This window comes from Kitasatospora sp. NPDC033851 (assembly GCF_055576085.1).
Map to the genome: position 1 here is coordinate 452,891 of NZ_JBVIRL010000002.1, position 54,839 is coordinate 507,729.

The 54,839-nt window shown below is 74.1% G+C and carries 55 protein-coding genes (2 of these 55 running past the window's edge); 26 read left to right on the top strand and 29 right to left on the bottom strand.

Annotated elements, in window-relative coordinates; translation table 11 throughout:
* Nucleotides 1-848: the beginning of an ATP-dependent helicase gene (locus ACZ51D_RS05190; protein ID WP_465661252.1), read on the bottom strand. The gene continues 2,626 nt to the left of window position 1, outside the view; only the first 848 of its 3,474 coding nucleotides appear in the window; it begins with the start codon at nt 846-848; the stop codon falls past the left edge of the window.
* Nucleotides 849-869: 21 nt separating this feature from the next.
* Nucleotides 870-1,247: an MGMT family protein gene (locus ACZ51D_RS05195; RefSeq protein ID WP_396287766.1), complete on the bottom strand. Its 378-nt coding sequence runs from the start codon at nt 1,245-1,247 to the stop codon at nt 870-872.
* Nucleotides 1,248-1,381: 134 nt separating this feature from the next.
* On the opposite strand from ACZ51D_RS05195, the gene ACZ51D_RS05200 reads away from it, so the two are divergent.
* A complete protein-coding gene (locus ACZ51D_RS05200) occupies nt 1,382-4,156 on the top strand; it encodes a flippase-like domain-containing protein (RefSeq protein WP_465661254.1) in 2,775 nt (924 codons plus the stop codon).
* 91 nt (nt 4,157-4,247) lie between these two features.
* On the opposite strand, the gene moeZ is transcribed toward ACZ51D_RS05200, so the two are convergent.
* From moeZ to ACZ51D_RS05225, 5 genes are all read right to left on the bottom strand, one after another.
* Complete coding sequence (moeZ, locus tag ACZ51D_RS05205; RefSeq protein ID WP_360500020.1) at nt 4,248-5,426, bottom strand: adenylyltransferase/sulfurtransferase MoeZ; 1,179 nt, start codon at nt 5,424-5,426, stop codon at nt 4,248-4,250.
* Nucleotides 5,427-5,656: 230 nt separating this feature from the next.
* Nucleotides 5,657-6,664, bottom strand: coding sequence for an NAD-dependent epimerase/dehydratase family protein (locus tag ACZ51D_RS05210; RefSeq protein WP_465661256.1), 1,008 nt, complete (start codon nt 6,662-6,664; stop codon nt 5,657-5,659).
* Nucleotides 6,665-6,784: 120 nt separating this feature from the next.
* Entirely contained in the window at nt 6,785-7,876 is a 1,092-nt protein-coding gene (locus ACZ51D_RS05215) for a hypothetical protein (protein ID WP_465617466.1), read from the bottom strand.
* Nucleotides 7,876-9,501 carry a DUF3492 domain-containing protein gene (locus ACZ51D_RS05220; RefSeq protein ID WP_465661257.1) on the bottom strand — a complete coding sequence of 542 codons (1,626 nt, stop codon included), beginning with the start codon at nt 9,499-9,501 and terminating at the stop codon, nt 7,876-7,878. Before ACZ51D_RS05220 ends, ACZ51D_RS05215 begins: the two co-directional genes overlap by 1 nt.
* Nucleotides 9,502-9,968: 467 nt before the next feature.
* Nucleotides 9,969-10,871, bottom strand: a complete 903-nt coding sequence (locus ACZ51D_RS05225; RefSeq protein WP_465661259.1) for an alpha/beta fold hydrolase — start codon at nt 10,869-10,871, stop codon at nt 9,969-9,971.
* A gap of 219 nt (nt 10,872-11,090) precedes the next feature.
* Here ACZ51D_RS05225 and ACZ51D_RS05230 point away from each other — a divergent pair, with 219 nt between their 5' ends.
* The 3 genes from ACZ51D_RS05230 to ACZ51D_RS05240 all read left to right on the top strand — a co-directional run bounded on the left by ACZ51D_RS05230 (nt 11,091) and on the right by ACZ51D_RS05240 (nt 12,573).
* Nucleotides 11,091-11,750 carry a TetR/AcrR family transcriptional regulator gene (locus tag ACZ51D_RS05230; protein ID WP_360500006.1) on the top strand — a complete coding sequence of 220 codons (660 nt, stop codon included), beginning with the start codon at nt 11,091-11,093 and terminating at the stop codon, nt 11,748-11,750.
* Nucleotides 11,751-11,881: 131 nt separating this feature from the next.
* Nucleotides 11,882-12,109, top strand: coding sequence for a DUF3107 domain-containing protein (locus ACZ51D_RS05235; RefSeq protein ID WP_360500003.1), 228 nt, complete (start codon nt 11,882-11,884; stop codon nt 12,107-12,109).
* Between the two features lie 137 nt (nt 12,110-12,246).
* Nucleotides 12,247-12,573 carry a hypothetical protein gene (locus ACZ51D_RS05240; protein WP_465617459.1) on the top strand — a complete coding sequence of 109 codons (327 nt, stop codon included), beginning with the start codon at nt 12,247-12,249 and terminating at the stop codon, nt 12,571-12,573.
* Between the two features lie 17 nt (nt 12,574-12,590).
* Here ACZ51D_RS05240 and ACZ51D_RS05245 read toward each other — a convergent pair whose 3' ends face one another.
* Nucleotides 12,591-13,319 carry a ferritin-like fold-containing protein gene (locus tag ACZ51D_RS05245; protein WP_360499997.1) on the bottom strand — a complete coding sequence of 243 codons (729 nt, stop codon included), beginning with the start codon at nt 13,317-13,319 and terminating at the stop codon, nt 12,591-12,593.
* A gap of 707 nt (nt 13,320-14,026) precedes the next feature.
* Between ACZ51D_RS05245 and ACZ51D_RS05250 the strand changes: the two genes are divergently transcribed.
* From ACZ51D_RS05250 to ACZ51D_RS05270, 5 genes are all read left to right on the top strand, one after another.
* The gene (locus ACZ51D_RS05250; protein WP_465661261.1) at nt 14,027-16,054 is read left to right on the top strand and encodes a DEAD/DEAH box helicase; all 2,028 of its coding nucleotides are present in this window, start codon (nt 14,027-14,029) and stop codon (nt 16,052-16,054) included.
* 244 nt (nt 16,055-16,298) lie between these two features.
* On the top strand, nt 16,299-17,174 hold the full coding sequence (locus ACZ51D_RS05255; RefSeq protein ID WP_465661262.1) for an alpha/beta fold hydrolase: 876 nt from the start codon (nt 16,299-16,301) through the stop codon (nt 17,172-17,174).
* A gap of 424 nt (nt 17,175-17,598) precedes the next feature.
* On the top strand, nt 17,599-17,757 hold the full coding sequence (locus ACZ51D_RS05260; protein WP_360500108.1) for a hypothetical protein: 159 nt from the start codon (nt 17,599-17,601) through the stop codon (nt 17,755-17,757).
* Between the two features lie 306 nt (nt 17,758-18,063).
* Nucleotides 18,064-18,702 carry a DUF6758 family protein gene (locus tag ACZ51D_RS05265; protein ID WP_360499991.1) on the top strand — a complete coding sequence of 213 codons (639 nt, stop codon included), beginning with the start codon at nt 18,064-18,066 and terminating at the stop codon, nt 18,700-18,702.
* A gap of 114 nt (nt 18,703-18,816) precedes the next feature.
* A complete protein-coding gene (locus tag ACZ51D_RS05270; RefSeq protein ID WP_360499990.1) occupies nt 18,817-19,677 on the top strand; it encodes a PHP domain-containing protein in 861 nt (286 codons plus the stop codon).
* 113 nt (nt 19,678-19,790) lie between these two features.
* Here the strand turns inward: ACZ51D_RS05270 and ACZ51D_RS05275 are convergent, their stop codons facing one another.
* Nucleotides 19,791-20,432, bottom strand: a complete 642-nt coding sequence (locus ACZ51D_RS05275) for a suppressor of fused domain protein (protein ID WP_465661264.1) — start codon at nt 20,430-20,432, stop codon at nt 19,791-19,793.
* 428 nt (nt 20,433-20,860) lie between these two features.
* Between ACZ51D_RS05275 and corA the strand changes: the two genes are divergently transcribed.
* The gene (gene corA / locus ACZ51D_RS05280; RefSeq protein WP_465617452.1) at nt 20,861-21,982 is read left to right on the top strand and encodes a magnesium/cobalt transporter CorA; all 1,122 of its coding nucleotides are present in this window, start codon (nt 20,861-20,863) and stop codon (nt 21,980-21,982) included.
* 3 nt (nt 21,983-21,985) lie between these two features.
* On the opposite strand, the gene ACZ51D_RS05285 is transcribed toward corA, so the two are convergent.
* Entirely contained in the window at nt 21,986-22,963 is a 978-nt protein-coding gene (locus ACZ51D_RS05285) for a DMT family transporter (RefSeq protein WP_465661266.1), read from the bottom strand.
* A gap of 131 nt (nt 22,964-23,094) precedes the next feature.
* Between ACZ51D_RS05285 and ACZ51D_RS05290 the strand changes: the two genes are divergently transcribed.
* The 4 genes from ACZ51D_RS05290 (at nt 23,095) to ACZ51D_RS05305 (ending at nt 26,899) form a co-directional block, all read left to right on the top strand.
* On the top strand, nt 23,095-23,634 hold the full coding sequence (locus ACZ51D_RS05290) for a hypothetical protein (protein ID WP_465617448.1): 540 nt from the start codon (nt 23,095-23,097) through the stop codon (nt 23,632-23,634).
* Nucleotides 23,635-23,761: 127 nt separating this feature from the next.
* A complete protein-coding gene (locus ACZ51D_RS05295) occupies nt 23,762-25,057 on the top strand; it encodes a magnesium transporter MgtE N-terminal domain-containing protein (protein WP_465617446.1) in 1,296 nt (431 codons plus the stop codon).
* 37 nt (nt 25,058-25,094) lie between these two features.
* Nucleotides 25,095-25,682, top strand: a complete 588-nt coding sequence (locus tag ACZ51D_RS05300; protein ID WP_396287773.1) for a DUF1003 domain-containing protein — start codon at nt 25,095-25,097, stop codon at nt 25,680-25,682.
* Nucleotides 25,683-25,738: 56 nt separating this feature from the next.
* Complete coding sequence (locus tag ACZ51D_RS05305) at nt 25,739-26,899, top strand: Mrp/NBP35 family ATP-binding protein (protein ID WP_360499978.1); 1,161 nt, start codon at nt 25,739-25,741, stop codon at nt 26,897-26,899.
* An 83-nt stretch (nt 26,900-26,982) separates the two neighbouring features.
* Here the strand turns inward: ACZ51D_RS05305 and ACZ51D_RS05310 are convergent, their stop codons facing one another.
* The 4 genes from ACZ51D_RS05310 to sigE form a co-directional block, all read right to left on the bottom strand.
* A complete protein-coding gene (locus tag ACZ51D_RS05310) occupies nt 26,983-27,651 on the bottom strand; it encodes a hypothetical protein (RefSeq protein WP_465617443.1) in 669 nt (222 codons plus the stop codon).
* Between the two features lie 223 nt (nt 27,652-27,874).
* Nucleotides 27,875-28,309: a sec-independent translocase gene (locus ACZ51D_RS05315; RefSeq protein ID WP_360499974.1), complete on the bottom strand. Its 435-nt coding sequence runs from the start codon at nt 28,307-28,309 to the stop codon at nt 27,875-27,877.
* A gap of 148 nt (nt 28,310-28,457) precedes the next feature.
* The gene (locus ACZ51D_RS05320) at nt 28,458-29,480 is read right to left on the bottom strand and encodes a zf-HC2 domain-containing protein (RefSeq protein ID WP_465617441.1); all 1,023 of its coding nucleotides are present in this window, start codon (nt 29,478-29,480) and stop codon (nt 28,458-28,460) included.
* A complete protein-coding gene (sigE, locus tag ACZ51D_RS05325; RefSeq protein ID WP_465617768.1) occupies nt 29,477-30,328 on the bottom strand; it encodes an RNA polymerase sigma factor SigE in 852 nt (283 codons plus the stop codon). The genes ACZ51D_RS05320 and sigE overlap by 4 nt, the downstream gene beginning before the upstream one ends.
* A 174-nt stretch (nt 30,329-30,502) precedes the next feature.
* Between sigE and ACZ51D_RS05330 the strand changes: the two genes are divergently transcribed.
* Nucleotides 30,503-31,135, top strand: coding sequence for an O-methyltransferase (locus ACZ51D_RS05330; protein ID WP_360500090.1), 633 nt, complete (start codon nt 30,503-30,505; stop codon nt 31,133-31,135).
* Between the two features lie 196 nt (nt 31,136-31,331).
* Here the strand turns inward: ACZ51D_RS05330 and ACZ51D_RS05335 are convergent, their stop codons facing one another.
* Entirely contained in the window at nt 31,332-31,499 is a 168-nt protein-coding gene (locus ACZ51D_RS05335; protein WP_014137929.1) for a DUF3117 domain-containing protein, read from the bottom strand.
* Between the two features lie 300 nt (nt 31,500-31,799).
* Here ACZ51D_RS05335 and ACZ51D_RS05340 point away from each other — a divergent pair, with 300 nt between their 5' ends.
* Nucleotides 31,800-32,600, top strand: coding sequence for an enoyl-CoA hydratase-related protein (locus tag ACZ51D_RS05340; protein ID WP_465617439.1), 801 nt, complete (start codon nt 31,800-31,802; stop codon nt 32,598-32,600).
* Nucleotides 32,601-32,609: 9 nt separating this feature from the next.
* Here ACZ51D_RS05340 and ACZ51D_RS05345 read toward each other — a convergent pair whose 3' ends face one another.
* Both ACZ51D_RS05345 and ACZ51D_RS05350 read right to left on the bottom strand, forming a co-directional pair.
* Nucleotides 32,610-33,203 (bottom strand): DNA-3-methyladenine glycosylase I, encoded by a 594-nt coding sequence (locus ACZ51D_RS05345; protein ID WP_360499968.1) that lies wholly within the window; start codon nt 33,201-33,203, stop codon nt 32,610-32,612.
* On the bottom strand, nt 33,200-33,646 hold the full coding sequence (locus tag ACZ51D_RS05350; protein WP_465661267.1) for a DivIVA domain-containing protein: 447 nt from the start codon (nt 33,644-33,646) through the stop codon (nt 33,200-33,202). The genes ACZ51D_RS05345 and ACZ51D_RS05350 overlap by 4 nt, the downstream gene beginning before the upstream one ends.
* 181 nt (nt 33,647-33,827) lie before the next feature.
* On the opposite strand from ACZ51D_RS05350, the gene folP reads away from it, so the two are divergent.
* The gene (gene folP / locus ACZ51D_RS05355) at nt 33,828-34,640 is read left to right on the top strand and encodes a dihydropteroate synthase (RefSeq protein ID WP_465661419.1); all 813 of its coding nucleotides are present in this window, start codon (nt 33,828-33,830) and stop codon (nt 34,638-34,640) included.
* A gap of 68 nt (nt 34,641-34,708) precedes the next feature.
* Here the strand turns inward: folP and ACZ51D_RS05360 are convergent, their stop codons facing one another.
* Nucleotides 34,709-35,518 carry an LOG family protein gene (locus ACZ51D_RS05360; protein WP_360499964.1) on the bottom strand — a complete coding sequence of 270 codons (810 nt, stop codon included), beginning with the start codon at nt 35,516-35,518 and terminating at the stop codon, nt 34,709-34,711.
* Nucleotides 35,519-35,650: 132 nt separating this feature from the next.
* Nucleotides 35,651-36,727 carry a succinyl-diaminopimelate desuccinylase gene (dapE, locus tag ACZ51D_RS05365; protein ID WP_465661269.1) on the bottom strand — a complete coding sequence of 359 codons (1,077 nt, stop codon included), beginning with the start codon at nt 36,725-36,727 and terminating at the stop codon, nt 35,651-35,653.
* Nucleotides 36,728-37,199: 472 nt separating this feature from the next.
* Between dapE and ACZ51D_RS05370 the strand changes: the two genes are divergently transcribed.
* Together ACZ51D_RS05370 and ACZ51D_RS05375 are read left to right on the top strand one after the other, a co-directional pair.
* The gene (locus ACZ51D_RS05370; RefSeq protein ID WP_465616905.1) at nt 37,200-38,177 is read left to right on the top strand and encodes a VldE C-terminal domain-containing protein; all 978 of its coding nucleotides are present in this window, start codon (nt 37,200-37,202) and stop codon (nt 38,175-38,177) included.
* Between the two features lie 303 nt (nt 38,178-38,480).
* Nucleotides 38,481-39,284, top strand: coding sequence for a hypothetical protein (locus ACZ51D_RS05375; RefSeq protein WP_465616879.1), 804 nt, complete (start codon nt 38,481-38,483; stop codon nt 39,282-39,284).
* A gap of 139 nt (nt 39,285-39,423) precedes the next feature.
* Here the strand turns inward: ACZ51D_RS05375 and dapC are convergent, their stop codons facing one another.
* Both dapC and fdxA read right to left on the bottom strand, forming a co-directional pair.
* Nucleotides 39,424-40,572, bottom strand: a complete 1,149-nt coding sequence (gene dapC, locus ACZ51D_RS05380; protein WP_465661270.1) for a succinyldiaminopimelate transaminase — start codon at nt 40,570-40,572, stop codon at nt 39,424-39,426.
* 20 nt (nt 40,573-40,592) lie between these two features.
* Complete coding sequence (gene fdxA, locus ACZ51D_RS05385) at nt 40,593-40,919, bottom strand: ferredoxin (RefSeq protein WP_030061559.1); 327 nt, start codon at nt 40,917-40,919, stop codon at nt 40,593-40,595.
* A gap of 130 nt (nt 40,920-41,049) precedes the next feature.
* Between fdxA and ACZ51D_RS05390 the strand changes: the two genes are divergently transcribed.
* Nucleotides 41,050-42,063: a GNAT family N-acetyltransferase gene (locus ACZ51D_RS05390; protein WP_465616875.1), complete on the top strand. Its 1,014-nt coding sequence runs from the start codon at nt 41,050-41,052 to the stop codon at nt 42,061-42,063.
* Nucleotides 42,064-42,175: 112 nt separating this feature from the next.
* Nucleotides 42,176-43,048: a transglutaminase family protein gene (locus ACZ51D_RS05395; RefSeq protein WP_465661272.1), complete on the top strand. Its 873-nt coding sequence runs from the start codon at nt 42,176-42,178 to the stop codon at nt 43,046-43,048.
* A 12-nt stretch (nt 43,049-43,060) separates the two neighbouring features.
* Here the strand turns inward: ACZ51D_RS05395 and ACZ51D_RS05400 are convergent, their stop codons facing one another.
* Nucleotides 43,061-43,690: a response regulator gene (locus tag ACZ51D_RS05400; protein ID WP_465616871.1), complete on the bottom strand. Its 630-nt coding sequence runs from the start codon at nt 43,688-43,690 to the stop codon at nt 43,061-43,063.
* Nucleotides 43,691-43,789: 99 nt separating this feature from the next.
* Between ACZ51D_RS05400 and ACZ51D_RS05405 the strand changes: the two genes are divergently transcribed.
* A complete protein-coding gene (locus ACZ51D_RS05405; protein WP_465661273.1) occupies nt 43,790-44,290 on the top strand; it encodes a GNAT family N-acetyltransferase in 501 nt (166 codons plus the stop codon).
* 91 nt (nt 44,291-44,381) lie between these two features.
* Here the strand turns inward: ACZ51D_RS05405 and ACZ51D_RS05410 are convergent, their stop codons facing one another.
* The 3 genes from ACZ51D_RS05410 to murJ are packed head-to-tail and all read right to left on the bottom strand — an operon-like array spanning nt 44,382 to nt 46,659.
* Nucleotides 44,382-44,732, bottom strand: a complete 351-nt coding sequence (locus ACZ51D_RS05410; protein WP_360499946.1) for a hypothetical protein — start codon at nt 44,730-44,732, stop codon at nt 44,382-44,384.
* A 14-nt stretch (nt 44,733-44,746) separates the two neighbouring features.
* Nucleotides 44,747-45,067 carry a hypothetical protein gene (locus tag ACZ51D_RS05415; protein ID WP_465616867.1) on the bottom strand — a complete coding sequence of 107 codons (321 nt, stop codon included), beginning with the start codon at nt 45,065-45,067 and terminating at the stop codon, nt 44,747-44,749.
* Nucleotides 45,064-46,659, bottom strand: coding sequence for a murein biosynthesis integral membrane protein MurJ (gene murJ, locus ACZ51D_RS05420; RefSeq protein WP_465661275.1), 1,596 nt, complete (start codon nt 46,657-46,659; stop codon nt 45,064-45,066). The genes ACZ51D_RS05415 and murJ overlap by 4 nt, the downstream gene beginning before the upstream one ends.
* A gap of 142 nt (nt 46,660-46,801) precedes the next feature.
* Between murJ and ACZ51D_RS05425 the strand changes: the two genes are divergently transcribed.
* Nucleotides 46,802-47,467 carry a response regulator transcription factor gene (locus ACZ51D_RS05425; protein WP_465616863.1) on the top strand — a complete coding sequence of 222 codons (666 nt, stop codon included), beginning with the start codon at nt 46,802-46,804 and terminating at the stop codon, nt 47,465-47,467.
* A 2-nt stretch (nt 47,468-47,469) separates the two neighbouring features.
* Nucleotides 47,470-48,879, top strand: a complete 1,410-nt coding sequence (locus ACZ51D_RS05430) for a sensor histidine kinase (RefSeq protein ID WP_465616861.1) — start codon at nt 47,470-47,472, stop codon at nt 48,877-48,879.
* On the opposite strand, the gene ACZ51D_RS05435 is transcribed toward ACZ51D_RS05430, so the two are convergent.
* The 4 genes from ACZ51D_RS05435 to ACZ51D_RS05450 form a co-directional block, all read right to left on the bottom strand.
* Nucleotides 48,880-50,136 (bottom strand): sensor histidine kinase, encoded by a 1,257-nt coding sequence (locus ACZ51D_RS05435; RefSeq protein WP_465616859.1) that lies wholly within the window; start codon nt 50,134-50,136, stop codon nt 48,880-48,882. It lies immediately after the preceding gene.
* 8 nt (nt 50,137-50,144) lie between these two features.
* Complete coding sequence (locus ACZ51D_RS05440; RefSeq protein WP_465616857.1) at nt 50,145-50,867, bottom strand: ABC transporter permease; 723 nt, start codon at nt 50,865-50,867, stop codon at nt 50,145-50,147.
* Nucleotides 50,864-51,859 carry an ABC transporter ATP-binding protein gene (locus ACZ51D_RS05445; protein ID WP_465616855.1) on the bottom strand — a complete coding sequence of 332 codons (996 nt, stop codon included), beginning with the start codon at nt 51,857-51,859 and terminating at the stop codon, nt 50,864-50,866. The genes ACZ51D_RS05440 and ACZ51D_RS05445 overlap by 4 nt, the downstream gene beginning before the upstream one ends.
* A 187-nt stretch (nt 51,860-52,046) precedes the next feature.
* Nucleotides 52,047-54,200, bottom strand: a complete 2,154-nt coding sequence (locus ACZ51D_RS05450; RefSeq protein ID WP_465616853.1) for a S9 family peptidase — start codon at nt 54,198-54,200, stop codon at nt 52,047-52,049.
* 312 nt (nt 54,201-54,512) lie between these two features.
* On the opposite strand from ACZ51D_RS05450, the gene ACZ51D_RS05455 reads away from it, so the two are divergent.
* Nucleotides 54,513-54,707 (top strand): DUF2304 family protein, encoded by a 195-nt coding sequence (locus ACZ51D_RS05455; protein ID WP_360499936.1) that lies wholly within the window; start codon nt 54,513-54,515, stop codon nt 54,705-54,707.
* 31 nt (nt 54,708-54,738) lie between these two features.
* On the top strand, nt 54,739-54,839 hold the 5' portion of the coding sequence (gene mshB / locus ACZ51D_RS05460) for an N-acetyl-1-D-myo-inositol-2-amino-2-deoxy-alpha-D-glucopyranoside deacetylase (RefSeq protein ID WP_465616851.1). 805 nt of this gene lie beyond the right edge of the window; 101 of the gene's 906 nt are visible here — the first part of the coding sequence; its start codon is at nt 54,739-54,741; its stop codon lies off the right edge, out of view.

Genomic DNA, 54,839 nt, shown 5'->3' on the forward strand with positions numbered 1-54,839 from the left:
GTGTCCTGGTACTCGTCGACGAAGACGACGTCGTAGCGCCGGCGCAGCTCCTCCTCGACCTCGGGGCGCTCGGCGAGCAGGACGGCGCGGTGGACGAGTTCGGCGTAGTCCAGGACGCCGCGCAGGTCGAGCACGTCGAGGTAGTCGGCGAGGAAGTGCGCGGCGGCGGCCCAGTCGGGGCGCTGGACGCCCTGGGCGAAGCGCTCCAGCTCGGCCTCGCCGAGGCCGAGCTCGCGGCTGCGGGCGAGGACGGCGCGGACCTCGTCGGCGAAGCCGCGGGTGGTCAGGCAGGCCCGCAGGTCCAGCGGCCAGGCGATCCGGGAGCCCGCGGCCGAGCCGCCGGTCGACTCCGTGCGGCGGGCGTCCTCGGCGCCGCCGGCCAGCAGTTCGCGGACCATGACGTCCTGCTCGGGGCCGGAGAGCAGCCGCAGCGGCTCGGCGTAGTCCTGCGGGTCCTGGTGGGCGCGCAGCAGGGCGTAGCAGAAGGAGTGGAAGGTGGTGGCCTGCGGGGCGGCGGCGGAGCTGCCGAGCCGGCCGGACATCCGGTCGCGCAGCTCCATCGCGGCCTTGCGGCTGAAGGTGAGGACGAGGATCCGCTCGGGGTCGGTGCCGTCCGCGATCCGCCGGGCGACCGCCTCGACCAGGGTGGTGGTCTTGCCGGTGCCGGGCCCGGCCAGCACCAGCAGCGGCCCGTCGGCGTGCTCGACCACGGCGCGCTGGTAGGCGTCCAGCACGGGCGGGTCGGGCTGGACGAGCGGGCTGCGCACGAGCCGGTAGGGGGAAGTCACGGAGTGGTCCTGGGGTCGAGCAGGGCATGGCAGGGCGGGCCCGCCGGGGCCCGCCCGCATCGAGCCTACGATCCTCCCCCGTCAATCCCGTCCGTGCGGGGAGTTCGGGGAAATCTCCCGGCCGTCCCAGCGGGCCCGCCGGAGGTCGACCCGGGGCGGGTCGGCGAGCTCGCGCAGCGGGGTGCCCTCCTCGCCGTAGTGGGTGAGGGCGCGCTGCTCGTGCCCGGGCAGGAAGCGGCCGTCCGCGCGGATCACCCGCCACCAGGGCACCGAGCCGCCGTACAGGGCCATCACCCGGCCGACCTGCCTCGGCCCGCCCTGGCCGAGGTACTCGGCGACGTCGCCGTAGGTCATCACCCTGCCGGGTGGAATCCGCTCGGTCAGGTCGAGCACCAGTTCGGCGAAGGGCGGTAGGGCGTCCGGAAGGCCGTCGTCTGTTACGTCCGTCACCTGCGGCATTCTTCCTTACAGGGGCGCACCCCCGGTCCCGGGCGAACGGGACGCCGCGCCCGATCCGCCCCCTGTCCAGCACGGGGGGTCGGGGCATGCCACCATCTTCGGGGCGGTGAGTGGTGATACGAGGACAAGACCAGATGACCGGGACGGCTGACGTGGGCGTGGACAAGGACTCCGACGAGTCCGCTGCCGCCGTGCCCCCGGCGCCCGGCGGCGGGACCGAAGGCCGGCCCGAACCGGGGCCGACGCCGGAAGTCTCCCTGATCAAGGACCCGACGATCAAGACCCCCGCGCCCGCGAAGGCCCCCGAGCAGCGCGAACCGCCCGAGCAGCGCCAACCCGAAGAGCACGAACAGCCCGAGCAGCCCTGGCAGCCCGAGCAGCCCTGGCAGCCCGAGCAGCCGGCGCAGCCCGACGACCAGGACCCGCCGGAGGACGCCCCCCACCTGGACGTCGACGAGCCGCTGCTCGCCGCCCGCGCGCACCGCCCGTCCGACCTGATCCGCTTCCTGGTCGGCGTCTTCGGGATAGTCGCCGTCTTCGTGCTGGCCGGCATCGCCACCTCGACCACCACCGGCATCGAGCAGGACATCGCCACCAACGCGCCGCACTTCTCCGCGGTGCTCTCCACCATCACCGGCCTGATCTCCAGCGTCGCGGTGCTCGCCGTGCCGCTGGCCTTCGCCGTCGAGCGGCTGATCAAACGCGACGGCCTGCGGGTCGCCGACGGCGTGCTGGCCTCGGTGCTCGCGTACGGCGTCTCGCTCGGCATCGACTGGTGGGTGGCCGAGGGCGCCTCCGAGCACATCCGCGACGCGCTGACCCGGCTGCCGATGGACAGCAACGGCACCCTCACCGACCCGGTGCACGGCTACCTCGCCCCGGTGATCGCCTACATGACCGCCGTCGGCATGTCGAGCAGACCACGCTGGCGGGTCGCCCTCTGGGTGGTGGTCGTCTTCAGCGGCGTCACCGAGCTCCTCGGCGGCTACACCACCCCGCTGTCGCTGATGCTCACCGTGCTGATCGGCTGGTCCGTCGCCTACGGCACGCTGTACGCGATCGGCTCCCCGAACATCCGGCCCACCGGTCAGCACATGATGATCGGCCTGCGCAAGGTCGGCTTCACCCCGGACGGCGCCCTCCGCGCCCCCGACGCCCCCGGCGGCACCCGCCGCTACTACGTCACCCAGCAGGGCGGCCCGCCCCTGGACGTCCACATCATCGACCGCGAGCAGCAGGCCTCCGGCTTCTTCTACCGGGCCTGGCGGCGGCTGCGGCTGCGCTCGGTCGCGGTGCGCCGCAGCCCGCAGTCGCTGCGCCAGGCGCTGGAGCAGGAGGCCCTGATCGCGTACGCGGCGGCCGCCTCGGGCGCCCGCGCGCCGCAGCTGGTCGCCACCTCCGAGCTCGGCCCGGACGCCGCGATCCTGGTGTACGAGAACATCGAGGGCCGCATCCTCGACGAGCTGGCCGACGACGAGGTCACCGACCCGGTGATGGCCTCGATCTGGCAGTCGGTGGCCGCCCTGCACGAGCGCCGGATCGCCCACCGCCGGCTGACCGGCGAGTCCCTGCTGGTGGTGGACGAGCGGACCGCCTGCCTGGTCAACCTCTCCGGCGGCGACATCGCCGCCACCGACCTGACCCTGCGCATCGACGTCGCCCAGCTGCTCACCACCTTCGCGCTGCGGATCGGCCCGGAGCGGGCCGTCGCCACCGCCAACGCGGTGCTCGGCGCCGAGCGGGTCGCCCAGGCGCTTCCGCTGCTCCAACCCGTCGGGATGAGCCGCTCCACCAGGGTCGACCTCGCGAAGCTCAGCAAGGAGCGCAAAGCCACCGCCCGGGCCAAGGCGCTGGAGCAGGTCGCGGCCGGCGAGCGCACCCAGGAGCAGGCCGAGGAGGACATCGCGGTCGCCGGCGAGGACCTGCTGAGCCGCATCCGCGGCCAGATCCTGCAGATCGCCCCCGAGGCGCCGATGGAGCCGGCCAAGCTGGAACGGCTGAAGCCGAAGAGCCTGATCATGGTGATCGCGCTCACCTTCGCCGCCTACCTGGCCCTGACCACCATCAAGCCGGCCCAGCTCAAGCTCTCCCAGATGAACTGGGCCTGGGCCGCGGCCGCCCTGGTCGCGGCCGCCTTCAGCTACGTCGCCGCCGCGATGAGCCTGACCGGCTTCGTCCCCGAGCGGCTGCCGTTCCGGCGCACCGTCGCCGCCCAGCTGGCCGGCTCCTTCGTCAAGCTGGTCGCCCCCGCCGCGATCGGCGGCATCGCGCTCAACACCCGTTACCTGCAGAAGGCCGGCATCCGCCCCGGCCAGGCGGTGGCCTCGGTCGGCGCCTCCCAGCTGGCGGGCCTGGCCGGGCACCTGCTGCTGCTGTTCAGCTTCGGCCTGATCACCGGCAGCCAGACCAACGGCGACCTCTCCGCCTCCCGCGCGGTGATCATCGGCGTGCTGACCGCCGCCGTGCTCGCCCTGGTGGTGGCCGCCGTCGCGCCGCTGCGCCGGTTCGTGCTGGGCCGGCTGCGCTCGCTGTTCTTCGGTGTGGTGCCGCGGATGCTCGACCTGATGCAGACGCCGAGCAAGCTGGTCACCGGCTTCGGCGGCATCCTGCTGCTGACCCTCTCCTTCACCGCCTGCCTGGACTTCTCGGTGCAGGCCTTCGGCGGCGACATCAGCTTCTCGGCGGTCGCGGTGGTCTTCCTGACCGCCAACGCGGCCGGCTCGGCGATCCCCACCCCGGGCGGCATCGGCCCGGTCGAGGTCGCCCTGATCGGCGCCCTGACCGTCGCGGACGTGTCCCCCTCGGTCGCCACCCCGGCGGTCTTCCTCTACCGGGCGCTCACGTTCTGGCTGCCGGTCCTGCCGGGCTGGATCGCCTACAACGTGCTGCAGCGCAGGAGCGCGCTCTGAGCCGTCCCCGGCATATGACGGAGGGCCTCGCCGATCGGCGAGGCCCTCCGTCGTCAGCGCGCGCCGGTCGACACGCGCCGGTCGACACGCTCTAGTAGACCGGCTTGTGCGGCTCGATCTGGTTCACCCAGCCGAGCACGCCGCCGCCCAGGTGGACGGCGTTGGCGAAGCCCGCGGCCTTCACCACGGCCAGCACCTCGGCCGAGCGCACGCCCGACTTGCAGTGCAGCACGATCTTCCGGTCCTGCGGCAGCTTCTCCAGCGCGTCGCCCATCAGGAACTCGTTCTTCGGGATCAGCACCGCACCGGGGATGTTGACGATCTCGTACTCACCGGGCTCACGGACGTCGATGAGGTAGATGTCCTCCTTGTCGTCCTGCCACTGCTTCAGCTGGTGCGAGGTGACGGTCGAACCGGCGGCGGCGGCCTGCGCCTCCTCCGACACGACGCCGCAGAAGGCCTCGTAGTCGATCAGCTCGGTGACCGTCGGGTTCTCACCGCAGACCGCGCAGTTCGGGTCCTTGCGGACCTTCACCTGGCGGTAGTTCATCTCGAGGGCGTCGTAGATCATCAGCCGGCCGAGCAGCGGCTCGCCGATGCCGGCCAGCAGCTTGATCGCCTCGTTGACCTGGATCGAGCCGATGGACGCGCACAGCACGCCCAGCACGCCGCCCTCGGCGCAGGAGGGGACCATGCCCGGCGGCGGGGCCTCCGGGTACAGGCAGCGGTAGCAGGGGCCGTGCTCGGCCCAGAAGACGCTGGCCTGGCCGTCGAAGCGGTAGATCGAGCCCCACACGTACGGCTTGCCGAGCAGCACCGCGGCGTCGTTCACCAGGTAGCGGGTGGCGAAGTTGTCGGTGCCGTCCACGATCAGGTCGTAGCCGGAGAAGATCTCCATGACGTTGGAGTTGTCGAGGCGCTCCTCGTGCAGCACCACGTCGACGTAGGGGTTGATCTCCTTGACCGAGTCGCGCGCCGACTCCGCCTTGGAGCGCCCGACGTCCGACTGGCCGTGGATGACCTGCCGCTGCAGGTTCGACTCGTCCACCACGTCGAACTCGACGATCCCCAGCGTGCCGACACCGGCCGCGGCCAGGTACAGCAGCGCGGGCGAGCCGAGGCCGCCGGCGCCGACGCACAGCACCTTGGCGTTCTTCAGCCGCTTCTGCCCGGCCATGCCCACGTCGGGGATGATCAGGTGGCGGGAGTACCGGCGGACCTCATCGACGGTGAGCTCGTCGGCCGGCTCGACCAGGGGTGGCAACGACACGGGGACTCCGATGGATGTCTGTTCGGGTGGCCAGGGCCAGCCGCGGTGTGGGGTTGTTGCTCCGCCACTCGGGTGGCTCCTAGGCCAACAGTGTCATGCCCGACCGGTATTCCGAGACAGCCCGTCCGATGGGCGAGACGGGCGGCGCCGGATCGTGGGACCGGCCGCCCGGGCCCCCGCAGGCGCCCCGAGCCAGCGTTTCACGGGCCCGGGACACCTGCGGAGCACGCTCAGACCCGACAGGCCGTCTCCAGCCAGACGTCCCCCAGCGACTCCTCCAGCGGCACCTGAGTCCGCCATCCGAGACGGTCCCTGGCGGTGCGCACGTCCGCCTGCCGCCACGGCACCGGCTCGCCCGACACCGCCCGGCCCTCCGGCCGCTGACCCTCCACCCGGTGCCCCGGGAGATGGTGCCCGGCCGGGTGGTGCTGGCCGGGCAGGTGGTCGCCGCCCGACCCGACGGCCTGCGCGGGCAGCAGGACCTGCCGGTTCTCCTCGACGATCGCCCCCTCGAAGCCCGAGGCCCGGACCAGCAGCTGGGCCGCGTCCCGGGCCCGGACCGCGTGCCCGCTGCCGATGTTGATCACCCCGGTGGCGGCCGACACCGCGGCCGACCGGATGGCCCGCGCGACGTCCCGGACGTCCACGAAATCCCGGTATCCGGACAGGTCCGGCATCCGCACCTGGTTCTCGTCCCGCTCCAGCGCCCGCCGCAGGCCCTCGGCCAGCCGCCCGAACAGCGAGGCGGTCGGCGCCCCCGGCCCCACCACGTCGAACACCCGCAGCACCGCCGCGTCCAGCCCGGAGGCCAGCACCAGCTCCGTCCCGGCCAGCTTGGACACCCCGTACGGGCCGACCGGCCGCGGCTCGGCCTGCTCGGAGACCGGCACTCCGCCGGGCACCGGCCCGTACTCGGCGGCCGAGCCGACGTGCACCAGCCGGGCCGGCTCCCGGCTGCGCCGGATCGCCTCGCAGACCGTCGCGACGGCCAGCGTGTTCGACCGGATCAGGGTGCGCGAGCTGCCATAGGTGGCGCCCGCACAGTTGATCACCACTTGCGGCGCGACCGCGTCCAGGAAGCGGGCCAGCGCACCCGGGCTCCCGGTGGTCAGGTCGAAGCGGATGTCGGCCGAGTCGCGCCGGCCGAGCACCGTCACCTGCAACTCCTGGTCCATCAGCAGACGGTCGGTGACCCGGCGGCCGATGAAACCGTCGGCGCCCAGCAGCAGCACCCTCATCGGGGGTGTCCTTCCACGAAGCGAGGTCGAGGACGACCTGGCGGACTGAAATCAACGAACGGACGAAACACGGATCGGCGATCGGCGAACGAGATCGGGGATCGGCGATCCCCGGGCGGATCAGCGGTGCGAGCCGGCCCGGCCGAGCACCACCCCGGCGTACGCCAGCAGCGCCGCCGCGACAGCACCGCCGCCGAGCAGGAGGGCCCACGGCAGGGAGCGGCCCAGCGCGAGCAGCCCGAGCGTCGCGGCGGCCCCGGCCGAGGTCCCCACCGCGGCGGCCGTCGGCCGGCCGCAACGCGCCAGCAGCGCGGACAGCACCAGCAGCAGGCCCAGCACGCCCTGCGCCGCCCACGGCACCGGGCCGGCCCGCCCGGCCGCCAGGTGCAGCAGCCCGCCACGGCCCGGTCCCGGGTGCGACGCGAGGACGGCCGGCACGGCCAGCGCGACGAAGGTCAGCGCCGAGAGCACCACCAGGTGCAGGGCGACCGCGACCGGCAGCACCGGCCGCATCCGGGACCGGAACTCGGCCAGGGTGCCCGCCACGCCGAGGTGGCCGCGGCCGACCTGCCGGTACCAGCGGGCCGCCCACTCCGCCGACCCGGCCGACACCGCCGCCGCCAGCACCAGCGCGGCGGCCGTCGGCCGGTCCCCGCCCGGTGCGGCCAGCGGGAGCAGCAGCAGCGCGGCCAGCCCCAGCCCGTACCCGAGCGCGGCCGGGCGCCGGCCGGAGCCGGTGGGCCGCCGCGGCAGCGGAGCCGGCCCGAGGGCGTCGGCCGGGCACAGCGGCAGGGCGAGCGGCGGGCCGGGCTCGTCCCGCGGCGGCGCGGTCAGCACGGGCAGCAGTACCAGCGGTACGGCGGCGGGCAGCAGCACCGGCCAGCGGGCGCCGAACGCGGCCACCCCCGCGCAGGGCAGCGCGGCCAGCGCGGCGGCGGTCAGCGCCGCCCGGGCGTCGGCGCCGCGCCGCCGTCGCGGCCGGGCCGGGCCGGGATCCGGCGGGCGGCGGGGCACCCGGGCGTACAGCTCCTCGGCGAGCGAGAACAGGTCGGCGTGCCGACAGCGGGCGGCGGCGTCCGGACCGAGCCCGGCCTCCTCCAGCCCGGCGGCGATCTCCAGCGGGTCGACGGCGCGCTCGCACAGCTCCCGGTGCTCCGCCATCACCTCGCGCACCGGGTCCGCGCTGCCGCCGAGCGCCGCGCGGCCGGACATCAGACGGCCTCCGCGAGCACGGCCGACTCCGGGGCGGCTTCCCGGGCGGTGGCCTGCCGGGCGCCGGGCTCCCGGGCGCCGGAGTCCTCGTCCCCGGGAGCGCCTCCCCGGCCGTCCGCGAGCCAGTACTCGGCGGGGCGGGCGAACGGGCGCGGCGCCGGGCCGCCCTCGCCGCCGCCCCCGCCGCCGGGGAAGGCCGGGTACTGCGAGACCAGCTCCAGGTAGATCTCCCGGAACGCGCCGGTCACCGGCTCGACGGCGAAGCGTTCCTGCGCCCGCAGCCGCCCGGCCAGCCCCAGCCGGGCCCGCCGCTCCTCGTCGCGCAGCAGCGCCAGGCAGGCGCCGGCCAGGGCGCGCGGGTCGCGGGCGGGCACCAGCAGCCCGGTCGGCCCGACCACCTCACGGGCCACCCCGACATCGGTGGACACCACCGCCCGGCCGCTGAGCATGGCGTCCACGAGCAGCCGGGGGCCGCGCTGGGACAGCGCCGAGAAGACGAGCACCGTGCCGGCCGCCCAGGCCTCGGCGAGCGTCCCGGGCCGCCCCGCGAAGTCCACCGCCGGGGCCACCCCCAGCCGCTCGGCCAGCGCCGCGCAGTGCGCCCGGTAGCCGGGCGCCGCCTCCTCGCCGTACAGCACCAGCCGGGCGCCGGGCAGCTCGGCGCGGACCCGGGCGAAGGCGTGCAGCGCCAGTTCCGGGTCCCGGCCGGGTTCCAGCGTGCCCGCCCACACCAGGGTCGGCGCGGTCGGCTCCGGCCCGGCGGCCGGGCGGTCCACGGCCGGCGTCCCCTCGTACACCACCCGGGTGCGCGCCGGGTCGGCCCCGCAGTGGTGCTGCCAGTGCTGGTCGTGGGCGCTGCCGGGGGTCAGCACGGCCGCCTGCCGGTAGGTCTCCTCGGCGAGCGCGCGGGAGAAGGACAGCAGCAGTGCCCGCACCGGCCGGAGGTACGGCGCCTCGTAGCCGAGGTACTGCTCGCGCAGGTGCAGGCCGTGCTCGGTGACCACGAACGGCACCCCGTGCAGGTGCCGGGCCACCAGGGCGGGCAGCGCGGCGAGCCCACCGCCGACCACGTGGCACAGGTCGGCCGCGCCGAGGCCGCCGGGGCCGGTGCCGTACCAGGGCGCGGACAGCGGCCGCAGGCACTGCTCCAGCAGGTCGGCCGCGACCAGCACGTCGCGCACCAGCGGCTGCCCGGCCGAGGTGTCCGCGCCGGGCAGCCGCCAGGTCCGCTCCAGGATCCGGCGGGCGTGCCCGGAGGCCAGGAAGGCGGGCAGCGCGCCGTCCTCCCGGGCCAGTGCCGCCAGCCGGTACAGCCCGGACCCGAAGCCGGGCCGCTCCCCCGGCAGGACCAGCGCCCGCAGCAGTTCCTCGTACGCCCCGGCGTACCGGCGTCTGCGCAGCGCGCCCGGCGCCCGCCCGCCCGGCCCGCGCCCCCACAGCGCCAGGTCGCGGACGCCGCGCCAGGCGGGCGACAGCCGCCCGAGGCTGCCCGGCTCCTCCGGCCCGGTCAGCAGGTACAGCTCGAACTCGTGCTCCGGCAGGCCCTCGGCCAGCCGGTCGCACCAGCCTCCGGCGCCACGCTGGGGATTCTGACGGGCACCCTCGGTGAGCAGGGCAACGCGCACGGGAGACCTCCAGGACAGTGCGGATTCGAGGGCGGATCACGGACGGATCGACGGACGGCCGAGCGGCCCGAACGGTGGCCGGGGGCGCCCCCGCGCGGCAGCGGGGACGGCCGGGGACGGGAGTCGGCCGGCCGGACCGGCGCCGCGGCGCCCCGTGCGGCGGTCCGAGGGCCCGGTCGCGGCCGTGCCGCGTTCCGTTCCCCCGGGCCCCGCCCGCTCCGACGGTCGGGCCCGACCCGCCGGGCCCCCCGGCCTAGGCCGCCCTCCGGTTTCTCCGGCGGCCGCGACTCCCCCACACCTGTTCGGTCCGACAGCAGAAAGGTAGGACCGGCCCCGGGCAATCCATCGGTCACATGCCTGGCTGCCACCTGAACGAGTGAAACGCCGTGACCTCGGCCCGAACCGGGCCGTTACCGGGCGGTATGCGCGCCCGCCCGTGATATCCGCGCCCGGCGGGCTCGGCCCGCTCAGCGCGCGGCGTGCGCGATCAGCTCCCGTACGGCGCGGGCGACCTCGTCGGGGTGCTCCATCATCGCCACGTGACCCGACTCCGGCAGTACCAGCAGCCGGGCGTCCGCGAAGGCCGCGCAGGCGCGGCGGGCCGAACGGTAGGCGACCAGCTTGTCGCGCAGCCCGTACACCAGCAGCACCGGCGCCGCGACCTGCTCGACCTGCCGCCACAGCGCCTGGTCGCCGCGCTCGGTGTACGCCGAGACGATGCCGCGGGCCGAGCCGATCAGCGCCCGCATCGCGTGCGGCACCTCCAGCCGTCGGCGGTACTCGGCGACCGCCTCGGCCCGGGCGGCCGGGCTCAGGCTGCCGGGGTCGCCGTAGACCAGTCGCAGCAGGTCCTCGGTGGCGGCCTCGGCGTCGCGCCCGTTCGCGGCCAACCGGCTCAGCAGCGCGGGCACCCCGGGGACCGCGAGCAGGCCGGTCGGCCACGCGGAGCGCTGCGGGGGCAGCTCGGGCAGGGCGGGCGAGACCAGGGTGAGGCTGCGCACCAGGTCGGGGCGGATCGCGGCGAGGCGGACGGCGACCGCGCCGCCGAGGGAGTTGCCGAACAGGTGGACCGGGCCGCGGTCGGCGGCCTCCAGGTAGCCGATCACCGCGCGGACGTGGCCGGAGACGGTGAGGTTGCCGTCGGTGGGCGGGTGGGAGCGGCCGAAGCCGGGCAGGTCCACGGCCTCGCCGTCGACCAGGCCGGCGAGCCGGTCCATCAGGGCCGTCCAGTTGGCGGCCGAGCCGCCGAGCCCGTGCACGAAGAGGCCGGGCTCGCGCCCGTCGGCGGCGCCGTCGGCGGCGGCGCGGTGCACCGCGAGCACCGCACCGGGGACCTCGACCGTACGTACCTGCTGCTCAGCGCTGCTCATGCTGGACGATGGTAGTGAGACCGGGCCGAGGATCCCGGGGTGGTCCGGCCGTTCCATTCCCTCGTCACACCACTGCCGAGGCCGAGGTCAGCGCCGTATTGTGGGCTCCTGACAACCAGACCGACCAGCTTTTCTCGCCTTCGCCGAACGCGGGCGCGGTTACCGAAAAGTAGAATCGGCCATCTTGCCAGCCCCGAACAGACCGAAGTGAGGAGCGCCGTGACGGCCATCCAGGAGGCGCAGGAGCGCCCGCGCGGTGCCCGCCTGCCGCGAAGCGCCCGCCGTGAACAACTGCTCGGTGCCGCCCAGGAGGTGTTCGTCGCGCACGGCTACCACTCGGCCGCCATGGACGACATCGCCGACCGCGCCGGGGTGAGCAAGCCGGTGCTCTACCAGCACTTCCCCGGGAAGCTCGAGCTCTACCTGGCACTGCTGGACAAGCACTGCGACGCCCTGGTCGAGTCCACCCGCGAGGCACTGTCGACGACCAACGACAACAAGCAGCGCGTCGCCAACACCATGGAGGCGTACTTCAACTACGTCTCCAGCGAGTCGGGTGCCTTCCGGCTGGTCTTCGAGTCGGACCTGACCAACGAACCGGCCGTGCGCGAGCGGGTCGAGCGGGCCTCCGAGGCGAGCGCGACGCTGGTCAGCAAGGTGATCCAGGAGGACACCGACCTGCCCGAGGCGGAGTCCAAGCTGCTCGCCGCCGGGGTCTGCGGCCTGGCCCAGATCACCGCCCGGTACTGGCTCTCGCAGGGCCTGGAGATCCCGCGCGACGAGGCGGTGCGGCTGGTCGCCAGCCTGTCCTGGCGCGGCCTGAAGGGCTTCCCGATGCACCCGGGCGAGCAGCCCGGCGAAGGTGCCCACCAGGGGTGATCCGCCGACCTTCGCCTGGGCGGTGATCGCGTGCTCTATGGTGAAGCCGTACGGCGCGGCCGCCGCGAACGCCTGTTCCAGGCGGTCAGGTGCCCGCGCGTGGAGGCTGCAACCCCGGAGGGACGGAAGCCGTGGAGGTCAAGATCGGCGTGCAGAACGCGCCTCGTGAGATCGTGATCGAGAGCTCGCAGACTGCCGATGAGGTCCAGAGCGCGGTCGCGAAGGCGCTGGAGGGCCCGGAGAAGCTCCTGGCGCTGACCGACGAGCACGGCCGCCGCGTCATCGTCCCGGCCGAGCGCCTGGCGTACGTGGAGATCGGCGAGCAGGCCGTCCGCAAGGTCGGCTTCGGCACCCTCTGAGGCGCCCGCCCGAGCAGTTGTTCCGGTGCCCCGTTCCCACCAGGGAACGGGGCACCGCTGCGTGTACGGCCGGGTGGGGCGGGGTACGGCGACAGGAGCGGCGCCGGTGCCGCACGCCCGTCCCCCGGGAGGCAGTCTTGCTGGTCGAGTCGATCGCCTTCGCCCTCGTCGGCCTGGTCACGGGCGGCGCCGCGCTGCTGGCCCTGCCCTCGTACTTCCGGGCCTCCCGCGCGCTGACGCTCGGCACCGCACTGGCGGCGGCGCTGGTCGGCGGCGTGGTGGCGCACTTCTGCCTGGACGGGCGCTACCCGGCGGTGTCGGTGGCGGCCTCGGCCCTGGCCTCCGGCGTGCTCACCTCGCTGCTGGCCCGGCCGGACCTGGCGGCCGGGCGGGCCCCGGCGCACCGGCACCACCCGCACCGGGCCGGCACCCACCGCGCGCCGCGGCGGCACCGGCCGGCGTAGGGCGTGACGGCGGTCGGTCAGCTGGCCAGGCCCAGGGCGGCCATCCGCTTGGTGTGCGCCTCGGTGATCCGGTTGAACATCTTGCCGACCTCGACCAGGTCGAAGCCCTGCACCCGGACGCCGCCGACCAGCAGGTTCGACAGCGCGTCACGCTCGGCGACCACCCGCTGGGCCTGGCTGAGCGCCTCGCCCATCAGCCGCCGGCCCCACAGCGCGAGCCGGCCGCCGGCCCGCGGGTCGGCCTCGATCGCCTCGCGCACCTTGTCGACGGCGAACTGGGCGTGGCCGGTGTCGGACATGACGCCGAGCACCAGGTCACGGGTGTCGTCGTCCAGCCGGACGGCCACCTCGCGGTAGAAGTCGGTCGCGATGGCGTCGCCGACGTAGGCCTTGACCAGGCCCTCCAGCCAGTCCGAGGGCGCCGTCATCCGGTGGAACAGCTCCAGCGGCTCGACGAACGGCCGCATCGCCTCCTGCGGGTCGGCGCCGATCTCGGCGAGCCGGTCGTGCAGGCGCTGGTAGTGCTGGAACTCGGCGGAAGCCATCCGGGCCAGGGCCGCCTTGTCGGCGAGGTCCGGCGCCAGCTTGGCGTCCTCGGCGAGCCGCTCGAAGGCGCTCAGCTCGCCGTACGCGAGCGCGCCGAGCAGATCCAGCACCGCCGCCCGGTAGCCGGGGTCGGCCGAGCACGCGGCCCAGTCGCCGATCGAGCCGGCCGTGGTGTCCTGCGTCTCACCATGGGTCTCCATGACCTGCCACCTTAGTCCCGTGCGCGAGTCCCGCGCGCGCGGCTGCCCACCGCCCTCCACACCCGGGTGACCGGCCGGATCGCCTGCTCACGCGCCGGTCGCCGGGGGCAATGTCACCCGCGTCACGTGTTCGAGTCGTCGCCTGACTGTATGGTGGTACGGAGCCCCGTCGTGTTCGCACGGTGTCACCGCCGTCTCGGTACCCGCGCAAGCCCGCTTCGAAGCGGCACCGTCCAGCCGGACGTGTCCGCACCGGAAGTACGGGGACTCACGTACGCGGATGCCCGGTCGGAGAGCCGATCGGCTCCGACCATGGCTTGGACTTCAAGCCTTGGCACCGCATCAGTGGCCGAGCGAGGGCCGCCGAGACCACGCCCTCTGGCGAAGGTCCCGCGCAGGTCCCTCACGGGAATCCTCCCCGACGCCGCCGGCGACGCGCCCCGTATCAGGGCAGCGCGCACCGGCCGGCCGCAGGGACCGGCGCGGTTGTGCGTCCGCTCAGCTGTACTCGGGGCCGCTCAGGCCCGTACACAGCCGCGCGGCTGCCCGCCCGCCGCTCGCTCTCGGCCCCTCCACACGGAAGAGGCAGCACCCTGTCCACCACCGCTGAACCCATCAAGACGACCTTCCGCGACCTGGGAATCCTCCCGGAGACCGCTGAGGCACTCGAGGCCGTCGGCATCGTCCACCCGTTCCCGATCCAGGAGATGACCCTCCCGGTCGCGATGACCGGCCACGATGTCATCGGCCAGGCCAAGACCGGTACCGGCAAGACCCTCGGCTTCGGCCTCCCGCTCATCGAGCGGGTCGTCGTGCGCGCCGACGTGGACGCCGGCCGGGCCACCGAGGAGCAGCTCACCGACTTCCCGCAGGCGCTGATCGTCGTCCCGACCCGCGAGCTCTGCACCCAGGTCACCAACGACCTGCAGACCGCCGGCAAGGTGCGCAACGTGCGCGTGCTCGCCGTCTACGGCGGCCGGGCCTACGAGCCGCAGGTCGAGGCGCTCACCAAGGGCGTCGACATCGTGGTCGGCACCCCGGGCCGACTGCTCGACCTGGCCGGGCAGAAGAAGATGAACCTGTCCAAGGTCCGCTCGCTGGTCCTGGACGAGGCCGACGAGATGCTCGACCTCGGCTTCCTGCCGGACGTCGAGAAGATCATCAACATGCTGCCGGCCAAGCGGCAGACCCTGCTGTTCTCGGCCACCATGCCGGGCCAGGTCATCAGCCTCGCCCGCCGGTACATGAGCCAGCCGACCCACATCCGGGCCACCGCCCCGGACGACACCGGCACCACCGTCGCCAACACCGAGCAGCACATCTTCCGTGCGCACTCGCTGGACAAGGTCGAGATGGTCTCGCGCATCCTGCAGGCCGACGGCCGCGGGCTGGCGATGATCTTCTGCCGCACCAAGCGCACCGCCGCCGACGTCTCCGACCAGCTGACCCAGCGCGGCTTCGCGGCCGGCGCGGTCCACGGCGACCTCGGCCAGGGCGCCCGCGAGCAGGCCCTGCGGGCCTTCCGCAACGGCAAGGTGGACGTGCTGGTCTGCACCGACGTCGCCGCCCGCGGCATCGACGTCGAGGGCGTCACGCACGTCATCAACTACCAGTGCCCCGAGGACGAGAAGACCTACCTGCACCGGATCGGCCGCACCGGCCGGGCCGGCGCCTCCGGCACCGCCGTCACCCTGGTCGACTGGGACGACATCCCGCGCTGGCAGCTGATCAACAAGGCGCTGGACCTGTCGTTCAACGACCCGGAGGAGACCTACTCCACCTCGCCGCACCTGTTCGAGCTGCTGAAGATCGCGCCGGGCACCAAGGGTGTCCTGCCGCGCTCGGAGCGGACCCGGGCGGGGCTCAACGCGGAGGAGGTCGAGGACCTCGGCGAGACCGGTGGACGCGGCAGCCGTTCCGGCCGTTCCGGCCGCGGTCGCGACGGGCAGGGCGGCTCGGGCCGTCCGGCCGCCGCCCCGGCCGAGACCGAGGAGCAGAAGCCGCGCCGCACCCGTGAGCGCCGCCGCACCCGCGGGGGCTCGACGGTCGGCTCCGAGGGCAACGCCACCGCCGCCGTGACCGAGGCCGCCACGGCGGCTCCGGCCCCGGCCGTCGAGGGCACCGAGGGCGAGGCCGCGCCGCGCCGTCGCCGCCGCCGCTCGCGCGGTGCCGGCGCCGGCGAGGCCGTGGTCGCGGTCGAGGCGGCTCCGGTCGTCGAGGCCCCCGCGGTCGAGGCCCCGGTGGCCGCGGCTCCGGTGGTCGAGGCCGCTCCGGCCGTCGAGGCTCCGGCGGAGGAGAAGCCCGCCGCCCGGACCCGCACCCGGACGCGCAAGCCGAAGGCGGAGGCCGTCGAGGCCGTCGTCGAGGCGGCCGTCACCGAGGCCCCGGTGGCAGAGAAGCCCGCCACCCGCACGCGCACCCGCAAGCCGAAGGCCGAGGCCGTCGAGGCGGCCGCCGCCGAGGCGCCGGTGGCGGAGAAGCCCGCCACCCGGACCCGGACGCGCAAGCCGAAGGCGGAGGCCGTCGAGGTCGCCGTCGAGGCGGTCGCCACCGAGGCCCCGGCCGAGGAGAAGCCGGCCCCCCGTACGCGGACCCGCGCCCGCAAGGCCGCGGCCACCGCCGAGACCGCCCCGGAGGCCCCGGCCGCCGAGGCCGCCGCCGAGGTCCCGGCCCCGCGCAAGCGCACCCGCGCCCGCAAGGCCGCCGCGACCGTCGAGGCGACCCCGGAGAGCTGACCCGCAGCGCATCCCCCGAGGGGGCGAGCCAGGCCACCCGGCCCGGCCCGCCCCCTCGGGCGTTCCCGGCGCCTGCCCCGCCCGGCCGCACCCGGATCCCCCCAGGGGCACCCCCACCGCCCGACATCCGCCCCCGGTCCCCCGCGCCGTGTCGGCGCAGCGGTGGGCGACGGGCGGCTGCGTGTACGGCCTAAGCTCGGGGTCGTCCGGGGAGTCGCCGCCAGGAGAGCAGGGAGACCACGCCATGAGCACGCCGCCGTTTCTGAGGTTGCCCGGATGTGCGCGGGCCGAGCGGGTGGTGACCGGGCGTGGGGAGTTCGCGGCGTTGCGGGCGGAGCCGGACGGGGCGGTGCGGGGTTCGGCACTGCTGGTGCCGGGGTTCACGGGCAGCAAGGAGGACTTCATCGGGCTGCTCGAGCCGCTGGCGGCGGCCGGGTACCGGGTGACCGCCGTGGACCAGCGCGGGCAGTACGAGACCGGCGGCCCGGACGACCCGGAGGCGTACGCCGTCGGCGAGTTGGGCGCGGACGTACGGGCGCTCACCGAGGTGCTGGCGGCGGACGGCGGGCCGCTGCACCTGCTGGGGCATTCCTTCGGCGGCCAGGTGGTGCGCGAGGCGGTGCTCGCCGCCGCCGCGCACGGCGCGCTGCCGTGGCGGTCGCTGACCCTGATGTCCACCGGGCCGGGCGCGATCGACCCGGCCGAGGCGGCCCGCACCAAGCTGCTGCTGGACGCGCTGCAGGTGATGGGCCTGGAGGAGATCTGGCAGGTCATGCGGCAGATGGAGGCGGACAGCGGTCAGCCGCTGCCGAGCCGGGATCCGGCTGTCGCGGAGTTCCTGCACCGCCGCTGGGTGGCCAATGTGCCGCGGGCGCTGTCCGTCACCGGCGGCCATCTGGTCGCCGCGCCGGACCGGGTGGACGAGCTGGCCGCCGCCACCGCCGGGCTACCGGTGCTGGTGCTGTCCGGGGTGCGGGACTACGCCTGGCCGGTTCCGGAGCAGAGCCGGATGGCCGAGCGCCTGGGTGCCCGACGGGTGGTGGTCGCGGACGCGGGCCACTCCCCCAACGCCGAGCAGCCGGCCGCGACCGCCGAGGCACTGACCGCGTTCTGGGCCTGACCGGCGCCCGTTCCCGACCTGACCGGCGCCCGTTCCGGGCCTGACCCGCCCTCGTCAAGCCGCACCTTCCGGAAGTGGTCTCTACCACTTCCGGAGCTTCGACCGGCTTCGATGCAGGACAAAATTCGTTAGTTACGGTAATCTTTGATTCTGTCCGGGAATCATCGTCGGCCTCGACGCCGAAGCACATCACCCGAAACCTGGACTTTACGGACGGGCAACGGCCCGGTAGCACGGCCACGACACCGTGGTTCACGAGGCACTGGACGCACCAGGCAAGCAGGGGGAGCCCTTGCCGCAGCAGACCGCCGCACGTACGACGCGCCCGGTCCGGCCGCTTCGCCGGACCCACCGAATCCCGAAAGGGCTGATACCCACTCAGCCGCGAGCGCCCCGCCCGACGGGGCAAGGAAAGGAGACGCCCATGACGAAGACCATGCGCTTCGAGATCGTCCGACTGGACGACGCCAACGGCTCCGCCACCGACCGTCTGATCGCCGACGCCGCCACCGTGCGCGAGCATGTGGAGGCCGCCGCCCTTACCGGCGAACGCCTGCTCATCCGGCCGTGCCCGACCGTCTGACCCCGCGCGGCGACTCCCACCGGGAGCCCTCACCCGCCGCAGACGAGCCGGGAGCGTCCGATCCGGACGTTCCGATACCCGACTGACGCCCCGTCACCGCGATCGCCGATGACGGGGCGTCAGTGCGTCCGGGTCCGGACGCCGGACGTTTGCCGCCGCCCGTGACGGGACATGCCCCAACGGGAACCGTCCGCGCCGCGCCCACCCAACGGCGGCCGGGCGTCTGCTACCGACAGGTGCCGCCGAGCCCTCCGTACGGGTGATCGTCCTTGACGCGGCGGTCCGGAGGGAGGAGCGTTGACGGCTATGAGGGGCGAGCCTAGCTGCCCGAGGTGCGCCGGTCGGGTCCGCGCCCCCGGCCTGTTCTCAGACACCTGGCAGTGCGACCGGCACGGAGCGGTGCACCCGATGCAGCCGGTGCTGCCCCCGAGTGTCGAGGCCCTCGGCGTCGCCGTCGCCCGTTCGCAGGTCCCCGTCTGGCTGCCCTGGCCGCTCCCGGTCGGCTGGCTCTACACCGGCATCGCCCACGTCGGCGACGACGTCTCGGGTGCCCGTGCCACCGCCGTCGCCTGCTCCGGCCCGGCGCCGCTCGGCGGCTTCGGCGAGCTGGTGCTGGTCGCCGAGGAGCCGGGCGTCGGGGTCGGCGCCCGGTACGCCGGGCTCCCGGGGCCGGACCCGGGCGATTCCGTCGGCCTCTACAAGCCCGCCGACGCCAAGCTGATGGCCGCCGGGCGCCCCACTCCGATGTTCCACGTCCCGGACGCCCCGGCCGACCGCGCGGTGTTCGTCGGCGAGGCCCGCGGGCTCTGGCTCTGGGCGATCGCCTGGCCCGAGCAGTCCGCGCTGGTGATGTACGACGAGCTGGTGCTCACCGACCTGCGCGAGGCCGGCGCCGAGCTCGACCTGCTGCCCTGCGGCGCCCTCTCCCCCCACCTGCTCGGCTGACCCACGCCCGGGCTCGCCCGAACGACGGCCTTCCCCTCGTCCGGACGGCCTGCCCCTCGCCCGACCGACGGGCCTATCCTGGGCGGCACCCACGAGCCTCCAGGAGCCCGACCCGTGCGCATCGACCTGCACGCCCACAGCAACGCCTCCGACGGCACCGACAGCCCGGCCGAACTGGTCGCGGCGGCCGTCGCCGCGGGCCTCGACGTCGTGGCGCTCACCGACCACGACACCGTGGCCGGCCACGCCGAGGCCGCCGAGGCGGTGCACGCGCTGCCCGACGGCGCCCGGCTGACCGTCGTCCCGGGCGCGGAGCTGTCCTGCGTCGTGGACGGCATCAGCATGCACCTGCTGGCGTACCTGTTCGACCCCGAGGAGCCGGAGTTCGCGCGCGAGCGGGAGCTGGTGCGCACCGACCGGTTCCGGCGCGGGCGGGCGATCGTCGAGCGGTGCCGGGAGCTCGGCGCGGACATCAGCTGGGAGCAGGTGCAGCGGATCGCGGGAGCCGGCTCGGTCGGGCGGCCGCACATCGCCAGCGCGCTGGTCGAGGCGGGCGTGGTGGCCACCGTCTCGGACGCCTTCACCCCCGAGTGGCTGGCCAACGGCGGCCGGGCGGACGTCCGCAAGCACGAGACCGACCCGGTCGAGGCGGTCCGGCTGGTCCGGGCGGCCGGCGGGGTGCCGGTCTTCGCCCACCCGGGCGCGGTCAAGCGCGGCCGGACCGTCTCGGACGGGGTGATCGCCGGCCTCGCGGCGGCCGGGCTGGCCGCCCTGGAGGTCGACCACACGGACCACGACGAGGAGACCAGGGCCCGGCTGCGCGGCCTGGCCGGCGAGCTCGGCCTGCTGGTCACCGGCTCCAGCGACTACCACGGCACCCGCAAGACCGTCCGGCTCGGCGAGCACACCACCGACCCGGCGGTGTACGAGGCGCTGCTGGCGCAGGCAACCGGCGCGAAGCCGATCGAGCGCTGAGGGTACGCGGCGCGCGCTCCGGCACGCCGGGCGCGGCGAGGGCGTACGGGCGCGACCCGCGCCCCCTGCTCAAGGGCCTCCTGAACGGCCGTCAGCAGCCGTCGGCCGGGCCGTCAGTCCAGCCGGACGCCTCGGCGGTCCGGGTCGCGCAGGTCGGTGCCCTGGTTCAGCCAGCGCTCCTGGAGCGCGGCCGCGCCGTGCACCCGCTTCCAGCCCGCCTCGTTGGGCGTCATCGGCAGCAGCGGCAGGAAGCGGACCGGCTCGGCCGGTTCGGCCAGTTCCAGGTCCTCGACCAGGCCGCCCGGCTCGGCGGCCAGCACCGAGGTGAAGGGCGCGCCGTCCCAGAGCGGGTTGCCGAGGTCCAGCGAGCCACCCGGGGCCACCACCAGGCCCTCGACCTGCGGCGTCGCGGCGAAGGTGGCGAGGCTGCGCAGCACGCTGTCGTGCCCGCCACGGACGGTCAGCACCAGTTCGACGCGCGGGCCGCGCACCTGGTCGGCGACCGGCGAGGTGGGGTCGGCCATCGGCGCGGCGGCCATCCCGAGCGTCGCGTACCGCACCAGGCCCTCGGCGTCGGGGCTGAAGCGCAGCACCTCGATCCGGTCGGTGCCGAGGAAGGTGACCGCGGCGCGGCCGCTCGGCTCGCCGAAGGTGGCGATCAGCCGGGCCTCGACGGCGGCCAGCACCGCCTCCCGGGAGAGCTCCGGGGAGCTGCCGCCGTGGGGATCGCCGAAGAGCGGGAAGTCGTGGGCCATGCCGGTGAGCGTAACCCGCTGGGGCGCGCGGTCCGCGTGCGGGCGGCTCGGAGGGCGGCTCGTCAAGGACCCGTAAAGCCTTGGGAACCCCTCGTCGCCGATGGCCGGTCAGATGTTAGGGTGAGCGACTGGCCACCGGGATTCTTCCGTCCCGGGGCGGCGGCGCGAGGAGGTGGTTGCGGTGGATACCGGCCGACCATGCAGTACCGGCAGCTCTGCCCGGCCCCGACTTCCCCGTACCCCGCGCCCCGCAGGCCCAACCGGCTGATTCAGCCGCGGTAGCCCCGGGCGCAGGCCCCACGGCGGACGGACCGGCCGGGAGAGCACCCTCATCCCCCTTTCACCGGTGTTCTTCGCCGTCGTACCGCGGCCGAACGTTTTTCCTTCCGCGCCGCCTTGCGACGGCTCCCTGCCCCTGGGAGCCTGCCATGTCGATGATCAACAGCCTGCGTGCTGCCGTCCGCACCAACCGCCGCCGTGGCGCGGCCGGGGTGTACGACGTCCTGCCCGAGGACGCCGCCTCGGCGGTCGTGGACTGCGCGGTCTACCAGCAGGGCCGGCGCAAGGGCGAGACCTGCAGCCCGCGCGAGGCCGCCCGCCGGGTCAAGGCCGAGCAGCAACTCCCGGACGGCACGGGCTCGTTCAGCTGGATCGGGCTGCACGAGCCGACCGAGGCGGAGTTCGAGGGGATCGCCCAGCGCTTCGGCCTGCACCCGCTCGCGGTCGAGGACGCGGTGCACGCGCACCAGCGGCCCAAGGTCGAGCGCTACGACGACGTGCTGTTCGCCGTCTTCAAGACCATCCGCTACGTCGAGCACGACCAGCTCACGCCCACCAGCGAGGTGGTGGAGACCGGCGAGCTGATGGTCTTCGCCGGACGGGACTTCGTGATCACCGTCCGGCACGGCGGCCACGGCTCGCTGCAGGAGCTGCGCCACCGCCTGGAGGCCGACGCGGACGAGGCCGGGCTGCTCGCCAAGGGCCCGTCGGCGGTGCTGCACGCGATCGCCGACCACGTCGTGGACAACTACCTGCTGGTCGCCGAGCGGCTGCAGAACGACGTGGACGAGATCGAGTACGGCGTCTTCTCGGCCAAGGGCGGCCGCAGCTCCGACGTCGGACGGGTCTACCAACTCAAGCGTGAGGTCCTGGAGTTCAAGCGCGCCGTGGTGCCGCTGCTGCGCCCGATGCAGCAGCTGTCCGAGCCGCTGCAGCGGCTGGTGGACCCGGACATCCAGAAGTACTTCCGGGACGTCGCCGACCACCTGGCCCGGGTCGCCGAGCAGGTGCACGGCTTCGACGAGCTGCTGAACTCGCTGCTGCAGGCCAACCTGGCGCAGGTCTCGGTGGCGCAGAACGAGGACATGCGCAAGATCACCGCCTGGGCGGCGATCTTCGCGGTGCCCACCATGATCACCGGCGTCTACGGCATGAACTTCGAGTACATGCCCGAGCTGCACCACAAGTACGGCTACCCGACGGTGCTCGGCGCGATCGTGCTGATCTGCGTCGGGATGTACCGGGGCTTCCGCCGCAACGGCTGGCTCTGACCGCTACCTGCGCCCGCCGCGGGCGACCAGGACCAGCCCGAGCAGGATCAGCACCACCGCCGGGTAGGCGGCCGCCGGGGGCCACTGCCCCAGCCAGAGGGCGGCGATCAGCGCCGCCCCCGGGGTCTCCAGCAGGATCGCGGTGGAGGTGATCGACGGGCCGAGGTTGCGCACCACGCGGTTGCTCAGCGAGTGGCCGAGCAGCTGGGCGGCGACCATCAGCAGCACGATCTGCCACCAGACCCCGGCCGGCCACCCGGTCATCGGCGTCCCCGCGACCAGGCAGATCCCGAGCAGCACCACCGCCGTGGTGGTGTAGCAGACCAGGGTGTACGCGGTGGTGCTGACGGTCTTGCGGACCTCGGCGCCCAGCAGCACGTACCCGGCCGCGGCCAGGCCGGCGGCGAGGGCGAGCGCGTCGCCGAGCAGCGCGCGCGGGGAGAGCGAGAGGTCGACCCCGGTCAGCACCAGCACCCCGGCGAAGGCCACGATCGTGCCGAGCCAGACCGTCCGGGACGCCCGGACGCCCATCAGGCGCATCAGCAGGATGGTCCACAGCGGGGTGGTGGTGACCAGGGCGGTGGCGGAGGCCACCGAGGTCATCCGCAGGCTGGGCATCCACAGCGCGAAGTGGACGGCGAGCAGCGCCCCGGCCGCGATCGCCAGCAGCAGCGCCCGGCGGCCGATCCCGCGCAGCTCGGCGCGGTGGCGCAGCAGCGCGTACGGGCCGAGGACGCCGACCGACATGACGTTGCGCCAGAGAGCGATCGCCAGCGCGGGCGCGGCGGTGGCGCTGATCAGCGGGCCGGACAGCGAGATGCCGCCGATCGAGACGGCGAGCAGCAGCAGGTCGAGGGTGGGGAGCGGATGCGTCGGCCGCGGGTCGGCCGCGGTGGCGGACGCGGGGGCGGTGGCGGACGCGGTGGCGGACGCGGGGGCGGTGGCGGACGCGGGGGCGGACGCGGGCCGGGCGACGGGCACGGCGCTCCTCTGCTGGTGGCGATGGGTGGGGCGCTCATACGGTAAGGCCCGTGGCACGGCAATGGAACTGTCGCCCGGAGGCTGAGACATCCGCGGACGGGAACGGACGAGAAACCCGTACGCTGTCGGCCATGGACCGTACGCCCGCCGCCGCGACCGCCGACGACTTCCTCGACCAGGCCCTGCTGGAGGAGGCCGCGAAGAAGTCCGGTCTGCTCTGGGTGTGCGCGGACGGGCAGGAGCAGGCCCGGCCGCTGTGGCACGCCTGGCACGACGGCGCGGTCGTGGTGGTCGGCGAGGACGGCGAGCAGCCGCTGCACGGCCTGGCCGCCGGCGCCGGGGCCGCGATCACCGTCCGCAGCAAGGACAAGGGCGGCCGGCTGACCGGCTGGAGCGCCCGGGTGGTCGAACTCGCACCGGGCAGCGAGGCCTGGCTGGGCGCCGTCGAGGAGCTCAAGGGCAAGCGGCTGAACGCGCCCGACACCGACACCATCGCCGAGCGCTGGGCCCGCGAGTGTCGGGTGCTGCGGCTGGAGCCCGCCGGCCCGCTCACCGAGCGCCCGGGCGCGATGCCGGACGGCTCGCAGGCCGCCCAGCCGATGCCCACCCCGGCCACCACCCGCCGCCCGATCCCGGCCGGCTTGCCCAAACTGCTGTTCAAGCGCCGTTAAAGGTTCACGCCGAGGTCTCCTCGGACCGCTACCGTGCCCTCATCGGGCCGGGCCCCGCACTCGCGGGTAGATTGGCCGCGGGTGCGTCCACGTACCGCGCACGGCGTCGAGCGAGTCGAGGGAGTCCATGGCAGGGCCAGGCACCCGGGTCTTCATCTCCCATCTGTCCGCCCTCGCGGTCTTCGACCCGAACGGCGACCAGGTCGGCCGGGTCCGGGACGTCGTCGTCACACTGCGGCTCGGCGGGCGCCCACCGCGCGTGCTCGGCCTGGTGGTCGAGGTGGTCGGCCGGCGCCGGATCTTCCTGCCGATGACCCGGGTGACCAGCCTGGAGTCCGGCCAGGTGCTCACCACCGGCGTGATCAACCTGCGCCGCTTCGAGCAGCGCCCGTCCGAGACCCTGGTGCTCGCCGAGCTGCTGGACCGCACCGTCACCTGGTCCAAGACCGGCGAGGACGTCATCGTGCTGGACGTCGGCATGGTGCAGACCCGGCTGCGCGAGTGGGAGATCAGCAAGGTCTTCGTCCAGGTCGGCCGGGCCGGCCGGCTGCGCAAGGCCAAGGGCGAGCGGCTCACCCTGGACTGGCAGGACGTCACCGGCTTCGCACTGCCCGAGCAGGACCAGGGCGCCGCCAACCTGCTCGCCACCTTCGAGCAGCTGCGCCCCGCCGACCTCGCCAGCGTGATGCACCACCTGTCCGCCAAGCGCCGCGCCGAGGTGGCCGCCGCGCTGGACGACGAGCGACTGGCCGACGTCCTGGAGGAGCTGCCCGAGGACGACCAGGTCGAGATCATCGGCAAGCTCCAGGAGGAGCGCGCCGCCGACGTCCTGGAGGCGATGGACCCGGACGACGCCGCCGACCTGCTCTCCGAGCTGCCCGGCGACGAGGCCGAACGGCTGCTCCAGCTGATGGAGCCGGACGAGGCCGCGCCGGTGCGCCGCCTGCTCACGTACGAGGAGGACACCGCCGGCGGTCTGATGACCACCGAGCCGATCGTCCTGGAGCCGGACGCGACGGTCGCCGAGGCGCTGGCCCGGGTCCGGGTCAGCGACCACAAGCCCGCCCTCGCCGCGCAGGTCTTCGTCTGCCGCCCGCCGAACGAGACCCCGACCGGCCGCTACCTCGGCACCGTGCACTTCCAGCGGCTGCTGCGCGAGCCCCCGTACGTCCTGGTCGGCTCGCTGGTGGACGACGACCTGGACCCGCTGCCGCCGGACACCCCGCTGTCGCTGATCACCAGCTACCTGGCGACCTACAACCTGGTCGCCGCGCCGGTCGTGGACGAGATGGACCACCTGCTCGGCGCGGTGACCGTCGACGACGTGCTCGACCACCTGCTTCCGGACGACTGGCGCGACGCCGCGCTGCACGCCGACGACGCCCGGCACGACGAGAGGGAAGGGGTGACCGGTGGACGGTGACCGCAACGGTCGGCCGGACGACTCCGCGCGTCGGCGCCTGCAGGGCGAACTTCGGCAGCTGCGCCAGCTGCGCGAACTGCGCACCCGCGAGGGCAGCCGGGAACGGCGGGTGGAGACCACCCCGATCACCGGCACCGGCCGCGCCCGGCTCGACCAGCCGCGCACCGCGCGGCCCGGCCTGCTCTCGCTGCCCACCTACGACCCGGAGGCCTTCGGCGTCCTGTCCGAGCGGATCGCCCGCTTCCTCGGCACCGGGCGGTTCATCGTCTGGATGACGGTGGTGGTCGTCGTCTGGATAGCGTGGAACACCCTGCTGCCGGCCACCGTGCGCTTCGACGAGTACCCGTTCATCTTCCTGACCCTGGCACTGTCGCTCCAGGCCTCGTACGCGGCCCCGCTGATCCTGCTGGCGCAGAACCGCCAGGACAACCGGGACCGGGTCAACATGGAGCAGGACCGCGCCCGCAGCGACCGCAACATCGCGGACACCGAGTTCCTGACCCGCGAGGTCGCGTCCCTGCGGCACGGCCTCGGCGAGGTCGCCACCAGAGACTTCATCCGCTCGGAACTGCAGTCCCTACTCAGGGAGATCGAGGAGCGCCGGGACGCCCCCGAGCCGCTGTGACCCTCGGCACGCTACCGACGGGTTAACGGGTTCGCCGGGCGCCGTACCATCAAGGCATGGCCAACGAGACAGAGGTCGCGGCCGGCGTCACGGAGGAGTCCGTACGCCAGGCGCTGGCGACCGTCAACGACCCGGAGATCAACCGTCCGATCACCGAAATCGGCATGGTGAAATCGGTCGAGATCGCCGAGGGCGGCGCGGTGCGCGTCGCGGTCTACCTGACGGTCTCCGGCTGCCCGATGCGCGACACCATCGTCACCCGGGTCCGCGAGGCGGTCGGCAAGGTCGCCGGCGTGACCGGCGTCGAGGTCGAGCTCGACGTGATGAGCGACGAGCAGCGCAAGGAGCTCTCCCAGCTGCTGCGCGGCGGCGCCCCCGAGCGGGAGATCCCGTTCGCCAAGCCGGGCACGCTGACCCGCGTCTACGCCGTCGCCTCCGGCAAGGGCGGCGTCGGCAAGTCCTCGGTGACGGTCAACCTGGCGGCCGCGATGGCCGCGGACGGCCTGAAGGTCGCCGTCGTGGACGCCGACATCTACGGCCACAGCGTGCCGCGCATGCTGGGCGTCGAGGGCCGGCCGACCCAGGTCCAGGACATGATCATGCCGCCGCAGGCGAACGGCGTGAAGGTCATCTCGATCGGCATGTTCACCCCGGGCAACGCCCCGGTGGTCTGGCGCGGCCCGATGCTGCACCGCGCGCTCCAGCAGTTCCTCGCCGACGTGTACTGGGGCGACCTGGACGTGCTGCTGCTGGACCTGCCGCCCGGCACCGGCGACATCGCGATCTCGGTGGCCCAGCTGGTCCCCAACGCGGAGATCCTGATCGTCACCACCCCGCAGATGGCCGCCGCCGAGGTGGCCGAGCGGGCGGGCACCATCGCGGTGCAGACCCACCAGAAGATCGTCGGCGTGATCGAGAACATGTCGGGCATGCCGTGCCCGCACTGCGACGAGATGATCGACGTCTTCGGCACCGGCGGCGGCCAGACCGTCGCGGACGCGCTCACCCGCACGGTCGGCGCGACCGTCCCGGTGCTCGGCTCGATCCCGATCGACGTGCGCCTGCGCGAGGGCGGCGACGACGGCCGCCCGGTCGTGCTCGCCGCGCCCGACTCCCCGGCCGGCGCCGCCCTGCGCGCGGTGGCCGGCAAGCTCGGCGGCCGTCAGCGCGGCCTGTCCGGGATGTCGCTCGGGCTGACGCCCAAGAACAAGTTCTGAGCCGGTAGCCGGCCGAGCCGACGAAGGGGCCGGGTGGTGCCAACGGCACCGCCCGGCCCCTTCGTCGTTCATGGCCGCAGGCCCTACGGGCGGGCGTAGGCGGCCAGGTCCGCAACCGTGCAGAAGCCGACGCCGTAGGCGCTGACGCCGCGGCCGTAGGCGCCGAGCAGGATGCCGGGGGCCTCCCCGGCCAGCACCCAGCCGTACTCGGACTCGCGGTAGCGGAAGGGCTGCGGCAGGCCGTTGACCGGCAGGCTGAGGGTGGACCAGCCGGGGCCGGCCAGGTCGTCGGCGAGGTCCCAGGCGAGGCTGCTCTGCTGGTCCAGCCAGTTCTGGCGCAGCGCGCGGTCCAGCTGGCCGGGCCAGGTCGCGGCGAGCAGGCCGGAGCCGGCCAGCCAGGCGGCGGAGGAGGCGGAGGTCGCCTCCAGGGTGCCGGTGTTGTCGGCGCTGCGGCGGCTGTCGCGGCGGGCGACGGTGACCACGGCCGCGAACTTCCGCATGTCGCGCGGCTCGTACTGCTTGGCCGGCTCGTCGCCGTGGCCGAGCGAGCCGTAGTCGACGCTGCCCGTGGCGCGGGCGCCGGCGCCCGCCTGCACCAGGTAGCGCCGGCCGGTCCAGCCGTCGTCCAGGCCGTACCAGGGGAAGTCGGCGGACAGGTAGGGCACCAGCGGGTCCACCGGGCCGGCCTGTCCGCCGACCACCGGGCCGCCGGCCGTGACCGTCGCCCCTCCCGCCTGACTCGTCGCGTCCATCCCCGGGCCTCCTCAAACGCACGTGTGCCTGCCGTGGCGCGCTCCCATGGTGGCGTACCGCGGCGTTCCCGGGGGCCGTTCCTGGTCCGCGACCACGCGGAATGTGACGGACGGCTCAGCGGGAACAATCAGCACAATAGCGGCGCACACGCCGCCGCCCCGCTCAGCCGGGCGGCCGGGCGGGGCGGTGGCGTGCTGCCGGGGCGTCGGACCGGAGCGCGGGTCAGGTCGCGTCGGGGTCGAACGGGGGCCGCTCGCCGGGCGTCAGCGGGGCACCGGCGGAGGCGGGCGCCGGGGCGGACTTCTCGAAGCTGACGCTGCCGCTGCGGCCGTTCACCGGCGCCGCGGGCTTGTCGTCCAGGACGGAGCGGATGTCCAGCGAGTCCTTCATGTCCTTGAGGCCCAGCGGGTCCTCCTGGCCACCCATGAGCTGCTTGCGGACGAAGTTCTTGGGGTTGAGGTCCTCGAACTCGAAGTCCTGGAACTCGGGGCCGAGCTCGCTGCGGATGTCCTCCTTCGCGTTGTCGGCGAAGGAACGGATCTTCCGGATGAAGCCCACGGTGTCCTGGATCAGCTTCGGCAGCTTGTCCGGGCCGAAGATGATGATCGCCATCACGATCAGGGTCAGGATCTCCAGCCCGCCTACATCGCTGAACACCTTTGCTCCCTAGCTCGCCGGACGACGGTTCCTACAGGGTAATGGCCACCGGCGAGTCCCTGGCCCACGCTGCGATGAAGCCGTGGTAAAGACCTGCCGGTGGCCGAACGCGTCGGGACCCGGACGCCAGGGGCTGTCCAGGAGCGCCCTAGCGGGTCTGCTGGCGCAGCGCGGCGACGCCGCCGGGGTAGCGCTCCGGGGCGGACGGCGGGGACGCCTCACGGGTCGCGGCGACCGGGCGGCCCGGGAAGTCCACCTGAACCTGTGCGTTCATCGGGACGAGGCCGCCGCCGCGACCGGTGCCGGCGTTGCCGCCGGCCGGGCTGACGGTCGTGCCGTGGCGGTCCTCGCCCTGCGGGGAGAGCCCGCCGACGCCACCGAGCGTGACCGCCGCGACGGAGAAGGCGCCCGCGGCCGCGAAGACCAGCCGGCGCCCGCGCGCGGCGGACCGGACGGCGGCCGCGGTCGACTGCGGACGGACCGCGCGGTCCGGTCCGGCGGCGGGCTCGGGGCGGGCGGAGCGCCGGCCCATCAGCGGCCCCAACACCGTGCCGCGCCCGAAGGCCCGCGGGTCGACGCCGGGCACCGGGGTGTCGGCGCCGAGCGCGCCCGCGCCGAAGGAGGCCCCGGCGCCGCGGCCGAAGGAACCGCCGGTGAGCCGGCTGCCGCCGAGCGTGCCGGTGGCGGCGACCCCGCCGCCGGGCAGGTCGTCGTCGTCGTGGCGCCCGCGCCCGGGCGGCCAGTCGCCGTCCGCCGGGCCGTCCTCGGGGAGGTTGCCGACGGCCATCAGCCGGGCCATCAGCGCGGAGGACGGGCCGGGCGTGCCGGTGCGGGTCAGCAGGTGCTTGACGGAGCGGCCCTCGTCGGCCTCGGCGAGGCACTGCGGGCAGGTCGCCAGGTGCGCCTGGACGCGCTCGCGCGAGTCGTGGCCGAGTTCGCCGTCCAGGAAGGCGGAGAGGCGGTCCCCGAGGTGGTGCTCCTCGGCGGCGGGTTCGGCGGGCCGTACGGGCAGCGCGTGCAGTGCCGTGTCGGCGGGCAGCGCCAGCGCGGGCAGCACGGGCTCACCGGGTTCGTCGGTACCGCGACGGCCCGGCAGGGCCCAGCCGCGCCGGGACAGGGACCGGCCGGACGGGTCCGAGCGGTCCGAGCCTGACCGGCCGGTTCCGCTCACGATCGCCTCCGTCCGCGCCCACCGGGCGCGACCGCGGCCTCGACCGCGCCGACGCCGACGCCGACCGGCACCGGCTCCTCCGAGCCACCGCGGCGCTCACGGCCGGGGGCCTGGCCGGGGGCGCGGTGCTTGAGCGCGGCGCGCAGGTGCGAGCGGCCGCGGTGGATGCGGCTGCGGACGGTGCCGAGCTTGACGCCCAGCGTGGCGGCGATCTCCTCGTACGACAGGCCCTCGATGTCGCAGAGCACCACGGCCGCGCGGAACTCCGGGGCGAGGGTGTCCAGGGCCTGCTGCACGTCGGCGTCGAAGTGCGTGTCGCTGAAGTGCTGGGCCGGGCTGGGCTCCCGGGAGGGGAGCCGCTCGGCCGCGTCCTCGCCGAGCGCGTCGAAGCGGATGCGCTGGCGGCGGCGGACCATGTCCAGAAACAGGTTGGTGGTGATCCGGTGCAGCCAGCCCTCGAACGTGCCGGGGGTGTAGGTCGACAGCGAACGGAACACCCGGACGAAGACCTCCTGGGTCAGGTCCTCGGCGTCGTGCTGATTGCCCGTCAAGCGGTAGGCGAGCCGGTAGACGCGGGCGCTGTGCGCCTCGACGATCTCCTCCCAGCTGGGCGGAGTCCAGGTCTGCGCGTCGGGGCCCTCGGTGAAGGTCGCGAGGGCGGGAGCCTCGGTGGTACCGGCGGCCGGCGTCACGGCGGCGGGCTGGTCCAGATCGGAGTGCGCAGGCTGGTTCATCACGGGCTTCGGCGTACGGGCTGACGCGGTGCCGCGGGAGTGCCGCCGCACGGGGACGTCGCCCTCGGCCACACCTCCTCGGTCGGCTCTTCTGCCCAGCAGGGCCACCACCATATCCACCTCACCCGTCAAGCCCGGATAAAAGTGCCCGGGAGGTCTCTCGTACCCGGTCCGACATGACAACGGCCCGCCGCCGTACGCGGTTCCCGGTCGGCCAGTAATCTGTGGCAGGAAATATCGACATCCCCCGGCACCGGGCCGCCACCCGGGGCTCCGAAAGAGGCAGCCATCAGCGAGTTCGGGCCCGCGCACGCGGCCCTCGCCGACACCTACGTGGGCGAGGACCCGGTGCTGACCTACGCCCGGGCGCAGTCCGCGCGAACCGGCATCCGCGCGATCGGGCCGAGCGGCGGGGCGTGCCTGCGGCTGCTGGCCGCCGCGCTGGACGCCAAGGCGGTGGCCGAGATCGGCACTGGCACCGGGGTCTCCGGGGTCTACCTGCTGCGCGGGATGCGACCGGACGGCGTGCTCACCACCGTCGACTCGGAACCGGTGCGCCAGCAGCTGGCCCGTGAGGCCTACCAGGCGGCCGGCTTCGCGGCCAACCGCTCCCGGTTCATACCGGGCCGGGCCCTGGATGTCCTGCCCAGGCTCGCCGACGGCCAGTACGACCTGGTGTTCTGCGACGGCGATCCGGCCGAGTCCCGCGAGTACCTGCTGGAGTCGCTGCGGCTGCTGCGGCCGGGCGGGATGGTCTGCTTCGAAGGGGTGTTCCAGGAGGGCCGGCTGGCAGAGCCGGAGCAACAGGACCCGCAGACCGGCGCCGTACGGGACCTGGTCCGGGACGTCCGGGAGAGCGAGGCCCTGCTGCCCGCGCTGCTGCCGGTCTCGGACGGGCTGCTCTGCGCCGTCAAACGCTAGGGCCGTGCGCCGGGGCCGTGCCGGGGGCGTCTTCGGACTGCCGTCCTCGGACTCCCCGCTAACGGACTCCCGGCTACGGGCTCCCGGCCGCGGGCCGACGCCGGGCCCGGCCGGAAAACGCGCGGACCCGGGCCGACATGACGTCGTACCCGGGCCCGGCAGTGCATCTCCAGGAGATGGCGAGCACCCGCTGCGGTCAGCCGCAGGCCTTCTTCAGGGCCTCGCCGAGGGCGTCGGCCTCGTCAGGCGTGAGCTCCACCACAAGGCGTCCGCCGCCTTCGAGCGGAACGCGCATGATGATGCCCCGCCCCTCTTTGGTGACTTCGAGCGGGCCGTCACCCGTCCGCGGCTTCATGGCCGCCATGCTCGTTCCCCTTCCTGCAACCGCTCAGCTACGCACCGGCAGTCCGTCCACCGCCGGTATCGAACGCATTGATCGGAAGCCATTATCCCGCATGCCACGGGCTGATGACCAACATCACTCTCGGTGCAACCTCGGCCGGACCGCCCCCAACCGCCGCAATTCACGTCATAAGCCCCGGCGTGGCGGCAGTGCGGGCGCCACCGGAAGGTGCGATACCTCACACTCCCCAGGCGGCCGCGTGCTCCGGCATCCTGGCACACGACACCGACACCACGACGATCATCCAGGGAGCCCTCCCCCATGTCCGATTCCGTGCTGTACGAGCTGGACGGCGGCCTGGCCGTCATCACCATCAACCGCCCCGAGGCGATGAACGCCCTCGACGTCGCCACCAAGGTCGCGCTGCGCGACACCGTGGTCGCCGCGGCCGAGGACCCGGCGGTGCGGGCCGTACTGCTGACCGGAGCGGGCGAGCGCGCGTTCTGCGTCGGGCAGGACCTCAACGAGCACCTGACGCTGCTGAAGCGGGCCGAGGAGACCGGTGAGGGCGCGCTGCGCACCGTCGCCGAGCACTACAACCCGCTGACCCGGGCGCTGGCCGGGATGCGCAAGCCGACCGTGGCCGCGGTCGGCGGGGTGGCCGCCGGCGCGGGCGCCTCGCTCGCCTTCGCCTGCGACTTCCGGATCATGTCCGACCGGGCCGGCTTCAACACCGCCTTCGCCGGGATCGGCCTGACCGCCGACTCGGGCGCGTCCTGGACGCTGCCCCGCCTGGTCGGGCACGCCAAGGCCACCGAGCTGCTGATGCTGCCCCGGACGGTGAAGGCCGCCGAGGCGATGGAGCTGGGCCTGGCCACCAAGGTGGTGCCGGCCGAGGAACTCGCCGCCACCGCACGGGTCTTCGCCCGCGAGCTGGCCGAGGGCCCGACGGTCGCGTACGGCGCCATCAAGGAGTCGCTGGCGTACGGCGCTTCGCACTCGCTGTCCGAACTCCTCGACAAGGAGGACGAGCTGCAGACGCTGGCCGGCGAGAGCGAGGACCACCGGATCGCGGTGCGCGCCTTCATCTCCAAGGAGAAGCCGAAGTACGTGGGCCGCTAGGGCCTCGGCTCAGCCCTTCGCCCCGGTGCGGACGTGGCAGTCCGCCAGGTGGTCGTCCACCAGGCCGCAGGCCTGCATCAGGGCGTAGGCGGTGGTCGGGCCGACGAAGCGGAAGCCCGCCTTCTTCAGCGCCTTCGCCAGCGCCGTCGACTCGGGCGTGACGGCCGGCACCTCGCCCATCCGGCGGGGGGCCGGCCGGGCCGGGTCCGGGGCGAACCCCCAGATCAACGAGTCGAGACCGCCCTCCAGGTCGCGGGCGACCCGCGCGTTGGCGATCGCCGCGTCGATCTTGGCCCCGTTGCGGATGATGCCCGTGTCGGCGAGCAGCCGCTCCCGGTCGGCCTCGCCGAACTCGGCGACCCTGGCGATCTCGAAGCCGGCGAAGGCGGCCCGGAAGCCCTCGCGGCGGCGCAGGATGGTCAGCCAGGACAGGCCGGACTGGAAGGCCTCCAGGCAGACCCGCTCGAACAGGGCGTCGTCGCCGTGCACCGGACGGCCCCACTCGGTGTCGTGGTAGACCCGGTAGTCGTCGGTGGAGTCCCCCCAGGCGCAGCGGCGCAGCCCGTCCGCGCCGAGCACCGCGCCGTCGACCGGCTCGGTCACTGGTCCTGCACCGGCTTCGCGTCCTCGGGGGCGTGGGCCGGCTCCGCGGCCGACGGCTTGGTGAGGGCGACGGCCGGCTCGACGACCGTGGCGAACTGCTCCAGGCCGGGCAGCGGTTCGGCCGCCGGGTCGGGGCCGTGGGTCGCCTCGACCGCGCCCCGCAGATGGGCGGCGGCCTCCAGCTCGGCGATCCGCGCGTCGCGGTAGGCGAGTTCGGCGCCGAGTCGGTCCAGGACGTCGTCCACCTCGTCCATCCGGTAGCCGCGCAGCGCCATCGGCAGGCGCAGCTCGTCCACGTCCGCCTTGCCCAGCGGCCGGTCCTGCGGGAGCCGTGCGGAGATGCGGTCAGGTACCGCCTCCGGCATCGAGCCGCCCCCGCCGAGCGCCACCAGGGCGGCGCCGCCGACCACCACGGCCATGGCGACCACGATCACCCAGAACACGAGCTGTCCTCCCGAACTCCCGGTCGGCCTTCGTCGAGGTGCCAGGGAACCAGACTGATCATGACAGCATGGTCCCTTAGTGAGGCCGGGGGCCATCATCGCACCCGCAGGAGCTCAGGAGGAGACATCGGTGGCACTGCGCCTGGGACCGCGGGAATTCGGTGACGACGAACTGGTGATCATGGCGATCGTCAACCGGACGCCGGACTCGTTCTTCGACAAGGGTGCGACCTTCGCCGACGAGGCCGCGTTCGCCGCCGCAGACCGCGCGATGGCCGAGGGCGCGGCGATCCTGGACATCGGCGGGGTCAAGGCCGGGCCGGGCGACGAGGTCACGGTCGAGGAGGAGCTGCGGCGCACCGTGCCCTTCGTGGCCGAGCTGCGCAAGCGCCACCCCGACGCGGTGATCAGCGTGGACACCTGGCGGCACGAGGTCGGCGAGGCGGTCTGCGAGGTGGGCGCGGACCTGCTGAACGACGCCTGGGGCGGAGTGGACCCGAAACTCGCCGAGGTGGCCGCCCGCCACGACGTCGGGCTGGTCTGCACCCACGCGGGCGGCGCCGAGCCGCGCACCCGTCCGCACCGGACCGGCTACGAGGACGTGATGGCGGACATCCTGCGGGTGACCGTGGGGCTGGCCGAGCGCGCGGTGGAGCTGGGCGTGCGGCGGGACGCGGTGATCATCGACCCGGGCCACGACTTCGGCAAGAACACCCGGCACTCGCTGGAGGCCACCCGGCGGCTGCCCGAGATGACCGTGACCGGCTTCCCGGTGCTGGTCTCGCTCTCCAACAAGGACTTCGTCGGCGAGACCCTGGACCGGCCGGTGAACGAGCGGCTGCTGGGCACCCTGGCGACCACGGCGGTCTCGGCCTGGCTGGGCGCGCGGATCTACCGCGTGCACCAGGTCGCGGAGACCCGCCAGGTGCTGGACATGGTCGCCTCGATCCGGGGCACCCGCCCCCCGGCGGTCGCCCGCCGGGGGCTGGCCTAGGCCTCCTTGCCGGCGCCCGGCTCGCCTCCGGGACGCTCGGAACCCGGTGCCCCTTCGGCTCGCTCGCGCTAGATCTCGTTGGCGGGCCGACGGGCGTCGGCGAGGATCTTCATGACCTCGTCGACCTCGTCGGTGATGTGGAACAGCTCCAGGTCGTGCGGGGCCGCCTTGCCCTGCGCGACCAGGGTGTTCTTCAGCCACTCGAAGAGGCCGCCCCAGTACGCGGTGCCGTAGAGGATCACCGGGAAGCGGGTGACCTTCTTCGTCTGCACCAGGGTGAGCGCCTCGAACAGCTCGTCCAGGGTGCCGAGGCCGCCGGGCAGGACCACGAAGCCCTGCGCGTACTTCACGAACATCGTCTTGCGGACGAAGAAGTAACGGAAGTTCAGCCCGAGGTCGACGAACTCGTTGAGGCCCTGCTCGAAGGGCAGCTCGATGCCGAGCCCGACGCTGAGGCCGCCGGCCTCGGAGGCGCCGCGGTTGGCGGCCTCCATCGCGCCCGGGCCGCCGCCGGTGATCACCGCGTAGCCGGCCTCGGCGAGGGCCCGGCCGATGGCCATGCCGGCCTCGTACTCGGGCGAGTCGGCCGGGGTCCGGGCGGAGCCGAAGACGCTGATCGCGGGCGGGAGTTCGGCGAGGGCGCCGAAGCCCTCGACGAACTCGGAGGTGATCCGCAGCACCCGCCACGGGTCGGTGTGCAGCCAGTCGGTGGGGCCGGTGGTGTCCAGCAGGCGCTGGTCCGTGGTGCTCGTACCGACCTGGTCCCGGCGCACCAGCACCGGGCCCTTCTGCTTCTCGGGCCAGGCCTTCTTCTTCCGAGGCACGCCGACCTGCTCGGGGCCGTGCCCGTACTGCTTTTCGTCTCCTGTGCCTGTCATGACGAAACCCTACGCCCGCCTTCCCCCGTTTTCAGGCAACGGGGGAAGGTCGGTTGGGCAACCGGAAGGTAGCGTTCGACCGCTGATCGGATCAGCTGCCCGGCGCCGAGGCTCTGCCGGTGAGCGGGGCGCTCAGCTGGTCAGCCAGGCCCGCAGCCGCTCCTCGGTCTCCGCGATGGCGCTCAGCGAGCAGTGCTCCTCCCGCTTGTGCGCGAGGTTCGGGTCGCCGGGGCCGTAGTTGACCGCCGGGACGCCCAGCGCGCTGAACCGGGCGACGTCCGTCCAGCCGAACTTGGCCCGGGCCTGGCCGCCGGTGGCCGCCAGGAAGGCCTGCGCGGCCGGCTGGGAGAGGCCGGGCAGGGCCCCCGGGGCGAAGTCGGTGACGGTCAGCTCGAAGCCGTCGAAGACCTCGCGCACGTGCTTCTCCGCCTCCGCCTCGCTGCGGTCCGGCGCGTAGCGGAAGTTGACCGTGACGACACACTCGTCCGGGATCACGTTGCCGGCCACACCGCCGTCGATCCGGACCGCGTTCAGGCCCTCGCGGTACTCCAGGCCGTCGATCTCCACCCGGCGCGGCCGGTACTGCGCGAGCCGGGTGAGCACCTCGGCGGCGTGGTGGATGGCGTTGTCGCCGAGCCAGCTGCGGGCCGCGTGGGCGCGCACACCGGTCAGCCGGACCTGCGCCCGCAGGGTGCCCTGGCAGCCGCCCTCGACCATGGCGCCGCTGGGCTCCATCAGCACCGCGAAGTCGGCGGCCAGCCAGTCCGGGCGCTCCTTGGCGAGGTGGCCGAGGCCGTTGCGGTGGGCCTCCACCTCCTCGCAGTCGTAGAACACGAAGGTGAGGTCGCGGTTGGGCTCGGGCAGGGTGGCGGCGAGCCGCAGCTGGACGGCCACGCCGGACTTCATGTCCGAGGTGCCGCAGCCGTAGAGCAGGTCGCCCTCGACGTACGACGGCAGGTTGTCGGCGATCGGCACGGTGTCCAGGTGGCCGGCCAGGAGGACCCGCTCGGCACGGCCCAGGTTCGTCCGGGCGACCACGTTGTTGCCGTACCGGTCCACGGTGAGGTGCGGGTAGCCGCGCAGGGCGGCCTCCACGGCGTCGGCGAGCGCCTGCTCGTCGCCGCTCACCGAGGGGAAGTCGACGAGCCTGGCGGTCAGCGCGCCGCCGTCGAGAGTGAGGTCCAGGGGCGTCGGGTTCGGGCTGCTCATGGCGCCAGCCTAGTCCGCGCCGGATGTGCCCTCCGTGGTCGTTCCGTGACACGATTCGGGCCCCCGCCCCGAGCCGAAGGGGCGCGCCGGAGCCGAAAGGGAGTAGCGAGGAGGCCTGAGGAACGAGGGCCTTGGAGCGCCGACCGTCGGCTCCGGATCCCGAGCGCCCGGAGGCGAGCGGGCGAGTCCCCGCCCCGAGCCGAAGGGCGCGCCGGAGCCGAAAGGGAGTAGCGAGGAGGCCCGAGGAACGAGGGCCTTGGAGCGCCGACCGTCGGCTCCGGATCCCGAGCGCCCGGAGGCGAGCGGGCGAGTAACGGCAACCGGGGGGCGCCGCACATCCGTCCGAGTGGGTACGGTGTCGGATCAAGAAGCAGGCGCGAGAGGGGCGACGGTGGCCAGGAGAAGGAGCAGCGAGGAGCTGGGCGACGAGACGGCGCCCGCCCGCCGCCGCGGGCCGCTGCGCGCGCTGCTGATGGTGATCGTCGGGCTGCTCGGTCTCGCGCTGGTCGCGGGTCTGGCCGTGGTCGGCATCTGGTGGTTCGGCTTCAAGCCGGGCGAGACCGAGGGCTGCACGGTGAAGACCGCGGCCGGCAACGGCACCCTGGAGCTGCCGCAGGCCGCCAACGCGGCGACGATCGCGGCGGTGGCGCGCTCGCGCGGGCTGCCGGACCGGGCCACCGCGATCTCGTTGGCGACCGCCATGCAGGAGTCCAAGCTGCGCAACCTCGAGGGCGGCGACCGGGACTCGATCGGCCTCTTCCAGCAGCGGCCGTCGATGGGCTGGGGCACCCCGGCGCAGATCGCGGACCCGGTGTACGCGACGAACAAGTTCCTGGACGGCCTGGTCAAGGTCCCCGGTTACACCCGGCTGCCGCTGACCGACGCCGCGCAGGCTGTGCAGAAGAGCGGGTATCCGCAGGCCTACGCCAAGCACGAGACCAAGGCGACCCTGCTCACCTCGGCGCTGGCGGGCCGGGAGCCCGCCTCGTTCTCCTGCATCGTGCACGACTACGCCGCTCCGGACCCGGCGGACTCCCCGTCCCCCACGGCGGGCGCCTCCGCCACCCCGGTCGCGGTGCCGGACCGGGCGCAGGTGCTGTCCGACCGGGTGCGCCGGGAGTTCGGCCGTACCGTCACGCCGGCCACCGGCTACGCCTCGACCATCAAGGGCGCCGAGAACGCGGTGGCGCTGACCCCGGACCCGGCCACCGCCGCGCTGACGTCCTCGTCGGACGCCGGCGCGGACGGCGGGGTGAGCGCCGAGCGGGCCAGCGGCTGGGAGGTGGCCCACTGGGCGGTCGCCCAGGCCCAGCAGCTGGGCATCGCGACGGTCGCCTACGACGGGAAGATCTGGCGCAAGTCCAAGTCGGGGGACGGCTGGCAGCCGCAGCCGTCGGGTACCTCGACCAAGCTCGTCCAGGTCACTCTGGCGCCGTCCGCCAAGGGCTGACGCACTCACGTTCGGGTTGCCGCCGGACGGGTGATTCCGGTCAACTTCGCTGGACCCGCCGCCCGTTCGGCGACCCCTGTTGGAGAACCGTCACTCCCCTTGGCCTGGACCGGTGCAGCGCTGTCGGGCGAGGCCCGGTGTGCGCCACTGCTGCAGTCTTACGATCCGATGGTCGGTCAGGAGCTTTTCTTGCACCGGCCGAAACCTTCTGGCTTCTCAAGCGGTAACAACGTCGTCCGCCCGGTCGTCCACGCCCGGTCCCAGGGGCGGACGGGACGGACCCAGACCCCTTCGAGGAGCCCCATGTCTCACCCCCTCACGCGCCGGATCGCTCAGGCCGCGCTCGTCGTGGCGGCCGGAGCGACCCCGCTGGTCGCGGCCGGCTCCGCGTCCGCCCTGGGCGGGGACGCCCTGCTGCCCAAGAGCGACCTCGCAGCGCCGCTGGGCCAGCTGACCAACACCGACACCGGTTCCACCCTCCAGCACACCACCCACCAGCTCGGCCAGGCCGCCGGCACCACCGGCGCGGCCACCGTCGCCGCCGGCGTACCGGCCTCCGCCGACGCCGCCGGCAGCATCGTCGCCCACCAGCTCCCCGAGGCGAACGAGAAGGCCGGCTCGCTGACCGCGCCGGTCGACCAGACCGCCGCCACCACCGGCCAGCTCTCCGCCGTCACCCCGAAGGTCGCCTCGGCGCTGGCCGGCAAGCTCGGCGAGGCCGTCACCGGCAAGGGCATGGGCACCCGCAGCGCCAACGCGGACGCCGGCCCGGTCGGCGGGCTCGCCCAGGCGGGCGCCATCGCCCAGGCCCTGCCGGGCGCCGACAAGCTCTCCGGTGCCGTCCCCGGCACCAACGCCGTCACCGACGCCCTGCCGCTGGGCTCGGTGGAGCGCGCGCTGCCGCTCGGCTCGGTCGAGCACGCCCTGCCGGCCGACCTGCCCGGCACCGACGTCCTGGGCCTGGCCGAGCACGGTTCGGCCAACCGCCTCGGCGGCGCCGACCTCGGCCCGAACAACCCGCTGTCCGGCCTGACCGGCTCGCTCGGCCCGGTCGGCGGGCTGCTGAACGGCGTGAACGGCGGCAACATCAGCGGCCTGCCGCTGTAGTCCGCGTGCCGCAGTCGGCATGACGAAGGGGCCGGTGTTCCGCTCGGAACACCGGCCCCTTCGGCGTGCGGCAGGCGCCTCGCCCAGCGCGCCTCGCTCAGCGCACTGTTCTCAGCACGCCGCGTTCAGCACGCCGCGTTCAGCACGCCGCGTTCAGCCGCTCCACGGCCGCGGCGACCCGCTCGTCGGTCGCGGTGAACGCGACCCGGACGAAGCGCTCGCCGGCCGGACCGTAGAAGTCGCCGGGCGCCACCAGGATGCCCAGCCCGGCCAGTTCGGCCACGGTCTCCCAGCACGGGCGGTCCTGGGTCGCCCACAGGTAGAGGCTCGCCTCGGAGTACTCGATCCGGAAGCCGTACGCCTCCAGCGCAGCGCGCAGCGCCGAGCGCCGGGCCGCGTACCGCTCCCGCTGCTCGGCCACGTGCGCGTCGTCCGCGAGCGCGGCGACGGTCGCGGCCTGGACCGGGGCGGGCACGATCATGCCGCCGTGCTTGCGCACCTCCAGCAGCTCCCTGACCACCACCGGGTCGCCCGCGACGAAGGAGGCGCGGTAGCCGGCCAGGTTGGAGCGCTTGGAGAGCGAGTGGACGGCCAGCATGCCCTCGTGGCCGCCGCCGCACACCTCCGGGTGCAGGACGGAGACCGGCTCGGCCTCCCAGCCCAGCTCGAAGTAGCACTCGTCGCTGACCAGCAGCGCCCGGTGCTCGCGGGCCCACTCGACGGCGCGGCGCAGTTCGTCCGCGCCCAGCACCCGGCCGGTCGGGTTGGACGGCGAGTTCACCCAGAGCAGCCGCACCCGGGAGCCGTCCAGCTCGTCCACCGAGTCGTACTCGACCGGCTCGGCGCCGCACAGCCGCGCGCCCACCTCGTACGTCGGGTAGGCCAGGCGCGGGTAGGCGACCTGGTCGCCGGGGCCGAGGCCGAGCTGGGTCGGCAGCCAGGCCACCAGTTCCTTGGAGCCGACGGTCGGCAGGACGGCCTGCGGGCCGATCTCGGCGCCGAGGCGGCGGTGCAGCCAGCCGGCGATCGCCTCGCGCAGCTCCAGCGGGCCCCAGACGGTCGGGTAGCCGGGCGTGTCGGTGTGCGCGGCCAGCGCCTTCTGGATCACCTCGGGAACCGGGTCCACCGGGGTGCCGACGGAGAAGTCGCAGAGGCCGCCCGGGTGGGCCAGGGCGGTCGCCTTGTACGGCTCCAGCTTGTCCCAGGGGAAGACCGGCAGGAGTTCCGAAACGCGGCGCGCCGCCCCCGGGTGGCCCGGGAACGGCGCGCGCGTGCTGTCGTTGTTCACAGCTTCGATGCCACCGATCGTCAGTGGTCGGCGTTCTGCGGCGGCAGAGCGGCGATGAACGGGTGGTCGCGCTCGATCAGGCCCAGCTTCGAGGCGCCACCGGGCGAGCCCAGGTCGTCGAAGAACTCGACGTTCGCCTTGTAGTAGTCCTTCCACTCCTCCGGAGTGTCGTCCTCGTAGAAAATCGCCTCGACCGGGCAGACCGGCTCGCATGCGCCACAGTCGACACACTCATCCGGGTGGATGTAGAGCGATCGCTCGCCCTCGTAGATGCAGTCAACCGGGCACTCTTCGATGCACGCCTTGTCCTTCACGTCGACACAAGGCTGCGCGATGACGTAAGTCACGCTGTCGTTCCTCCTCGGAAGGGCCTGGTGGCCCGTTCTGTTCTGCTCGCGTGCGCGGTGAGCGCGGCGTCGTCGATGCCCGCCCCTAGTATCGCGGGTCGGAGACCGCAAATGCACAGGAGGTGGCCACATGGCGACGGGCAACCCGGTTGACGACCGGCCAGAGGTCCGGATAGATCGCTCTGACGTGGGACGACGCGTGTCCGTCCGACGCCTCTCCGAGTTCGTGGACGACCGGCCGGTGTTCCGGGATTCGATCGGCGTGCTCACATCGTGGGACGACCATGGGTTGACGATCGAGCCGCGATCCGGGGATCCGGTCTTCTTGCCGGAGAAGCTGCTGGTCGCAGGCAAGGTCGTGCCGCCGTTTCCCGCCCGGCGCGCTCCGCTGCCGGTCACCTCGCCGGTCGAACTGCAGCGGATCGCGGGCCGCGGCTGGCCCGCCGTCGAGCAGGAGCCGCTGGGCGAGTGGACGCTGCGCGCCTCGGCCGGGTTCACCCGGCGGGCCAACTCCGTCCAGGCGCTCGGGGACCCGGGGCTGCCGCTGCCGGAGGCCCTGGCGACCGTCCGCGCCTGGTACGCGGACCGCGGGCTGCCCTCGTACGTCGAGGTGATCACCCCGGGGTCGCCGAAGGACCTGCGGGCGGAACTCGACCGGCTGGGCGCCGGGTACGCGCCCACCCTGGTCCGCACCGCCCCGCTCGCCGGGCTCGCCCGCGCGGGCGGCGGGCACGACCGGGTGCGGCTGTCACGGACGGCGGACGACGCGTGGCTGTCGCTGTACCGGCGGGTGGGCGAGGACCCGGCGGTCGAGGAGGCGGCGCGGCAGGTGCTGCACGGCGGACCGTCGCTCTGGTTCGCCACCGTGCCGGGGGCGCCCGGGCAGCCGCCGCTGGCGATCGGACGCTGCGTCATCGAGGGGCCCTGGGCCTGCTTCGGCGCGATCGAGGTGCAGCCGTACGCTCGGCGGGCCGGGCTGGCGACGGCGGTCATGGCGGTGCTCGCCTCGCGGGCGGCCGAGGAGGGCGCGAGCGGCGGATACCTGCAGGTCGAGGCGGAGAACGCGGGGGCGATCGCGCTCTATGACGGACTCGGCTTCACGACCAGTCACACTTACCACTACGCCCTTCTTCCCCAGGGGTAGCCGAACCGCCGTTCGTCCCGTTCGCGGCCTGCCCGCCGGTCGTTTTGCCCGCCACCCGTTTTGCCCGCCAGTCGCCTTGTCCGTCCGCCGTACGAAAGCCGTCGCCGTCACCGTGACCGAGCAGAGCAGAGACCGCTTCCGGACCGCCGCCCGCTCCGAGCAGCCCGACCCCGTGCTGCTCTGCCTGCTCGCCGCCGCCGAACACGGCCCGGCGCTCGACCCGGGCGATCCCGGCGAGCCGCCGGGCGTGGACGCCCTGCTCGCCGCCTGCGAAGCCGCGCTGGAACGGCACGCGGGCGCCGTCCGGCTGGCCGTCGCCGAGCGCGCGCCTGCCGGGCCGGAGGAGACCGCCGCCCTGCTCGCGGCCGTCCTCGCCGGGCGGGAGCGCTTCCACGGGCAGCAGGCGGACTACCGGCGGCTGGAGTCCTCGCTGCTGCCCGAGGTGTTGCGGCGGCGGCGGGGACTGCCGATCATGCTCTCGCTGGTGTGGATGGCGGTCGGGCGGCGGGCCGGGCTCACCGTCCACGGCATCGCGCTGCCGGGCCACTTCATCGTCGCCGTCGGCGGGCCGGCCGGCGGCGAGGAGTACATCCTGGCCGACCCGTTCCACGGCGGGCGGCTGCTCGACCCCTCGGACGTCGAGGACCTGGTCGCCGCCGCCGGGCACGAGTTCACGCCAGCCCTGCTCACCCCGGCCCAGCCGCTGGACATCGTGCTGCGCGTGCTCGGCAACATCCGGGCCTGGGCAGCCGACCGCCCCGAGCACGCCCGGACCCAGCTCTGGGCCACCGAGCTCGCCCTGCTGCTGCCCCGCCACCCCGCCCAGCTCCGGCTGGAGCGGGCCGAACTCCTCGTCCGCACCGGGGACTTCCTCGGCGGCTCGGCGGAGATGGACGCGTACGCGCAGATCCTGGACGCCTTCGACCCGGACGGGGCCGCCAAGGTCCGGCAGGAGGCGCGGGCGGCGCGGCACCGGCTCAACTGAGCCCTCCGCCGGTTACAGCCAGCCCTTCTCGCGGGCGATCCGGACCGCCTCGGTGCGGTTGCGGGCCTCGGTCTTCTGGATCGCCATCGACAGGTAGTTGCGGACCGTTCCCTCCGACAGGTGCAGCCGCTTGGCGATGTCCGCGTTCACCGCGCCGTCGGCGGCCGCACCCAGGACGTCCCGCTCGCGCGCGGTCAGCGGGTTGGCGCCCTCGGCCAGCGCGGCCGCCGCCAGCGCCGGGTCGATCACCCGCTCGCCGCGCAGCACCCGGCGGATCGCCTCGGCCAGTTCGGAGGCGGGCGCGTCCTTCACCAGGAACGCGTCGGCGCCCGACTCCATCGCCCGGCGCAGGTAGCCGGGGCGGCCGAAGGTCGTCGCGATGACCACCTTGGTGCGCGGTGCCCGCCTGCTCAGCTCGGCGGCCGCCTCGATGCCCGTCATGCCAGGCATCTCGATGTCCAGCACGGCGACCTGCACGTCGTTCGCCAGCACCGCCGCCACCACCTCGTCCCCGCGCCCGACCTGCGCGACGACGTCGATGTCCCCCTCCAGTCCGAGCAGCGCGGCCAGCGCCTCCCGGACCATCCCCTGATCCTCGGCGAGCAGCACGCGGATCGAGGCCCCGTTGTCAGTGTCGTTCATGGCCATGACCTTAGAGGGCGAGTCGAGCCGCCCGTGGGGGCAGAGCTGCGGGAGGTATTCCGGTGGTTCACCGCGTCCCCGTGGGACCACACTGTCCGGATGCCGACCCTGGAACTCCTCCGCCCCGACCACGCCGAGGCCCTGCTGGCCTTCGAACGCACCAACCGCGCCTACTTCGCCCGCACCGTCCCGGACCGCGGTGACGCCTACTTCGCCGAGTTCCCCGCCCGCCTCGCCGCGCTCCTTGATGAACAGGCCGAGGGCACCTGCCGGTTCCACGTCGTCCGGGACGCGGACGGGGACCTCGTCGGCCGCGTCAACCTGCTGGACCTCGTCGACGGCTCGGCCGAACTCGGCTACCGCATCGCCGAATCCGCCGCCGGCCGCGGCCTCGCCTCCGCCGTCGTCGCCGAGGTCTGCCGCCTCGCCGCCACCTCGTACGGCCTGACCGGCCTGACCGCCGCCACCACGGTCGACAATCCGGCCTCACAGGCCGTCCTCGCCCGCAACGGCTTCCGGTTCGTGGACGAGGTCCTGCTCGGCGACCGCCCCGGGCTCTCCTACCGCCGCAGCCTGGCCGACCTGAGCCCGCCGGAGTAGCCGGAGCGGGAAGTCGGCCCGGCCGACCTCCCGCTCCTTCCGGCTCCTGCTCCTGCAACGGCTGCGGGTGCAGGTGCAGGTGCGGTGCGGGTCAGAGCCAGCGCTGGGCGGCCTCAACGCTGTCGGCGCCGCTGGTGTTGAAGGCGATGGCGGCGTGCGGGGCATGGCGGCGGACGAGGTTGACGACGAGTTCGAAGAAGGGGAGGGCCGGTTCGGGCTTGCGGATGCCGCCGCCGATGACGACGACGTCCCATCCGTGCCCGTCGAGCGCGGCGACGATCGCGGGCTCGGCGGTCGCGTCGGGGGCGACCAGGGTCATCGCGGCGTCGATGCCGTGGTCGGCGAAGCGGGCGAGTTCGGCGTCGAGGACGGCCCGCAGGGCGTCGCCGTCCATGCCGGGGACGGTGTGCGGGTCGAAGCCGAGGATGAGGACAGAGGACATGCCCGACAGGACGATCAGCTCGGGTCGGAAGGTTCCCCGAGGAGGTAGCGGGCGGCGTCGGCGAGGGTGAGCTTGGGGTCGCTCCAGGAGCAGACCTCCAGCCAGGAGAGCCGGCCGTCCTCGGCGAAGAGGAGCACCTCGCCGTCGGAGCCGATGGCCGCCTCGGCCACCACCTCCGAGCGGGCGCCGTCCTCGACACCGGCGAAGAGGGCGGTGCTGCAACCGCATCGGCAGCGGGACTCGACGCGCAGGTGGGCGACTTGGGCGCGCAGGGGGTGGCCCTCGGGGAGGAGGACGTCGAGGGTACGGACGATGTCATCGGGAAGCTGGGTCATGAGCGGCGCAACCGTTCGGTGAGAGCGGACAGTTCTTCGATGCGGAGGAGACGGGCGAGGAGGAGGTAGACGACGGCGAGGACGGCGCCGGCGGCCGGCAGGCCGTAGCGGGTGGCCCACCAGGCGGCGGCCGCGGCCGGGAGGGCGGCGGCGAGCAGCTTGGCGTGCGCGCCCAGCACGCGCAGCGGGCCGAGACGCCTGCGCAGCAGCGGGTAGGCGGCCAGGACGGTGAGCAGGAAGGAGCCGCCGTAGCAGCCGGCCATCCCGGTGACGGCCCAGCGCAGCGGCAGCAGCCGGTAGCAGAGCAGGGCACCGAGCGCGGTCGCGGCGACGGGCAGCAGATTGAGCAGGAAGGGCGTGCGGCTGTCGCCGAGCGCGTAGAAGGTGCGGGTCAGCGCGTACGAGGCCGAGTAGAGGACCAGGCCGGGCGCGAAGGCGGTCAGCATGCCCGCGATGGCCTGGACGTCGGCGGAGCCGGTACGGCCGTGGCCGAAGGCGAGGGCGCACAGCTGCGGCGCGAGGACGGCGAGCGCGCAGGCCGCCGGGACGGTGACCGCCCCGATCGTGCGGACCGTACGGGCGAGCAGCCCGCGGACGACGCGCGGGGAGTCGGCCGCGGCGCTGAGCGAGGGGACGACGGCGGTCACCACGGACACCGTGACCACGCCGTGCGGCACGATCCACAGCAGGTACGCGCTGCTGTACGCCGTGTACCCGACGCCGGGCAGCCCGGCCGCGGCGGCCTGCGAGCCGACGAGCGTGGAGAGCCGGGTCACCACCCAGTAGCCGACCTGGTCGCCGAGCACCAGCAGCAGCGTCCATCCGGCAGCCCGCAGCGGCTCGCCGAGCCCGGCCTCGCGCCAGTCCCAGCGCGGCCGCAGCCGCACCCCGGCGGCCCGCAGACAGGGCAGCAGCAGCAGGCTCTGCGCGACCACGCCCGCCGTCGTACCGGCGCCCAGCACGGCCAAGTCGGCGCCGGAGAAGGACCGTTGTCCGACATAGGCGCCGAAGACCCCGATCACGACCAGGTTGTTGAGCACCGGCGCCCACGCCATCGGCGCGAACCGCTGCCGGGCGTTGAGGAGTTGGCCCAGCACCGTGAACAGGCCGTAGAAGAACACCTGCGGCAGACACAGGTACGCCAGCAGCACCGTGCGGTCCAACTGCGCGCCGCCGTACGAGGTGTACGCCCGCACCACGTACGGCGCGGCCGGCACCACCACCGCCGTCAGCACCACCAGCGCGGCCACCAGCACCGTCACCAGCCGGTTGACGTGCGCCGCGCCGCCGTCCGCCGACTCCTCGGCGGCACGCACCAGATGGGGCACCAGCGCGGTGTTCAGCGCGCCGCCGATCAGCAGCACGAACAGGATGTTGGGCACGGTGTTCGCCACGTTGTAGCCGTCCGCGAGGACCCCCGAGCCGAGGACGGCCACCAGGACCGCCGAGCGGACGAAGCCGGTGGCCCGGGACACCACCGTCCCCGCCGCCATCACCACGCTCGGCGGGACGGTGCGCCGCGGCTTGCGGTGCCGGGCGGACCGGACCGCAGGAAGCCCACGGGCCCGCACGGCCTCCTGGAGAACGGTCATCCGCCAGCCCCTCTCGCTCCGGGCACCGACCCGAACGGATCGGCGAAACGGCGAGAGCATGCGCCAAGTCCCCTGAAGCGAGGCTGAGAAAGCTGAAGAGCGCTTAAGGAACGGATCCGGCGCCGGTGGCATCCTGATCCGCATGGAGATTCTGGTGGTGGAGGACGACGCCCAGGTCGCCGCGGCCGTGCGCCGCGGCCTGGAGGCCGAGGGCTACACCGTCGACCTCGCCCCGGACGGCCTCACCGGCCTGCGACTGGCCCAGCGGCACCCCTACCGGGCGATCGTGCTCGACATCATGCTGCCCGGCCTGAACGGCTACAAGGTGTGCGAGGCGCTGCGCGCCGACGACGTGACCACCCCGATCCTGATGCTGACCGCCAAGGACGGCGAGTACGACGAGGCCGAGGGCCTGGACACCGGCGCCGACGACTACCTCACCAAGCCGTTCTCCTACCTGGTCTTCCTGGCCCGCCTGCGCGCCCTGATCCGCCGCAGCCAGACCCCCGGCCCGCTGCTGCGGGTCGGCGACCTGTGGCTGGACCCGGCGGGCCGCCGCTGCGGCCGGGGCAGCGCCGAGATCACCCTCACCGAGCGCGAGTTCGCCGTGCTGCGCTGCCTGGCCGAGCACCCCGGCGAGGTGCTGTCCAAGCGCCGGATCGTCGACGAGGTGTGGGACATCGCCTTCGACGGCGAGGAGTCCATCGTCGAGGTGTACGTCAGCATGCTGCGCCGCAAGGTGGACTCCCCGTTCGGCGTCCGCTCGATCACCACCGTGCGTGGCGCCGGCTACCGGCTGGAGGCCTGACCGTGCTCGGCCGTCTCTCGACCCGCCTGCGCACCTCACTGGCGGCCGGCCTGGCGGCGCTGCTGCTGCTCGGCGGCGGCGCCTGGTGGCTGCGCGGCCACATGTACGACGCCCAGCTGGAGGCCGCCCAGGCGGAGGCGAAGGCGCAGGCCCGGGAGATCAGCAGCGGCTACAAGTTCGGCCAACAGCTCGCGGACAGCGGGCAGTTGCCGTACGTGGTGCTGGACCGCGACGGCCAGGTGCTGATCAAGGGCGGCCCGCTGACCACCCAGCACCTGACCGGGCCGCCGCCGACCGTCGTACCGCGCCTGGCACCGGACGCGTGGCAGACCGTCCAGCGGATCACCATCGGCCCCGCGGGCTCGGCCGCCGCCAACCGCTACTCGGGGCGCACCTTCACCGCGATGGGCAGCTGGAGCCCGCTGCTGCGCAAGGACGGCGACCAGACGAAACCGATGGTCGGCCCGTTCACGGTGTACGTGCTGGCCACCCCGTTCGGCGCCGAGGCCTCGCTGCGCAGCATCGACCCGGTGCTCCGGGTCGGCGTGCCCGCCGCCGCACTGCTGGTCGCGCTGATGGTCTGGACGGCGACCAGCCGGGCGCTGCGCCCGGTGGACGCGATCCGCGCCGAGCTGGCCGAGATCGGCGAGCACCGGCTGGACCGCCGCGTCCCGGTGCCGCGCTCCGGGGACGAGATCAGCCGGATGGCCCGGACCACCAACGCCACACTGGACCGGCTGGAGCGCTCGGCCGCCCAGCAGCAGCGTTTCGTCGCGGACGCCTCGCACGAGCTGCGCAGCCCGATCGCGGCCCTGCGCACCAACCTCGAGGTCTCGCTGGCCCACCCCGAGCACACCGACTGGCCGGCCGCCACCCGGGAGGCACTCACCTCGGTCGAGCGCCTCCAACAGCTCACCGAGGACCTGCTGTTCCTGGCCCGGGGCACCCACCCGGCGACGGCCGGCCGGCTCACCACCGTCGACCTGTCCGCCGTGCTGCGCGAACTCGCCGACCAGTACCGCCCGGTCCTCGGCGCCCGGCTCGCCCTGCGGGTGGACGCGCCCGACCCGGTGCTGGTGCGCGGCAGCCGGATCCGGCTGCACCGGCTGGTGCGCAACCTGCTGGACAACGCCCAGCGGCACGCGGCCGGCGAGGTGGCGATGTCCGCGCGGCAGACCCCGCACCGCTGCGTCCTGGAGGTCCGGGACGACGGCCCGGGCGTGCCGCCGGAGGACCGCGAACGGATCTTCGAGCCGTTCACCCGGCTCGACGAGGCCCGCAGCCGGGACGCCGGCGGCAGCGGCCTGGGCCTGGCCATCGCCGCGGACGTCGCCACCCGGCACGGCGGCACCCTGCGCGTCGCCCACGCCCCGCGCGGCGCCCGCTTCGTACTGGAGCTGCCGCCTGCCTAGTTAGCCGGCCGTCGACGACCCGGCCGCGGCGGACACCGTCCGCAGCGGCACCGAGGCGCGCAGCCGGAAGCCCTTCCCGCGCTCCCCCGCCCCGGCCTCCAGCCGCCCGCCGACCAGTGCCAGCCGCTCCTCCAGCCCGGACAGCCCGTTCCCCGGCTGGGACTTGCCCGGCCCGTGACCGTCGTCGGCGATCTCCAGGACGGCGTAGCGCTCGCCGCTCGCCTCCCAGCTCTCGTCCCCCGTCACGGTGCAGACGGTGGCGCCCTCGCCGTGCCGGATGATGTTGGTGACGGCCTCGCGCAGCGCCCAGGCCAGCGCGCCCGCCTCCTCGTTGGCCAGCCCCGGCCAGCTGTCCACCAGCTCCGGCGCGGCCTCCAGCCGGACCTGGGCGGCGGCCAGCGCGGTACGGGCGGCGGCGAGTTCGACCGGCAGGGTCGGACGGCGGAAGCCGGTCACCGCCTCCCGGACGTCGATCAGCGACTGCCGGGCGACCTGCTCGATGTCGGCGACCTGTGCCCGCGCCGCCTCGTCCTTGCCGGCGTCCATGAACCGCCCGGCCAGCTCGCTCTTCAGGGTGATCAGCGAGAGCGAGTGCCCGAGCAGGTCGTGCAGGTCGCGGGCGAGCCGCAGCCGCTCCTCGGAGGCGGCCAGGTGCGCGACGGCGGCCCGGGCCTCGCGCAGCTCCTTCATGGTGGCGACCAGCCGCTGCAGGCCGGTCATCGCGACGCCGGAGAGGAACCCGCTGAGCGCGAAGGTGGCGATGTTGTCCGTACTCGCGTGGATGAGCAGGCCGACGGCGGCGATCAGCGCGGCCATGGCGGCCAGGGCGCGCAGCGCGTACCGCGCCGGTGTGATGACCGCGACGCACACCGAGGTGTAGATGAACAGGGTCAGGAAGGCTTCGCCGAGCACGACGGCGCACGCGATCGCGAGCACCACCATCACCGCGACGACCACCCGGCAGGCGCGCGGCCACATTCCCCCGGTCGAGCGGAAGATCACCAGCAGGACGTAGCCGGCCACAAAGAACGCCAGGCAGCTCCAGCCGAGCACCCGCGCGGCCGTGTCGTGCTCGCCGTTCACCAGCCGGCTCACCGGGTAGGCCAGGTAGACCATCCACAGCAGCATCCAGGCGACCTTGACCAGCAGCTGCCGCCGGCTCTCCACCGGGGAGCCGGGGACGTTCATGAACGACGCACGCGCCACACCCGCCTCCGGCCGCTCGTCGGGGCGGTGGGTCTGACGCGGGTCGCTCATGTCGATCATCATGCCTGGCGGGTGTCGCGGCGGTACAGGGCCGCCGCGGCGACGACGAACACCACGAGGAAGCCGGCCAGCCCGGCGACCGCGACGGTGTCCAGGGACTGCCCCGGCCGGGTGAAGGTGGCCAGGTGGTTGTACAGGTACACCGGGTTGAACCGGGCGAACTTCTCCAGCGAGCCGCTCACCGGGAACCAGGTGCCGCCGAGCAGCGCCATCGCCATGTAGGTGATCATCACGACCGGCTGCACCGCGTCCGGCGCCGCCGCGTACCCGAGCGCAACACCGAGCGCCGCGAAGACGAAGCTGCCCAGCCACAGCGCGGCGCCCAGCCCGATCCACTGCGGCACGGTGAGCGAGACGCCCTGGGCGACGCCGACCGCGAAGACCACCAGGATCGCCGGCAGCGTGGTCACCGAGCTCGCGGCGATCTTTCCGACGGTGTACGCCCGGCCGGGCAGGGCGGTCAGCCGCAGCTGGCGGGTCCAGCCGCTCTTGCGCTCCAGCGAGATCCGCTGCGCGCTGCCGGTCAGCACCGCGCCGACCGCGCCGAAGGTGGCCATCGAGACCATGAAGTAGGTCTTCACCGGCAGCCCGCCGGCCTGGTTGGCGGCGCCGTAGGCGTGGATGAAGAAGATGTACATCAGCGCCGGGTAGACGACGGTGAAGAACAGGTACCGCCGGTTGCGGAGGGTCCGCAGGATCTCCAGCTTGATCAGGGTGGTCATCGCACGGTCTCCTTCTCGGCGTCGTGAGCGGCGTCGTGAGCGGCGTCGCCGGCGGTGTCGTTGGCCGCGTCCTCGCGGTCCAGCTCGCCGGTGATGGTCAGGAAGGCCTGCTCCAGGCCCACGCCGGTGACCTCCAGCCCGCGCGGGTACAGGCCCGCCCGGTAGAGCCCGGCGACGCTCGCGTCGGCGTCCGCGGTGCGGATCCGCACCGTCCGCACCCCGGGGATCCGGGCGGTGACGTCCAGCGCCCGCACCCCCGGCAGGGCGCGCAGCAGGCCTTCGTCGAACTGCCCGTCGCCGTCGTGGAGTTCGAAGGCGATCCGGCGGGCGCCGGCCCGCGCCTTGATCTCCGCGGAGCTGCCGTCGGCGATCAGCCGGCCCCGGTGCAGCACCAGGACGCGGTCGGCGATCGAGTCGGCCTCCTCCAGGTAGTGGGTAGCGAACAGCACCGTGCGTCCGGCGTCGGCCTGCGCCCGCATGCTCGCCCAGAACGACTGCCGGACGCTGACGTCCATGCCGGTGGTGGGCTCGTCCAGCACGATCAGGTCGTTGTCGCCCGCGATCGCCAGGGCGAAGCGGACCCGCTGCTCCTGGCCTCCGGACAGCTTGTCGACCCGGCGCTCCGCCAGTTCCGTGACCCCCGCGTCGGCCAGCACCCCCGCGACCGACCGACCGCGGGGGTGTACGTCGCAGGCGAGCTGGACCAGCTCGCGCACCTTGACGTCGGACATCAGCCCGCCGCTCTGCAGCATCGCGCCGACCCGGCCGGTCTCGATCGCCGCCCGTGGGGTGCCGCCGAAGAGCGTCACGCTGCCCTGGTCGGGCTCGCGCAGTCCCAGCAGCAGGTCCAGGCTGGTGGACTTCCCGGCGCCGTTCGGGCCGAGCAGGGCGACGGTCTCGCCCGGCCGCAGCACGAGGTCCAGTCCGTCCACGGCGCGTACTCGCCCGTAGCTCTTGCGCACGCCGCGGAAGGCGGCCACCTCGGTGTCCATCGCCCGGCTCCTCTTCCCTGATGGTGTCGCGTCCGGTGCTGTTCGCACCACCTCAGAGTCCCGCGCGGGCGGGTGCCGGCGGCAGTGTCCGCCGTCGTGCCTTCGGCATGACGGATGTCATGCCGGCGGCCGGTACCCCCGTCAGGGGCACCGGCCGCGGAAAGGGCAGGTCAGGGGCTTTCTCGGCTCACGCCCCCAGCGCGCGCTTCACGAAGTCGACCTGGAGCAGCAGCAGGTTCTCCGCGACCTCCTCCTGCGGGGTCATGTGCGTGACACCGGACAGCGGCAGCACGGTGTGCGGGCGCCCGGCGGCGAGCAGCGCCGAGGAGAGCCGCAGGGTGTGCGCGGCCACCACGTTGTCGTCGGCCAGCCCGTGGATGATCATCAGCGGGCGCTCCAGCCCGGCCGCGTACCCGCTCAGCGAGTTGGCGGCGTACACCTCGGGCCGCTCGGCCGGGTCGCCCAGGTAGCGCTCGGTGTAGTGGGTGTCGTACAGCTCCCAGTCGGTCACCGGGGCGCCGGACACCGCCGCGTGGAAGACGTCCGGGCGGCGCAGTACGGCGAGCGCGGAGAGGTAACCGCCGTACGACCAGCCGCGGATGGCGACCCGGCCGAGGTCCAGCGGGAACTCCTCGGCGAGCGCCTGCAGCGCCTCCACCTGGTCGTCCAGGGTGGCCCCGGCGAAGTCGGAGGCGATCGCCTTCTCCCAGGCCGGCCCGCGCCCGGGGGTGCCGCGCCCGTCGGCGACGACCACCGCGAAGCCCTGGTCGGCGAACCACTGCGAGTTGAGGTGCGGGTTGTGCGCCTGGACAACGCGCTGGCCGTGCGGTCCGCCGTACGGGTCCATCAGGACGGGCAGCAGGCCGTCGCGCTCGCGGTCGTAGCCGGTGGGCAGGAAGACGGCGGCCGGGATGCGGCGCTCGCCGGCGAAGCGGAAGACCGGGCGGGCGGTGATGACCGGGGTCTCGGCGTAGGAGGCGATGGTGGCGACGTCGTCGACCACCACGCCCTCGGGCAGGTCGCGGGCGACCTGGACCAGGGTGCCGGGCAGGTCCGGCTCGGCGGTGGCCCGCACGGTGATCCCGCCACCGTGCACGGCGCTGGTGACGGAGGTGAACGGCCGCCCGTTGGAGGACTCCCAGCCGAGCCGCTTGCCGTCGTGGCTGATCCGCCCGACGGCGATCCAGCCGGGCTCGGGGTCGGCCTCGGTGGCGCCACCGGAGGCGGTGAAGATCACCTCGTCCTCGGTGACCGCGACGACCGACCGCAGGTGCAGGTCGGCCCCGGTGACGGCCTGGTCGCCGACCACCAGCGCCCGGACCCCTCCCTCGTCGGAGATCCGCACCAGCTTGCCGTCCGGGGTCCACGCCGGGACGCCCCGGAACAGCTCCAGCCAGGCCTCGTCCTCCTCCTCGTGCAGCACCTCGGTGGTGCCGGTGGCCACGTCCAGGCCGAGGATCCGCTGGCTGCGCTGGTCGCGGGACTGCACCTGCAGCAGCGGCACGCCGCCCTTCGACCAGTGCACGCGGCCGAGGTACGGGAAGGCCGTACGGTCCCAGACCACCTCGGTGCGTCCGCCGTGCAGGTCGAACACCCAGAGGCCGACCTCGGCGTTGGCGGTGCCGGCCGCCGGGTAGGCGACCTCGGCGGGCTCGCGGTCCGGGTTGGCCGGGTCGGCGATCCACCAGCGGCGCACCGGGCTGTCGTCGGCGCGCTCGACCAGCAGCCGGTCGCCCTCCGGGGACCACCAGAAGCCGCGGTCGCGGTCCATCTCCTCCTGGGCGATGAACTCGGCCTGCCCCCAGGTGACGTTCGGGCCGTCCGGCTCGGCGAGCACCCGGTCGCCGCTGCCGTCGGTCCGGGTCAGCCGCAGCTCGCCGACGGTGTTGGCGTACGCGACGTAGGCGCCGTCCGGGGACGGCCGCGGGTCCAGCAGCGGGCCGCGGGCGGGCAGTTCGGCGGTGGTGCCGGCGGCCAGGTCGGCGGTGAAGAGGCGGCCGGAGAGGGCGAAGGCGGCCAGCCCGCCGGCCGTGTCCAGGGCGTAGCCGACGACACCGGCCGAGCTCTCGCGGCTGCGCTCGCGGCGGGCCCTCTCGGCCGGCGACAGGTCCTCCTCGCCGCCGCCGAGCAGGACCGCCGGGTCGGCGGCGATCCGCTCCTCGCCGGTGGCGGTGTCGAGGGTCCAGAGCAGGTTGGCCCGGTCGCTGCCGGAGCGCGAGCGGAGGAAGACGACCCGCGAGCCGTCCGGTGCGACGGAGAAGGAGCGGGGCGCGCCGACGGTGTAGCGCAGGGTCCGCGCGTACTGCCGGGGGAAGGTGTCCGCAGGGGTGTGGGAGGTCATGGCACCAGACCCTACGACGCCGAACTGCCGCTGCCGGGAGGCTGGTGATCACTCGTTCGGAGCATCGTCGCGAAGTACACCCCAAAGAGGCGGATACCCCCTCCGACCGGCCCATGCGCCCCGTGAGTGCCACGGTGCCCCGGCGCGCGAGGCCTCACTGAATGTAATGCTCCCCTTACTCATCGGGTATGACTTGTCAGGCGAGTGATCGTCGGCCCCGTCCCGGGCCCCGGCCACCCGCAGCCCCAGTCCCGCACCGTCCCATCGCGCCCTCCCCCTGGGTGGCGCGCCCGAGAAGGGGTGTGAGCCGACATGGCCATGAACATCTCCGCAGCCGTGCTGATGCTGGTCATCGTGGTGGTCCTGATCCGCCGCTCCGGCCTGAAGCTGGGGCACGCGATCGTCTGCGGGCTCCTCGGCTTCTACCTGGCCTCCAGCTCGATCGCCCCGTCGATCAGCCAGGTCACCAGCAACCTCGCCGGGATGATCAACGGCCTGAAGCTCTGACCCCCGCGAGCCGGTGGTTAGGCTTCCTCCCATGACCGCGACTACCGGCCGCCGACTCCTCCTGGTGCACGCGCACCCCGACGACGAGTCGATCGGCAACGGCGCCACCATGGCCCGGTACGCCGCCGAGGG

Coding starts and splice junctions, on each gene's coding strand:
- ACZ51D_RS05405 (WP_465661273.1), top strand. CDS start 43,790: ATGCCGACCCTGGAACTCCTCCGCCCCGACCACGCCGAGGCCCTGCTG.
- ACZ51D_RS05250 (WP_465661261.1), top strand. CDS start 14,027: ATGACCCTCCCGGTCGCGATGACCGGCCACGATGTCATCGGCCAGGCC.
- ACZ51D_RS05400 (WP_465616871.1), bottom strand. CDS start 43,690: ATGAACGACACTGACAACGGGGCCTCGATCCGCGTGCTGCTCGCCGAG.
- ACZ51D_RS05425 (WP_465616863.1), top strand. CDS start 46,802: ATGGAGATTCTGGTGGTGGAGGACGACGCCCAGGTCGCCGCGGCCGTG.
- ACZ51D_RS05450 (WP_465616853.1), bottom strand. CDS start 54,200: ATGACCTCCCACACCCCTGCGGACACCTTCCCCCGGCAGTACGCGCGG.
- dapE (WP_465661269.1), bottom strand. CDS start 36,727: ATGAGCAGCCCGAACCCGACGCCCCTGGACCTCACTCTCGACGGCGGC.
- ACZ51D_RS05295 (WP_465617446.1), top strand. CDS start 23,762: ATGGCAGGGCCAGGCACCCGGGTCTTCATCTCCCATCTGTCCGCCCTC.
- sigE (WP_465617768.1), bottom strand. CDS start 30,328: ATGGTGGTGGCCCTGCTGGGCAGAAGAGCCGACCGAGGAGGTGTGGCC.
- ACZ51D_RS05440 (WP_465616857.1), bottom strand. CDS start 50,867: ATGACCACCCTGATCAAGCTGGAGATCCTGCGGACCCTCCGCAACCGG.
- ACZ51D_RS05225 (WP_465661259.1), bottom strand. CDS start 10,871: ATGAGCAGCGCTGAGCAGCAGGTACGTACGGTCGAGGTCCCCGGTGCG.
- ACZ51D_RS05210 (WP_465661256.1), bottom strand. CDS start 6,664: ATGAGGGTGCTGCTGCTGGGCGCCGACGGTTTCATCGGCCGCCGGGTC.
- ACZ51D_RS05415 (WP_465616867.1), bottom strand. CDS start 45,067: ATGACCCAGCTTCCCGATGACATCGTCCGTACCCTCGACGTCCTCCTC.
- corA (WP_465617452.1), top strand. CDS start 20,861: ATGTCGATGATCAACAGCCTGCGTGCTGCCGTCCGCACCAACCGCCGC.
- ACZ51D_RS05310 (WP_465617443.1), bottom strand. CDS start 27,651: ATGGACGCGACGAGTCAGGCGGGAGGGGCGACGGTCACGGCCGGCGGC.
- ACZ51D_RS05390 (WP_465616875.1), top strand. CDS start 41,050: ATGGCGACGGGCAACCCGGTTGACGACCGGCCAGAGGTCCGGATAGAT.
- ACZ51D_RS05200 (WP_465661254.1), top strand. CDS start 1,382: ATGACCGGGACGGCTGACGTGGGCGTGGACAAGGACTCCGACGAGTCC.
- ACZ51D_RS05370 (WP_465616905.1), top strand. CDS start 37,200: ATGGTGATCGTCGGGCTGCTCGGTCTCGCGCTGGTCGCGGGTCTGGCC.
- ACZ51D_RS05360 (WP_360499964.1), bottom strand. CDS start 35,518: ATGACAGGCACAGGAGACGAAAAGCAGTACGGGCACGGCCCCGAGCAG.
- ACZ51D_RS05195 (WP_396287766.1), bottom strand. CDS start 1,247: ATGCCGCAGGTGACGGACGTAACAGACGACGGCCTTCCGGACGCCCTA.
- ACZ51D_RS05375 (WP_465616879.1), top strand. CDS start 38,481: ATGTCTCACCCCCTCACGCGCCGGATCGCTCAGGCCGCGCTCGTCGTG.
- ACZ51D_RS05435 (WP_465616859.1), bottom strand. CDS start 50,136: ATGAGCGACCCGCGTCAGACCCACCGCCCCGACGAGCGGCCGGAGGCG.
- ACZ51D_RS05445 (WP_465616855.1), bottom strand. CDS start 51,859: ATGGACACCGAGGTGGCCGCCTTCCGCGGCGTGCGCAAGAGCTACGGG.
- ACZ51D_RS05340 (WP_465617439.1), top strand. CDS start 31,800: ATGTCCGATTCCGTGCTGTACGAGCTGGACGGCGGCCTGGCCGTCATC.
- ACZ51D_RS05335 (WP_014137929.1), bottom strand. CDS start 31,499: ATGGCGGCCATGAAGCCGCGGACGGGTGACGGCCCGCTCGAAGTCACC.
- folP (WP_465661419.1), top strand. CDS start 33,828: ATGGCGATCGTCAACCGGACGCCGGACTCGTTCTTCGACAAGGGTGCG.
- murJ (WP_465661275.1), bottom strand. CDS start 46,659: ATGACCGTTCTCCAGGAGGCCGTGCGGGCCCGTGGGCTTCCTGCGGTC.
- ACZ51D_RS05260 (WP_360500108.1), top strand. CDS start 17,599: ATGACGAAGACCATGCGCTTCGAGATCGTCCGACTGGACGACGCCAAC.
- ACZ51D_RS05410 (WP_360499946.1), bottom strand. CDS start 44,732: ATGTCCTCTGTCCTCATCCTCGGCTTCGACCCGCACACCGTCCCCGGC.
- ACZ51D_RS05245 (WP_360499997.1), bottom strand. CDS start 13,319: ATGGAGACCCATGGTGAGACGCAGGACACCACGGCCGGCTCGATCGGC.
- ACZ51D_RS05265 (WP_360499991.1), top strand. CDS start 18,064: ATGAGGGGCGAGCCTAGCTGCCCGAGGTGCGCCGGTCGGGTCCGCGCC.
- ACZ51D_RS05305 (WP_360499978.1), top strand. CDS start 25,739: ATGGCCAACGAGACAGAGGTCGCGGCCGGCGTCACGGAGGAGTCCGTA.
- ACZ51D_RS05215 (WP_465617466.1), bottom strand. CDS start 7,876: ATGTCCGGCCGCGCGGCGCTCGGCGGCAGCGCGGACCCGGTGCGCGAG.
- ACZ51D_RS05455 (WP_360499936.1), top strand. CDS start 54,513: ATGGCCATGAACATCTCCGCAGCCGTGCTGATGCTGGTCATCGTGGTG.
- ACZ51D_RS05275 (WP_465661264.1), bottom strand. CDS start 20,432: ATGGCCCACGACTTCCCGCTCTTCGGCGATCCCCACGGCGGCAGCTCC.
- ACZ51D_RS05255 (WP_465661262.1), top strand. CDS start 16,299: ATGAGCACGCCGCCGTTTCTGAGGTTGCCCGGATGTGCGCGGGCCGAG.
- ACZ51D_RS05290 (WP_465617448.1), top strand. CDS start 23,095: ATGGACCGTACGCCCGCCGCCGCGACCGCCGACGACTTCCTCGACCAG.